This window comes from Fibrobacter sp. UWB4 (assembly GCF_002210345.1).
GTDB lineage: Bacteria > Fibrobacterota > Fibrobacteria > Fibrobacterales > Fibrobacteraceae > Fibrobacter.
Genome location: NZ_MWQI01000007.1, coordinates 57,672 through 115,342 on the forward strand (window position 1 = coordinate 57,672; position 57,671 = coordinate 115,342).

The following is a 57,671-nucleotide window of genomic DNA, read 5'->3' on the forward strand; positions in this document are numbered from 1 at the left end:
TTTCGGCGACCTGTCCATTGAGGGAATCAATGATGCCGTTCTTTTCGGCAACTTGGCCGTTAAGGGCGTCAATGATACCGTTCTTCTCGCTGATCTGGCCGTTCAGGGAATCAATGATGCTGTTCTTTTCGTTGATCTGACCGTTGAGGGAATCGATGATGCCGTTCTTTTCGGCGACCTGTCCATTGAGGGAATCAATGATGCCGTTCTTTTCGGCGACTTGGCCGTTAAGGGCGTCAATGATACCGTTCTTCTCGTTGACTTGGGCGTTCAGGTTGTCGATAATGCCGTTCTTCTCGTTGATAGCTTCGTCCTGGGCGGCGGCCTGGTTGGCTCTTGCATTGAGGGCGGCTTCGTAGTCGGCGATCTTTGCGTTGGCGGAGTCCAGCAGGTTTTTCTGGTCTTCTGCCTGAGCGTTTTTGCTTTCGAGAAGCTGCTTGAGTTTGGCGTTTTCTTCACGCAGGGCGCGTACTGTTCCGAGGACGCTTTCAACCTTCTGCGACAACAAGTTCATGTTTTCGAAATTCATTATTTCTCCATATTTGGCGGGGTGCGAAATTTACTATGTAAGATATATAAAATTTTCTTGTAACTAGAGTGTGATGAAATGTAAAATGACCTTTGTATTATAGATTTTTTGGATCCTAATTGAGAAAAGGGAATTGCCTGATTTTAATGGGGCGCGACAATATAAAAAATTAAATAGATTTGAAATTACATGATTCCAGTAAGTGAACACATTGAGCGGCGACTGGCGGAACTCCCTCTGCTGCCTGGGGTGTACATCATGAAGAACGCCCAGGGGAAGATTATATATATAGGGAAGGCGAAGGTCCTGAAAAATCGCGTGTCGAGCTATTTCGACGGCAGTGACCATGCCGGCCACCGTGCGGCGACGCTCATGCTCCCGTATATTCGCGATATTGAGTGGATTATCACGGAGAGCGAAACCGAAGCGCTCATCCTGGAAGCAAACCTCATTCGAAAGCATACGCCTAAGTACAACGTATTGCTCAAGGACGACAAGCATTTTCCGTATCTGGCGTTCTCCGTGAACGAGCCGTTCCCGAGACTGTTTCTGAGCCGCTCCGTGAAGAAGGACGGCTGCCTGTATTACGGGCCTTATATGAGTTCGCGCATGATTCGCCAACTGCAAGACATTGCGGCGAGGCTGTTCCAGATTCGCGAATGCAAACTGAAGTTGCCACTCAATCGGCCGGTGCGCCCTTGCCTCAATTACCACATTGGGCGTTGTGGCGCTCCGTGTGCAGGTCTTGTGACACGTGAAGAATACCAGAAAAAAGTGGCGCAGACGCAGATGCTTTTGGGCGGCAAGCGAGATGACCTGATTCAACTTTGGGAACGCGAAATGCTTGAGGCGAGCGAACGCATGGATTTTGAGACGGCGGCGAAAAAACGCGATGCGATTCAGGCGCTCAAGGCGACGAGTGCGCACCAGAAAACGGACGTGTCCGATGCTAGCCTCTGCGTGGATGTGCTCTCGCTCAAGCGTAACGGCACGATGGCTGCTGCTGTGATTTTCGAGTACCGTAATGGAGTGCTTTGTGGGCGCCGCCACTACCGCCTGGAATGCAAGCTCGAAGACGACGAGACGGAAATTTTCCGCCAGATGGTGGTGCAATGGTACATGGATGTGGAATTTATTCCGGGCGAAATTGCGACGGATGTGCCGCTCCCGACGGACATGGCGGAGCGTGAGTCCATTGAACAGGCGCTTGCATCCAAGACGACGCATAAGGTCGTGCTCACGAATCCGCAGCGCGGCGAAAAGCTTGGATTCTTGAAACTTGCCTCCGCGAATGCCGACATGATTCTCGTGGAAATGCGCGCCGAAGTGCAGAAGTATAGCGAAATCGACAGCAGCGTTTTCGAACTGCAAAAAGTTCTCGGTTTAAAGAAGACTCCTTTCCGCATCGAATGTGTGGATATTTCGCATTTGTCCGGTACGAACACGGTTGCAAGCCTTGTGGCGTTCAAGAACGGGCGCCCCGACAAGAGCAATTACCGAAAGTTTATTATCAAGACTGTAACAGGTGTTGATGACTTTGCGAGCATGCGCGAAGTGATGACCCGTCGCATCCGCCGTCTGGAAGAAGAAGGAATTCCAATGCCTGACTTGTGGGTGTGCGATGGCGGTAAAGGTCAAGTCGATGCCACGATGCAAATTTTAAAGGAACTCGGTCATGATAAGGACTTGCCGCTGATCGGGCTTGCGAAGCGCCTCGAAGAAATCGTGTTCCCCGATGACCGCAAAAGCATCGTGCTGCACCGTACAAGCCCCGCGCTAAAGCTTTTGCAGAATGCCCGCGACGAGGCGCACCGATTCGCCATCACGTACCAGCGCAGCAAACGCAAAAAAGATCTCGAAGTCGAATGGCTCAAGATGCCGGGCGTCGGTCACGAAACACGCGTCAAGATTCTGAGCAAGTACAAGAGCGCCGAAGCATTCATGGACGCCCCGCTTGAAGACATCATTGATTTGCTCGGCAAAGTCCGCGGCACAAAGCTCCGTGAACAAGTCGCTGAATACTGCGCCGGCGGCGATTCTGTCGAGGACTCTGTCCCCGTTGAAATTTCTGACGAACAAGATAACGATTGATTTGTCATGCTCGCCACCTTTGTCATCCCGGACTCTGTTCTGGGAGGGCATCTCCCTTTCATGACGAGATGGAGAATCCCGATTAAATCGGGATTGACAAAAATGCGGCAACAAAGCTGTGAAGGTAAACTTTTGTAAATGTAAAATTTGTTAAACGCGGTTTGAAATCATCAAGACTTTTTTACTAAGTCGCAAAATTATTTTTTAAAGGAATAATCTATATTAGGTTTTGAATTTTCAATTAAAGGGGGCCCCGCGAAGGCCCTATTCTAAGAGGACTCAAATGATTGGATTGAAATCGATTGCTAGAACGGCCTTGGTGCTTTCGGCAACTGGCGCACTTTTTGGGTGCGGTAGCTCATCGCAAGACGAGCTTGCCAGCGGTTCCTTGCCGCGTCAGGAAACGCTCTATTTGTCTGGGCAGCAGAATGATGCTCCTGGTACGTTCAACCCCCTTGCAGAAAGCTGGATGACTACCTGGCCTGTGAGTGGTCGTTTCAACTTGATGTACGAACCGCTTCTCACCTACAACTCCTTGACGGGTGAAATCGAATCCCTCCTCGGTACGCTTGTGAACAAGAACAACGATAGCATCGTTGTTGACTTGAACCCGGCTGCAAAGTGGAGCGATGGTGAAAAGGTCACATCCCGTGACGTGAAGTTCATCTACACGATGGGCTCCATCAACACTAGCGAACAGATTTCCGCAATCCATGTCGATACTGTTAAATCCGAACCGGCAGGTGCAGTGGAACGCATTGCTTTCCTTATCAACAAGAAACAGCGCAACAACCCGCTTTCCGTTCTTGACTTGTTGCAGGCCATCCGTATTGTCCCTGCTCACGTGTTCGAACCGCTTATCGAAAAGCTCGGTTCCAAGGACGAAGTGAAGAAACTCCCGATGGACCAGAATCCGGTTGTTTCCGGCCCGTACGCTCTCCGCAGTGCCGACCCGAACAAGATTATTCTTGAACGCCGTGATGACTACTGGGGCAACGCCGCTCTCCACAATGGTCAGCTCCCTGCTCCGAAGTACATCGTTCATCCGATTTACAAGAACAACGAACATAACACCATCGCTATGCGTAGCGGCAACCTCGACGCTTCCCAGAGCTACATCCCGCGTATCAACCGCAAGGCTGGCGCTGGCGTACACACATGGCTCAATGAACCGCCTTACTTCTTGCCGGGTGCAATGCCGATGCTCATCATCAACACGATGAAGGAACCGCTTAACGACAAGCGCTTCCGCCGTGCTCTTGCAACCGCTATTGACTACATGGCTCTCCGCAAGTTCGCTGTGTCCGACTACACGGACCAGATCAAGCCGGGCCTCATCATGCCGACTAACCTCGAAGGCAAGTACATCAGCGACGAAGACCTCGCTAAGTATGGTGTCAAGCTCACCATCACGGACGAAAAGGAACGCGTCGAAACTGTGAAGCAGATGCTTTCTGAAGCTGGCTACAAGTCTGTCTGGAATAGCGACGGTACGCTCGACCACATGGAAAATGCCAAGGGCGAAAAGATCCCGACGATGTACATCACGAGCCCAAACGGCTGGACCGACTGGGAAGCTATGGTGACCATCGCTGTCGAAGGTATGCGCAAGGCTGGTATCGATATTCGTGAAGGCTTCGTGGATGGCGGTTCTTACTGGCCGGCCATGGGTCTCGGTAACTTCGACCTCATCATGCACAAGCCTGTCGCTGACGTGACTCCGTCTCTTCCGTGGAGCCGCTTCAACGAAATCATGGCAAGCCGCGACTGGCAGCCGCTTGGCGCCTGGGCTGGCGTGAACATTGGCCGTTACAACCAGCCGGGTACCGAAGGTTTCCGTCCGGAAGTCGACAAGCTCCTCAATGCTATCCCGCTCATGAAGAATGCTGATTCTATCGCAACTGCTTATCGCGAACTCAACAAGATCTTCATGGAAGATCAGCCGTCCATTCCGCTGGTCTACTTGCCGGAACAGTTCTATGAATTCAGCGACCGCGTCTGGACGAACTGGCCGACTGCTGAAAACCCGTATGCTCCTGCTCAGCTTCCGTGGGTGGCCTCGGGTACCAAGACCCTTTGGAATTTGAAGCTTGCTAAATAAAGGATAAAGGACTACCAATGCTTAAACAATATCCTATGCTACGTTATGTCCTGCAGAAGGCGTTCTGGTACTTGCTGACCTTCGTCTGCGCAGTGGCACTCAACTTTGCGTTGCCGCGTCTCGGCGACAACAACCCGGTTGACATCATCATGGGTCAAGCCGGTAAGGGCCTTTCTCCGACTGAAGCTCAGAAGAAGAAGGCTGAACTCCTCGTCTCCTTCGGTATGGCCGAAGTTGATGAAAATGGTAATGTTATCTATGAACCTGAAACTGATGAAAACGGCAACGTTGTCATGCAGAAGGTTCCCAAGCTCGACGAAAACGGCCAGCCGGTCGTGAACGTCGTCAAGGTCGTTGACGAAGCCGGCAATCCGGTGATGGTCGAACGCCAGAAGCTCGATGAAGCTGGCAATCCGGTCTTTGTTGAAAAGTCCCCAGTCGCTCAGAAGGGCAAGAAGGCTAAAAAGGCAAAGAAAGTCAAGAAGGCCAAGAAGGGTGCAAAGGTCGCTAAGGCAGCTGCAGATAAAGTCCCTGTCATGGAAAAGGTTCAGGCCGAACGTATCGATACAGTCATGGTCGATCAGCCGGTCATGAAGACCGATCCGAAGCTCGCTTCCGCTGTTTCCCAGTTCTTCCGCTATGTGGGCAACGTGTTCCACGGCGATCTCGGTCTCTCTTACCAGAACAACGAACCGGTGACGAATGTTATCAAGAAGTCCCTTCCGTGGACGCTTGCAATCCAGGCTCCGACGATTCTTCTCGGCTGGATCGTGGGTAACCTTCTCGGTGCCTTCGCTGCATACAAGCGCGGCATTTTCGACAAGGTATTCTTCCCGTGCGCCATGTTCTTAAACGGTGTGCCGTTCTTCGTGTTCGGTATGCTCTTGGTGGCTCTCTTCTCCATCACGCTCGGCTGGTTCCCGGCTATGGGCGCTTACAGCCCGGACATTCCGGAACTCACGTTCAGCTGGACTTGCTTCAAGAGCGTCAGCTGGTACTACGTGCTCCCGTTCTTCTCTGTGTTCCCGATTCTTCTTTCTGGTCAGGCAACGGGTATGCGTTCCATGTCCATTTACGAACTCGGTACTGATTACATGAAGTATGCAAAGTGGCTCGGTCTTCGCGAAGGCAAGATCATCAGCTACGTGTTCCGCAACGCTATGCTCCCGCAGCTCACTGGTCTTGCCCAGAGCCTTGGTGCCATGGTGGGTGGCGCTCTCATTACCGAAATGATCTTCTCTTATCCGGGTCTCGGTATGGCAATGCTCAATGCCATTCAGAAGAACGACTACGCAACGATTCAGGGCTGCACCTTGATGATCTCTACTTGCGTTCTCGTTGCAAACTTTGCAGTTGACGTTTTGATCGCTGTCTTTGACCCGCGTGTCAAGGCCGGTCTCCAGATGGGAGGTAAGTAATCATGGGTAAGCTTTTAAGAAACCTTCTCAAGTCCCCGATGTTCGTGATAGGCGTGTCCATCTTTGTGCTCACGCTCCTCATCGCCATCTTTGGACCTCTTTTCTACAACGTAGACACTCACGCTCGTGATATCGTCGCTGGCCCGTATGCAGGCTCTAGCTCTGCTCACTGGCTCGGCACCGACCACCTTGGCCGTGACTACGTGTCCCTCTTGATTGCCGGTCTCCGCAGCTCCCTCTACGTGGGCTTTGTTGCTGGTATCATTGCTACGACGATTGGTGTGCTTATCGGTTTGTTCGGCGGTTTCCGCGGTGGCTGGGTTGATGAAGTGCTCAACATGCTCACCAACATCTTCATCGTGATTCCGCAGTTCGTGATTCTCGTTCTTATCAGCTCCGCTGTTAAGGATGGCCGTTCCCTCACTTTGATTGGTCTCATCATCGGTCTTACCGCTTGGAGCTGGTCTGCCCGTGCCGTTCGCGCTCAGGCATCTTCTCTCCGTAGCCGCGACCACATTGCCCTTGCTCGCATCAACGGTGCATCGACTCTCACGATTGTGATCAAGCATGTGCTTCCGTACTTGCTCTCGTACGTGTTCATGGTGTTCATCATGCAGGTGTCTTCCGGTATCCTTTCCGAAGCCTCCATCTCCATGATCGGTCTTGGCCCTGTCGATTCCACCAGCCTCGGCATCATCTTGAACCAGGCTAAGGACAACGGTGCTCTCTCCGACTCCATCTGGATTGCATTCATCCCGGCAACGATCGTCGTTACCCTCACGGTGTTTGCTCTGTACTTGATTAACACTTCTATGGAAGGCGTCTTCAACCCGCGTCTGCGCAAGTAAGAGGTAAAAAATGTCTGATAATGTTTTTGAAGTTGACCACTTGGGTCTTTATTACCTCGGCCGTTTTGGAGACAAGACTCACGCTGTTACAGACGTGTCCTTCTCCATGAAGCAGGGGGAAATTCTCGGTATCGCCGGTGAATCGGGTTGCGGTAAGTCCACGCTCGTCTCTGGCCTTATGGGTATGTGCATTCCGCCGCTTTATCCGGAAACGGGTGACGTTCGCGTCAAGAGCGGTGACCACATGGAATCTCTCATGAACCGCAGCATCGAAGACGTCCGTGCAAACGTCCTCGCTCAGAAGGTCTCCATGATTCCGCAGGGCGCATTCAACGCTCTGAACCCGGTCCGCAAGATCAAGGATATCGCAGCCGACGTGATCGCTGCCCACCAGCAGCCCGGCAAGGCCATCGACATGAAGGAAGTCTACGACCGCCTTTGTGAACGTTTTGACTTGTTCGGTATGGACACGAAGCGCGTGTTGAACTCCTATCCGATCCAGCTTACTGCAGGTGAACGCCAGCGTTCCGTGATCGGTATCTCCACGCTTTTGAACCCGCAGATGGTGATTGCTGACGAACCGACTTCTGCTTTGGACGTTTCCACGCAGAAGGAAGTGATCAAGATGATTTTCGATCTCTTGGACAAGGGCATCTTCTCCACGATGATCTTTATTACCCACGAACTTCCGCTCCTCTACCACGTGGCAGACAACATCGCCATTATGTACGCAGGCGAAATCGTGGAAAAGGGTACTGCAGAACAGGTCGTCAAGGATCCGCGTCATCCGTATACGCAGGCCTTGATGGGCGCTATGCTCAGTACCGAGGCAAGCCAGCGTGGCCGCCATCCGGTGGCTATCGAAGGTGCTCCTCCTAGCCTCAAGAACAAGATTGTGGGCTGCCGCTTCGCTCCGCGTTGCAGCAAGGCATGCCCGGACTGCAAGAAGAATACCCAGAATCTCCGCATTGTCGGCGATCGTGACGTGAGGTGCGATTATGCAAAGTGATAAGCCCATTGTTTTTTCTGCCAAGCGCATCAGCAAGGACTTTGGTGCCGGCAAGAACTTGAAGACTGCCGTTAAGGACGTTTCTTTCGACATCTATGACGAAGAATTCATCTCCATCGTGGGTGGCTCTGGCTGCGGCAAGTCCGTGCTTGCCAAGATCATGCTCGGCCTTTACCAGCCGACTCGCGGTCAGTTCCTCTATCGCGACAAGCCGATCAAGAACCTGAAGGACCACTGGAACGAAGTCCAGTCCGTTTTCCAGGACCCGTTCGGCTGCTTCAACCAGTTCTTCACCATCAGAAGCCAGCTCGAAGACGCTCTCAACATCTTGAAGGACAAGCCCTCCAAGGAAGAAGTCCGTCGCCGCGTTGACGAAGGCCTCATGGCTGTGAACGTTACCCCGGCTGATATCGAAGGCAAGTATCCGTTCGAACTCTCCGGTGGTCAGATGCAGCGTATGCTTCTCGCCCGTATCTTCGCACTCCGTCCGAAGGTCCTTATCGCTGACGAAGCTACCTCCATGGTGGACGCCTGCGTTCGTGCAAACATCCTCGATTACCTCCGCAAGTTGAAAGACGAGCTGAAGATGACCGTGGTGTTCGTGACCCACGATATCGGTCTTGCAAACTACGTTTCTGACCGTATCTTCATCATGCACGACGGTAAGATCGTGAACCAGGGTACTCCTGCTGAAGTGCTCGACAACACGAACGAACCGCACACGCTCCGCTTGCTCGATGACATTCCGGAAGTCCACAAGACTGAATGGATCAAGAACAGCCATCGTTCTAAGAAATAAGCATCAGTTGGGGCTTGCCCCATCCAGTGCTATTCGAAAAGCCGCAGCTTAAAAGCTGCGGCTTTTCTGTATTGAGAAAAACTGGAGATAAAACTTGATTTTATGTTGTTTTAGCTGTGTTGAAATGTTGTTTGTTTCTTATGAAGTAAACTAATTCTTCTTTATTAGTATTAATTTGAACTGCAATAATAATATTGTAATAATAAAATAAGTAAAAATAGCTAGAAATCATAGCAAAGTATCATGTTATTTTATTAACATTTATTTTGTGATACGTTTGTATCATAAAATAGGAGTAAAACATGAATAAAAAAATGCTGACAATAACAGCAGTGGCGGCTCTTGTAGGAGGAACCGCTTCTTATGCAGCAACTTCTGATGACGTTAAGTCTACAGATAAAGAATGGGCCGATGAATCCGCACCGGCTACTTCTCGAATGAGCAATAGCGTTAAGAAGTTTGTTGAAGCCCAGAAGAGCAATGCTCAGAAGCGTAAGGTTTCTCTGAAGTCTGACGTTTTGGGTCGCCGTGGCGGTGCTCAGAAGGGCGCTCTGGACTACGCAATCAAGGATTCTGACGTTCAGAAGATGAAGGTTGTCATTAACGATGTCAAGACGAATGATATTCCGTTGCCGACTGTTAGTGGACGTTATGAATTCAACCCGAATACGAATCAGAAGGCTTACTGGCTGAATGGTACCAAGGTTAGCGAATCAGAGTATCTTTCGAAGGCTGAAAAGCGCGAGAAGAAGTACAATGATTCCAAGAAGACTTTTGTCTCGCCGCGTACGGCATACTTGACGGCTAGCGAAATTGAAAAGGAACTTGCAAGCAGCGAAACCAAGTACATCACTGAATATAAGGAAGTTGAACCAAACCTTTCTTATGGTTCTCAGGATTACAGAGATTATTCGTATATCCTTCAGAAGTCTGGTGTCACCAGTTATGCACATAACAATGGCGTTAAGGGCCAGGGCGTCGGCGTCTATTATAACGAAGGTGGCTGCCCTCCGCTTAGCTACGTGAATACAAGCTATTATACACGCTTGGGAACTTGCCCGGGTTATGCTACGCATGTTATTGGCGTTACGAGGGTCTTGCAGACTACCGCTCCTGAAGCTATGATTTATGGTATCGATGGCGTGAATTATCCGACGAACGTGAGCAACTACGCCCAGCCGATCATGATTGGCTCTCAGTCCTGGAGCTTTGTCCTGGATGATAATGGCTATACTTCTTATGATGCTGTTATGGACAACTACATCTATACGAACCGAGTTGTAGAATTTGTCGCTGCTGGCAATGGCGGCAGACAAAGCTATATCGGTTCTCCGAGTAGAGCATTGAATGCCATTTCTGTTGGCGCTGTCTCTCCGGTTGACAATATGTATGTTTCGTATTCGTCTTCCAAGAACTCGATTGCTCTGAATGACAAGCCTGAAGTGGCCAACTATACGAGCTTCCGCTTCCCGGGCGATGCTTCTTATACCGTTTCTGGTAAGACGTATAACGGCACCTTCAATGGTACAAGTGCTGCAACGCCGTTTATGGCAGGCATGACTGCTAACATGCTTTCTCAGCACCACTTCCTGTGGTGGCATCCGGAAGTTGTCAAGGCTCTCTTGATCGCTGGCAGCAAGTCCGTTGAAAATTCGGATTATGATGTTGACGGTTCAAGCCGCTTCTTGGCCGGCATTCCGCATTATTCCAGCTTCACCTGGTCTGATGCATATCGCTGGCGTTTCTGGCAGGGCGAAAACAACAGCAATTTCGATTCGAATAAAGAAATTGTCTTCACGGAATACAGCATCCAGAAGGGCAAGCATTACCGCCTTGCTATTTCCTGGTTGACTTCTGGTGAATATGCCTTGGCAAACAAGAATGTGGCTCAGGATATCGACTTGAGCGTCTGGCAGAATGGTACCCGTATCAAGAATTCTGCATCGGCCAAGAACCCGTACGAACTTGTTGACTTCGTGGCTCCGGAAGCAGGATCTATTGAAGTCCGCATCAAGCGTTTTGCTAACCGTTCTACAAGCGAAAAGGTCATTCTCGGCTACGCTTTCGTGAAGGTTGACTAAGCTTGTTCTCTTTTCGTTTTGAACAGCGATAAAACCCAAAAGGCCCGGCGATTTTTTCGTCGGGTTTTTTGTATAAATGAAAACCACCAGCTAGGCTGGTGGTTCAAAAGAGCCTTCTGGCGTTGCGTCCTCGGATAAAAAGAAATCCCTTGATTACTGTTGATATGCGGTCTGCCAACTGCATAACAATAAAATCAAAGGATTTCAAATGAATTATAGAAATAATAACACATTAGCTCATACATCGTGGAACTGCAAATACCATATTGTGTTTGCTCCTAAATTTAGAAGGAAAGTTTTTTACGGGGAGAAAAAGGTTGAAATCGGGGCAATCCTGAGAAAGCTTTGCGAATGGAAACAGGTCAATATTTTGGAGGCTGAGGTTTGCCCGGATCACGTTCACATGTTGGTCGAGATTCCACCCAAAGTGAGCGTTTCGGGTTTTGTCGGGTACTTGAAAGGGAAAAGTAGCCTGATGATCTACGAAAAGTACAAATCACTCCAGTTCAAATACCGTAACAGGGAATTTTGGTGTCGCGGCTACTATGTTGACACGACTGGTAAAAATACGGCAAGGATTGCAACGTATATTCAAAATCAGCTGAAGGAAGACCAGTACGGAGAACAGTTGACAATGCTGGGAAAACTATAGCCCGTTTACGGGCCGCCGGTAAGGAAAACTCGCAAGTGGCAGATCGTGTTACGCGACGTGACGCGTGGCTAGTATCCTAGGGCAGGGCCCGCATATGAAGAACCACCGGCTACGCCGGTGGGTTCCTTTTTGTGCTTAATTATATATATTCATTCTATGATATTTCATTTTTCTCGTTTAGGCTTTTGGGGGTGTGCTTCGCAGGCTGTTCTTTTGCTTGCGCTGTTCCAGTCGTCGGTTTTTGCAGCGGAACTTGTAAAGCAAAGTATAGACACGACCGATGCCATGCAGACGCTGTCAAATTTCGATCGCGGATTCTACACGCCGCAGGTGTTGCATATAAAGCCCTCGGGCGGTAAGCCGATTGAAAAACCTTATGGCAAATTGTTGCATTTGAGAGCCGAGATTTCGGAATTCAGCAGCCGCGCGTGGTTCGGGATTGATACGACGGGTGGCAAGAAGGATACGACTTGGGGCAAGAGCCAGGATCTCACGGAAGATGCCTTGAATGTGTTGCAACAGACGTTTGACAACATCCGCAAGGATGGTGGGCACGTGATTGTGCGAATTTGTTATGACCCGTGGTATAATGGCCGGAGCAATGTTACGCCGGAGAACAAGTGGGTGTTGCGTCATGTAGAGCAGCTTGCGCCAGTGCTCTCGAAGAATACGGACGTGATTGTGGCGCTCGAAATGGGCATGCACGGCGCCTATGGCGAAATGCATTCCGACACAAGCATTACCTACGACCGCGTTGCCGAAGCGACGAACTTGATGCTCCGCAGCACACCTCCCGAACTCAAGATCCTTACGCGAACGGGAAACTATTCGGCGAAGGTGCTTGGCTTTGATAACTGGGGCGTGGACTTCCATATTGATGGCGAAAAGTTTGCAGAGGTTGCGAAAGCCAAGGGCGACACGATGTACCGTGTTGGAATGTTCAATGACGGCTACTTGGGAACGCAATACGATTACGGCACCTGGGGCGCGGACTGTAAGACGTCCATCTGCCGTGAAGAGGGTGTTGCCTGGCTTGAAAAGTACGGCATCAACACGCCATACGGTGGCGAAGCGCTTACTACGCCCAATGGCTACGAAGTCATCAATACGCCGGAGTTCCTTGCGTATGAAGGCTTCCGTACGCATACGAGCTATCTGAATATACAGTGGAACAACAACCTGATTGACAGCTGGAAGAAGTCGCATTTTAAAGGGAAAGATTTTGAATATGACGGCACAAAAATTGACTCGCTTACAGGTTTCAAGTACATCAACGACCATCTGGGTTATCGTTTTGTGCTGCGCGAATCCTGGATTACGGATAAGGTCGGTGCCGATGGCGTTTTCAAGGCTAAGCTGCGCATCCAGAATGTGGGCTTCGGCAACCTGACGCGCAAGATGAAGGCTTCGCTATATGTTAACGGCTATCGTCAAGAGGGTATGCTGGATACTTTGGCCGTTATTACTTATGATGTTCCGCTTTCTGATTCTGTTGATTTTATGAAAGTGTATAGCCGCAAAATCGAAATAAAGGGGGCCGATACAGTGATGACTTTTGATGGGAATAATGAAATTGAATTTGAAGCGAACGTGCCAATTTTTAAGGAATGGAGAGGATGGCCCTTAGATATTTTCTTGCGTGTTTGTAGTGAAACTAATTCTAGCGATTGTATCCATTTTGCAAATGATTCGCTACGTGCAGGAGCTATATATGGAGGAATACGAATCGGAAGTTTTGTTGTAGATGATAGGGAACAGTCTATTGACCCGCGCTTTTCGCGAACAGGTGATGCTGAAAAACAAAATACGCCCTTTGTGCAACGTATCCGCAATAACATCGTTATTCACAATGGTGACAAACGATACCGCTTGAACGGTGCGGGAATCCAGTAATGTAGACCGTAACTTTCCGGACTTGTTTCTTGCGTCGTTCTGGGTATGCGGAGCGTACGAAGAATCCGAAGCATTGTAAAAAGAAAGACCGCAGCGGATTGCTGCGGTCTTTTAAACTTTCAAGAATCTAAGCGATTACTTGTTGGTCCAGCGGATGGAGGCCTTCTGGCTGCCCTGGCGGACGATCAGCGTGTAGGAACCGTTCGGGAGACCCTTGAGGTCGATGGCGTGGTTGCCCTTGCCATAGACATCGGACATCTGCTTTACGCTTGCGCCGAGAGCATCATAGATATCCACCTTCACGAGACCTGTGTTCTTGGTCGTAAAGTGGAGCATCGAGCCGTTCATGCTGGCCTGGAGGCTGTTTGCAACCTTGCGGACAGGCTTGATTGCAATCGAGGGGTTGATGAACTCTTGGTATTCCTGCATGTTGACTGCCGAAGCGCTATCGCCGATGATGATGGTGATTTTTCTGTTGAGCTCTGCGTAAGTGTCGGTTTCCGGAGCCTTGGCGGTGACAACGATGATTGCGTTAGATGCGCCGGCGACGAATCCTGTGCCCTGCTTGGTGATGTATTCCGAAGTCGGCTTGCCATTGTAAGTGTAGGTAATCGGAGCCTTGCCGGTGAGGGTTGCATCTGGGAGGCCTTCGGTGGCGACAGCGCCGATTGCGACTTTCTGGTTCTTGAACGAATTCGAGATGCGGGCATCACCCTTCTTGTATTCGATTTCGAAGGTGTCCTGCATTGCGCGGAAGCCAGGAATTGCGGCTGCTGTAGCGACGACTTTTGCCTTTCCGAAATTCTTGAAGTGGAGCATCCAGACCTTCTCGTTCTTCTGGGTGTTGGAGCAGTTCTTGTTGGAGCATGTGGTCTTGCTTACATCAACAATTGTCGGATCGAGAGATGTGATCGTGAACTTGGAACCTTCGCTTGTCTTGTCATCCATTGTGAGGATATAGTCGTTGGTTCCGTCGCCGTCGAAATCGAGTGTTCTGCCGGTCGTTGTTCCAGACTTGCAGGTGCCCGAGAATGAACAGGTGACGTTTTCGAGGTTCGGAATTGTTTGACCTGCAACCTGGGTGATCGTTACGACGGACTGGGAGCCGTCGTTGCCAGTCAAGATGGAAAAACCGTAATCGTTGATGACGAGGTCGCTTCCAGAAATGGATACGACTTTTTCGTTACTGGATGTATATGTGCAGCCAGATTTGAGGACGCCAGAAATCTTGCCTTCGGTCTGTTTGGCTGTCGTTGCCTTGAAGGAGCAGCTGCCGCTCTTGCCCTTGACGAGAGAGTCGGCCCAAGCGCGGGCGTTCTTGGTGAGGTAGCTCTTGACAATGTTTCCAGAAGTGGTGAGTGTTGCTGCGTCAAGATCTGCGGCTGTCACGAGTGCCTTGTTGCCTGCGAAGATTGCTGACTTTTCGCTCTTTTCGTCAACGTGGCTGGTCTGCTGGCGAAGGCTCCAGTTGCAGTTCGGAATGTTGTTCTGGTCCATGAAGCTTGTCCAGGCGCTTGTTGCGCTGGAGTTCGGATCGCCATTACCGTCGGCGTTGGTCGTACCCCATTCGCTAATGAATACTGGATAGCCGGCGCTGAGAGCGCTAGTCACGTTTCCGCCGTAGCTGCCTTGAGAGTGGGTTGCCGCGTAGAAGTGCAAAACGTATGCGATATTTGTAGAAGATATCGGATCTCTTGCACCCTGTTCCGGATGCTGAGACCAGTTCGGTGTACCGACAATGATCAGGTTCTGCGTATTGGCACGGATTGCGGGGCAGATTGTGCTTGCATAGCTCTTGACTGCGCCCCAGTCACCACCACTGCCATTGACCGGTTCGTTGTAGATTTCGTAAATGACGTTCGGAACGTCTTTATACTTTTCAGAGACCGTCTTGAAGAACTCTTTGGCTAAGGACGTTTCCTGGTGGGCTCTGTGGCTGTGCCAGTCGATGATGATGTAGACGTCGTTTTCGATAGCGGCCTGAACCATGCGGTCGATCATAGACAACTGTCCAGAAGGGTTTTCCTTGTAGGATGATCCTGCATCGACCTTGTTCTTTGTGCCGCCATCGCTATCGTAGTATTCGATACCCATGGCATAACGGAACACGTCAATCTTAAAATTGTCAACGACCCACGAAATGACTGTAGGGTTATAATAGGAGTCGCCAGTTGCATCGGACCAGAAAAGGCTAACGCCGCGGAGCATCGCCTGTTGGTTGTTCTTTGCGCCGACGATCTTGTTTCCGCTTGTGTGGAGGGCGCCATAATAAGAAACTGGGCCGACTTTCTTTGGTGTTGCTGTTGCGGCTCCGGCAGCGAATGCAGATACTGCTGCGCATGCCAAGAAGCCTGTCAGGAGCTTTGTCAATTTCATGAGTGTTTTCCTTTTGTTTTGACAAAAATTATCTAATTAAACTGAAGATAGTAAACATTTTAGCCTAATTTTTTTTTTACCATTGTAACACAAGGCTTTTTACGTCCTCTTCAGTTTTTACACCGTCACCCTGTTTATTCTGCCATTCCCGCTTGTGAGATGGAACGACAACTTATTAAATGTAATGTAGCTTTCTGCGCGCCAGAATGAAATAGCTGAATCGTAATAAAAAAGTTGCGTTTGTTTTTATGTGATAAAATATACAGAAGTTTTTTGTAATAAAAGTTGTATGTACTTTGGCAGCGTCCAATGTATTATATTAGGTATTATATTAGGAAAGAAATGGTGGTTTGTTGACGACTATGTAAATTTTTTTTTCAAGGGGCTGTAGGTATGGCATTTTGAAAAAAAATAAAATATATTGTTGTCCAAATCACCCATTTTGGGTAAAACAGTTAAAAAAAGAGAGAGAATTATGAATAAGAAACTCACAATTGCATCGGCTCTTGTTGTTGCATCTGCTTCTTTTGCAGCACTTGATGACGGTATTTTCCAGCTTTGGGTTGGTGCAGAAGGCTCTGCCCAGGTTCACACGGGTCTTGACAATGGTTCCGAAACTTCCGGTTACTGGTGGGCCTATAACGATAAGCTTGACGGTGGTGGATCTGAAGTTCAGTGGCCGGTAACCCCGGGTAACGATTACGATGATACCGCTCTTGACCCGATTATCGATCACTGCAAGGGCGTTTGCGGTACTGCTGTCCTCGACAAGGGTACTTTGAGCTATCAGCCGTTCGTCGGTATCGGCTTCAACATTGCTGGCCAGGCTGTCGGTGGTGGTGACCCGACAGCGGCTGACGCTTCCTCTTGGGGTGGTCTCTGCATTTCTTATACTGCTGAAACTGGTCCGTCTCTCGAACTCGGTCTCGGTGACTTCGATTCTGAAATCGGTTACGCAAACCCGGCCGCAGGTCTCGCCAAGGCTTCTTCTATTCAGGTGAAGTCTCTCGCTTGGTCTGACTTTAAGATGCCGTCCTGGTACAAGGAAGCTACAAAGATTACTGGTCCGGAAGCTGCAAAGCGTCTCGTCGCAGTGAAGTTCAAGCTCCAGACCTCTGATGGTAGCTACAAGTTCAACATCGCTGCAATTGGCCCGTACACTGAAACTTGCCCGAACGGCACCAGCATCAAGGCTGTTCGTAGCGCATCCTCTGCAAAGGCTATCCTTTCTGGCCGTTCTCTCTCCATCGCTGGCATCAAGTCTGCTGCCACTGCTGAAGTCTTGAACCTCCAGGGTCAGGTTGTTGCTAAGGGTTCTGTCGACGCTTCCTCCACTCTCAACCTCGCTTCTCTCGATGCAGGTGTCTACATGGTTCGCGTTGCTGGCAAGTCCGTCAACTTCACCAACAAGATCGTGTTGAAGTAATTCAGGATTCGCAAGAATTTCAGAAGAGGGTCGCGCAAGCGGCCCTTTTCGTTTGTTGCGTAAAATTGTTTTTGCTCACAGGTAAAATTCATTTTTACTTTCATTTTTTCGCTAATAGCTATATTTATATATATTACATTCGCATTTACCAATCCTGCTTTAAGAGGCTTTTATGATTTGCAAGAAATTCCTGTTGTCCGCCTTGGTCGGCTCGGCTTTTTTACTGGGCGCCTGTGGCGACGATAATCCGAATTCACCTGACAATCCGACGCCAAGCTCCGCGTTGACTCCGCTTCCAACAAGTTCTTCTGCTATTGATCCGGGGCCGACATCTTCGCCCACTCCGACTAGCTCGACTCCTGCTCCTGCTAGCTCCGCTATTGCACCGGTCGTGTATCCGCAGCTTGCTCCTGTAGCAAACATGGATGTTGCTATGAACCATTATCTGAATTGGAGAAGCTTTCATTACACGACTGAAGAACAGGAAATGGCTGTCTATCCGTCTCTGGCTGTAGACTTCAGTTATGTGTTCCCTGCGGCTTTTACTTATGATCCGGTCAATAACCCGCTGGGCGGTGTCGGCCGTGTTATCTGGCAAAATCAGGCTAGTGGTTATTATAGGGATTATTGCTACGTAGAGGATGCGACTGCAGTCAATTGGAGAGCCCGAGCCTGTACGGTGTCTGAAGGCATTGGTTACGGTATGCTCCTTGCTTACTTCAATCTGGATGATGAAACCTTCCGCCGTTTGTGGAACTATACGAAGGGCTTTAGAGCATATGCCAACAGAAGGCTTATGCCGTGGATTACAGAGTCCTTCTACTGGAGGAAAGTTGATGAATCCAGCGCCACGGACGCCGATGAAGATATTGCGACGGCCTTGATCCTTATGTATTACAGGACTGGCCAGGAGATGTACTTGCAGGATGCTTTGACTTTTGTGAGCGCTATTTGGGATCTGGAAGTCAATCCGACGACCTTGCTCCTTTATTCTGGGGATGAAGGCATATGGAAGAAAGCAAATCCGACTTACAACCTGAGTTACTTCTCTCCTGTAGCCCTTAGACTCTTTGCGATGGTGGACCCGTCTCATGATTGGATGGGCGTTTTGAATGCGATGTATACGTACATGCAAAATGTTCAGGCTATGGGTACAGGCGTGTTTCCGGACTGGAGTGATGCTACGGGCAATGCTGTGAATCCGCCCAATGAATCAGCCGGCAAAAACGAAAAAACTTACACCTGGTATACGTTCAATAAGGAATCTGTGCGTATCCCGTGGAGAATTGCCTGGGATTACTATTGGTTCCAGGATCCGCGTGCGGCGACAATCCTGACTCAGCTGAACCAGTTTATCTCGACCAGGGCGAAAAACAATCCGGATGACGCTGCCCTTTCTGTCTATTACTCATGGAATCTGGCGATTGGTCCTGACAACACTAAAGGTACTACAGTGCCGAGCCATTGGTATGGTGCGTGGTGCGTTACTGGTATTGTTGACAACCCGACTTGGCTTAGCCTTTGCACGAATGGTGTGAATGCAAAGACGCTTTCGAACACCGGTAGCAGCTATTTCCCGGATATCTTGCTCTCGATGTATTCTGCCTTGCTGAACGGTTTGTTCATTCGTCCGTTCTAATGAGTGGAAGTTTCGAATTGCTTTAAGTTATCATGCCCGCACGTTGTGCGGGCTTTTCCTTTTTATAGGTGTCTTTTTTTGTATATTCTTTGCGTATGAAAGAAAAGAATGCGAAATCCAAGACTGCAAAGGTTAAGTCTAAGTCAAAGAATGCGGCGAGTGCTGAAAATGCCGCTTTGGTGAAAGAAAATGCGCCGGATACGGCGCTTGTGGTGCCTGCAAATGACTTGGGGGATTCTCCAGGTGTTTTGGATGTCGCAGACAGTTCGAACGCAGTCGGTGATGCAGGTCCTGTTGACGGAGATTCCGCGGGAATGCCTGTGCTCCCGACGGCGGAACAGCTCGGGATTACAATTACTGCGGGGAATGCGGCAAGTGCCGGGAATGCTGCTGGAAATGCGCCGCTCTCGGCGACAGTGGGCGATACGATCAATTTCCCGGTGACGGTTTCGTGGAGCGTGAATGGGAGCGCGATTCTCGTGGTGCCGACGAGTTCTGCTAATGCGAAGGGCATTTTGCAGCTGGGCGTGTCACAGGAATCTAGCCGCTCGGTAAAGGACGGCAAGGAAATGGCACAGATCACGTTCAACTACAAGCTCGTTATGCAAGATACGGGTAATCTGAACATCCCCGCAATGCGTTTTGAAATCCCGACGCCGATGGGCCAGTCGCTTGATTTGCGTAGCGAGAGTGTGCCTATACGTGTCGATGCGCCGTTCAATGCGATGCCGTTTATTGCAGGCGCTGTAGTTGGTGCTTGTGTACTGCTTGCGGCGTTGTGGCGCATGCGCAAGCGAGCTAATGCACGGGCTACGGCTGCAGCGAAGAGTGCGTTTGAAAATGCACTGCGCGAAAAGATGGTGGTCTTGAAGCAGCGCGTGATGGTTGCCGACAGCCGCGAATGGCTCTTGGAGCTTGAAGGAATCTGCAAGGAATATGCCTTTGAAAAGTTCGGAGCTGCCGAAGGAACTGCTGCGGGAATGTCTGCCGATAAAATGCCCGCCGCCTCCGCTGTGAACTTGGATGCTCTCGTGGCTGATGGTAAACTTGACGGCTGGAAGCCCTTGCTTGAGGAATTTGCTCACGCCCGCTACGGCGGCGGCAAGCGCGACAGCTTCGAGAATAAGGAAACCTGGAAACTTGCTATGACGCTCATGGGCGTGAAAGAAGACGAGTAAGGGTTTGACGAAAGAACGGCTCTCCGAGCCTACAGATTAGAGACGAGAGAGGCGGCTTTGCCGCAGTGTTTAGTGGTTGGTGGTTAGGGGAGTGTTACCCTGAGTGGAGAGGCGAAAGCCTCGAAGTCGAATGGGTCCGGTGATTTTATTATGCGTTTATTCTGGAAATTCTGATACGCGGATGAAATCAGCAGATAAAATGCTCTTGCATTTATCGGAAATATTTTAACTTTATAAAATGATTCGAAAGTTTTGTTCGCTTGTTTTTTGCGTTATCGCCTTGCTTCTACTTTTAGCGGGGTGTTCAAACCATCCGCCTTCCGCCGCGCAATTTATGAATGTGAAAAAGGATAGAATGAGTTTTGTTGTAGGTGGGACTGTTAGAACAGGAAATGTTGACAATCGCGAAGTCTCTTACGGCCCTAAAAATAATACGGCCCATGATCAATATTATTCGTATGAAGAAGGATATTGGAATTTAGACCTAGTTTGGTTTGCTGCTACATCTCATGTTGTATTGGGGCTTGCTCTTGAAGACTATACGTATAGAATGTTTTTAGGTCCTCGCTTTCAATATTTTGGTGTACAGGGCTGGGCTGGACTTTCTCCGAGTGATCGTAGAAAAGAAAAGGATAATCCCAAAGTAGTGGGTGGGGTTATGTTGATAGAGCAATTCCCTATATCGGAAAAAATCAAGGTAGGGCTTAGTGAACATATTTCGCGGAATTCATATAAGGTTATCAATCACACGGAATGCTGTTCTATGAATGAAATTTATGCTGAACAGTATGCTGAATTTGGTTTTGGAACATACTTGACATACAAAAACTTCTCTATTGAATTCCGTTATGGGCGAGAAATTGGTGAACCGAGAAATCGCTTTTATTTTATGACGAATTACGCATTCTTTAATTGATTTGAACTATAATTTAGACGTATGATTATTGATAAGGAAAAAGCCACACATCGTGCGGCGGGATTGGATCTCTTTCGCGTTGTGGCGGCTGTAATGGTGCTGTTGTTCCATTGCAATATCCATCATGATAGCAGTTTCGGACCGTTGACGGGATTTATCTCGATGGGTGCCGTGTTCATGACGGCGTTCTTTATGCTTTCGGGCTATGTGCTGTTTTTGACGTACAAGGACAAGTCGCTTGTGCAGGCTCCCGCACTCAAGAAATTTTACCTGAAACGCATTTTCGGAATTTTTCCTTTGTATTTGGTCGTGGCGGTATTGTATGTTGTAACCTTGGGACAGGAATCGGTGTCTCAGAATCTGGTGTTGTTGCCGGTTGAACTGCTTGGGTTGCAAAGCGTATTTTCGACGCTGTTCCCGGTGAGCCATAATGACGGGACCTGGTTTATTTCCTGTTTGCTACTTGCGTATTTGGCGTTCCCGCTGATGCAGGAAGCTGTAAAGCAGATGACGACACGCACGAAGTGGATTGCGCTTGCAATTTGCGCTGCTGTTCTGCTTTGGTCGCCGCTTGTGGTGCATACGTTCAAGACGGATTCGATTTATGCAAACCCGTTTTTCCGCGGACTGGAATTTTTCATTGGCGTTCTGTTGTGCTCGTTGCCGATCCGCGCGGGAATTGCGAAAATTCTTGCGACGTGGAAAGTCTTTGTCGCTGAGGCGGTGCTTTTGATTGCCGGAATTTCGATTGCGGTTCGGCTGAATATTTTCGTAGGCAATTACATGCTTTACGACTGGATTGTGCTGCCGCTGTTTGCCTGCATGATTTTAACGCTGGCGGGATTGAAATCGCCACGGCTGCAGGGGGCTGCGATTTTGCGTTATGCGAGTGCGGCGAGCTATGCGTTTTTCTTGGCTCAAGTGTTCAATACACAAATTGAAAATTGGCTATTCCCGTTATGCGGGATTCAAAATAATGCGTTGCAAATTGCAGTATCGGTTGCTCTGTGTGCTGTCATTGCTATTGCGTTGCACGAACTTATCGAAAAGCCGTGCGCAAAAATGTTGAAAAAGAAATTGTAAAAACTATCGGAGAGCTGTTTCAAGGATTAGGGCGAGTGCAATTAGCGTAAGTCCGTTTTTGGGACGAATTTTTTTGCTGATGGGATAAAATGCGTTTGCAATAAATAATATCGAGAAAAGGAGAATCCCTGCAGCGAGCATGTAGGCGGGAGTTCCTGAGCAACAGCGGTATATGCCGCTGTATGTCCCTGATATGAATGTAGTGATTGCGTTTACGGCGAGAACTGACGCAATACCAAGCGCAAATTTAAGATGGTTTAGCCAATAGTCTCGGACTATGTTGTTTTTTGTAAAGAAACAAAAAAGCAGGATGGCGCCTATAGGGATATATTTGATATATGGCAGAATGGTTATTAATTTTAAATCGTGAAAGCCTGCAGATCGGTTTGCGCCCATTGAAAATCCAACTAGAGTAAAAAGGACAATACCAAACCCGGTTGCCATACATAAAATGAATGAAACACATCCGTCAGAGTCGGGCATGGATTGTGTATTGTTGTAGCTGTCTATTTCTTCTTGTGTAATTTCGTGATTTGATGGGTCTTCGTTTTCGGTGGGAGCCTGTTCAGAACTTGGAACTGAAATTTGAATATCGTTTAAGTCTGGATTTGATTCAATAGGTTGCTTTGGAATTGTCTCGAACTGCACGAAATTATGTTCGGCGTCTGTTTCGTTTTCTTCGTCTTCGATTTCTGCGATACGCGCTTTGACAATGTTCTGGCGTTCTGGGGAATCGTCTTTTCTGATGATATCTAAAACTTCATAGAGTTCGTCAAGCGGCAGCTTGCAAATTTGTTCTTTGTAGCCTTTGAGATATTCTTCAGTGAATTTTGTTGTCATGCGGCATATAATATACAACAAATTATGCAATTGGGTGTTTTTTAAGGGGCGAAAATAATGTATTATTAGCAGTAAACGATTTGGAAGGAGATCCTATGAAATTACTGAATCTTGGTAGTCTGCTTTGCTGTTCTTTGATGCTTGCCTGTAGTGAAGGTGGCGAGTCTAATCCGGTGGCAGATAATTCAAGGGAAAATTTTGTGGGGATTAAGTACCCGTTGGTTTTGGATGAGGTAAATCGGAAGTTTTCGACTTATGAAGTACACAGTTATGATGTTTGCAAAGTTGATGATGACAAATACGAATTCGTGACGATGGTGGATACACAACATATTGATAGGGTGTATGATTTCAGAGGCGATACGCTTGTTATTTTCTATAGCGATGAAGATGTTAGAACGTATGGTCAAATATTTGTTGGTGGTAAAAATGGACAGATTAAGAATAAGTGGAAAATGATAAACTGCGAGTATGTTCAAGAAAGCAATTCGCTTGATTGCAGTGATACAAAAAAATTAAGCAGCAGACAAAAAAATACAATTACATATTTTGAATTTACGCAGGATACTGTTTTTGCGTCAGTGACTGATCTGAACGGAAATGCGATTGATATATATGCCCCGACAGAAGATGAATATGATGATTATACGGGGTCTTCTTTTATGGAAGATATCTTTGATGTGATTATTACATCGCAATATGAAGTTTTCCCGTGGACGGCATTCTGGAAAAGTGAAAATTTTGAAGCCCATGCGCAAAAAAGGAATGTTGTTATTAACAGTAAAGATAAAACGCATATTTCTTTTGTGATTCGTGGGCAAAATTTTGAAGTCGAGTTTACCAAGGCGAAGCGTTTGCAGTATAACCGTGGTAGTTATGTAGAAGTCGGTGCAACTTTGAAATCTGACAATGGAGTTTGCATTTTGGATTATATGTCCGATCCCCAAATGACTCAAGAAATTTGTAAGGCAGAAAACGCGGGGCTGATGGATCTTGTTTCCACCTACAATAGCAAAGACTCGCTTTTGTATTATGGTGCGGATAGCTACTATATTGGTAATGCTGGTGAATTTAGGGACTGTATCGTTAATTTGGTGAAGAATAAAAATGCCGAGCACTGAAAAGTTCCGTGATTACGTCTTGGCGCAGTTCAAGGGTGAACTGCGTGTGACGACCCGCAAGATGATGGGCGAGTACATCCTTTATGCTGATGGAAAAATCTTTGGCGGGATTTACGATGACCGTTTGCTTGTGAAGCCTGTGGCCGCTGCAAAGGCGATGCTTCCGGATGCAAAATTGCAGTTGCCCTACGATGGCGCAAAGCCGATGTTACGTGTCTGTGCCGAACAAATTGCAGACAACAGCTTGCTCGCGCGTTTGCTCGACGCCATGATTCCAGAACTGCCCGCTGTGAAAAAGAAATAGTGGAGATAAAATATGAATCCAGTGAGAACTTGGACTCGATGCGTACTTCTATTCGTCCTGTCGATGTTGTTACAATGCTGTGCGAATAACGAGTCTCAAACAAAACGGAATTCATCGACTTCTACCAAAAGAACTTGGTGGCCGGAGTCTACTCAGGTTATTGCGGAATTTGTGGAGTTAAAGCTGGATAAGCTTGAATCCTTGCAGGATAGCGTAATCAAGTCCATGATTGATTCGATTTGTGCGGGTAATGATTTTATTCGTTTCTATGCGGAAGGTAGCGGATTTTCAAAAACGGAATTTTCTGTAAGGCTAGAAAAAGTGGTACGGGATTCTTCATGGTTTGTCCTGCGAAGGATTTACTATGAACGGGACTATTCCCATTGGACGGGAAATATGAGCGATTACTCGAAAATGTCCTGGAAAAAAATGTCGGTGGATTCTATTGCCGATACGACGATGTACTTGAAAATGGAATCGGCTTTGGAAAGTTTTGTACCGGAAACAACGAAAGTGGAAAATTACATTGTCGTTGATTCGAATTTTGAGGGAATTGGTTATAAAAAAGATGGACGATGCATGGAAGCTTCTGTTTCCGGGGGCTATTTTTGGGATTCTCCGGGATTGAGCGCTTTGTATGCGGAATTGGAAAAATGGAATCGTCCTTATAAAGAATAAGCTATTTTATAATTTATGAAATGGATATTATGCTCCCTGGTCTGGGTGATGGCCTTGATTTTGGCTGGATGCTCTAATCATCCGCCTTCTGCTGCGCAGTTCATGAATGTGAATAAAAATGGTGGAAGTCTTGTTTTGGGTGGAGTTGCCTTTGTTGGTGATGTTCATAGAGGAACTTATCGGTTTGAAAGTGATTATTTCGATGCGGAAGATTATGGGGCTCTTGATATATCATTTTTAATGCGGTTTGATCACTTTATATTTGGCGCGTCTCTCGAAAATATTTCAATTAGTGGTATTGCGGGTTTTCGAAGTCAATATGTAGGTTTGCAGGGATGGGGTTTGTTTGCAATAAATACTGTTGATAGAGACGCTGTTCCTTTTTTTGGAGGTCTGATGTTGATAGAAGAATATCCTGTAAATGAAAATTTTAAACTAGGATTTAGTGAGCATATTTCTCGTAATGCATATAATGTTGATGAAAATCTTGGTGGTATAGGTTTTTATTCTACTGGTTTTTATGATGAATTTGGTGTAGGGACTTATTTGACTTATAAAGGCTTTTCCCTTGAATTTCGCTACGGTCGAGAGATTGACGAACCGAGAAATCGATTTTATTTTATGATAAATTATGCGTTTATGAATGGAGAGTCGTCAAAATAAACATTTTTTGCATTTGGGGGTGTTAGGGGGCACAGCCCCTTAGGCGAAGGGGTGATGGAAGACTTGCTCTAGAAGGAGGTGCCCGCTCGGTGGCGGGCATGACAATAGGGCAAGGCTGCAATCAGGGGGAGGCTTCCCCTCCTCCCTAACCACCAACCACTAACCACTAATCACTTTGTCACGTCATTTGTTTTTTCCCGCAGATTTTAGTATCTTAAAGCATGAAAAACTTAGAGGTAAAATAAATGGATATTCAGGAACTTTCGGAAAAGGTGAAGCAGCAGAGTTCTTTTTGCATGAACTTGCTGCGTGAAGTTGAAGATACGGTGATTGGTCAGAAGGCAATGGTTGAAAGCATTCTGACGGGTATTTTGGCAGATGGCCACGTGCTTTTGGAAGGTCTTCCGGGCTTGGCCAAGACGACTGCGGTGAAGGCTTTTGCCGATGCTGTTTCGCTCGACTTCAAGCGCATCCAGTTTACTCCTGATTTGCTGCCGGCAGACTTGCTCGGTACGACGATTTATAACGCTCGCGAAGCAAAGTTCGAAACGCGCAAGGGCCCGCTCTTTACGAACCTCGTGCTTGCTGATGAAATTAACCGTGCTCCGTCGAAGGTGCAGAGTGCCTTGCTCGAAGCCATGCAGGAACGCCACATCACAATTGGCGATGAAACGTTCAAGCTCGACGAACCGTTCCTGGTGCTTGCCACGCAGAACCCGATTGAACAGGAAGGTACGTATCCGCTGCCGGAAGCTCAGGTGGACCGTTTCCTCTTGAAGGTGAAGGTGAGCTACCCGAACAAGGCTGACGAAATGAAAATTCTCGATGCTGTCTCGGGTGCAGGGCTGCGCCAGCCGAAGGCTGTTGCAACGAAGGAAGATATCTTGAAGGCTCGCGAGCTCGTGAAGCAGGTCTATGTGGACGAACGTGTGCGCGAATACATTGTGAACTTGGTCTTGGCTACGCGCGATCCGGGTAGCATCAAGCGTAGCGACTTGGTGGGCTTTGTGGAAGTGGGCGCCTCGCCGCGTGCTTCTATCGGCCTTGCCCAGGCTTCGAAGGCTCATGCGTTTATCCAGGGCCGCGCTTACGTGACGCCGGAAGACGTGAAGGCTGTTGCAATGGAAGTGCTCCGCCACCGCGTGATTTTGAGCTACGAAGCTGAAGCGGAAGAAGTCACTGCCGAAACCGTCGTGCAGAAGATTTTGGACAGCGTTGAGGTGCCGTAATCTTAAGCGCTCGCGAACGAGATGCCGCGAGAGTCGCAGACCTTGTTAAAATGCACCCCGATGGGGGTGCTTTTTTATTTGGCATGAAATGCAATAATGATGGCGCCGACGAATATTATCAAGAAGAACAGAAAGAGAATAATTGTTTTGCGTTTCTCTGATTTCCAGTGTTGTTGTAGGTACTTAATAGCGATGTAGAGAATATAGAGAATGTCGATTCTAGGAATGTGTTTGAGTTTTGAGGCGTCTACTTTGTCGTACATATATCCCCAAAGGCCGAGTAGGACAATTCCCAATAGAAATAAGATTGCTATGCAAATGGCTGATTGAAGATCTGCTATGTTCTCGTTTGGCATGGAACTTAATATACGAAAAAGCCCCCGGGCGGGGGCTTGAAAGTACCTGTAAATTACTAGTAGGAACGCAGGAATCCGTCGTCCAGAGCTGTGACGGGGATGACTGTAGTGTTGTTGTCGGGGTCTACGATGATGGCGACGCCGGTCAGGTAATTAATCCAGTAGTTGAAATTATTTTCGTGCTTGTGGAACTGCAATGTGTAGTTGCTGTCGTCATGGATTTTTTTGTGGCTGATGGCGATGACAAATGGCACGAGGAATTGGTCATGCGAGATGGCGAGGGTCATCTTGTGCATGTTGTCGTATGTGAAGTATGTGCTGATAAACTCTTGAGTTCTTTCTTCGATGTTGTATAATGCGTCTTCGCATGCGGCTTTGTTTTCGCTATCGCTATTATTTTTCTTGTCATATTCTTCGTAGGCGACTTTGGAATAAATGCTCCAGCCCCAGCTGTTTTGACCTTGGCAATCTTTTTTTCTGTTATCGTTTCGGATGTACCAGGATTCAAGAAGGTCCATGTTCTGTGCATGGTATTCGTTGGAAGTTGTGTTTTTCCATTCGTCTTCGCTTCCGGTTGTTTGACCTTTATTTTCGGAAATGATCCGTGCGGTCTGCTGGGTGCGGTAGACGTTTGTGTGCATGTAGAAAAAGTCGTCGATGTTGAGCTTTTTGAGTTTTTGGCCGACTTGCGTGGATTGATCTATTCCGGTTTGGTTGAGGCTGCCGTTTGTGCCTGTATTGTTTCTGTCGCGGGCGGCATGGCGGAGGATGAATGCGACTTTTTCGTTGGGGCGGAGGCAGTAGAATACGTCGTACATGGATGAGAACATGTCTGTTGTGGAGCGCAAGACGTTACAAGCGTTGCTCAAAATTTCGACGGGCTTTGTGTCTTTTCCGTCCTTACCGTCTGCGCCGTCCTTTCCGTTTTTCAGTTCACCGACTTTCTTGTCGCCGCAGAAGATATCGTAACCGTCGCCTTCAGAGTTCTCTTCAACGCGGCATGATGTTCCGTCGCTTCCGTTCTTACCGTCGGCACCGTCTTTGCCGTTTTTCAGTTCGCCGACTTTCTTGTCGCCGCAGTAGACATCGTAACCGTCGCCTTCAGAGTTCTCTTCAACGCGGCAAGAAGATCCGTCGCTTCCGTTCTTGCCGTCGGCACCGTCTTTGCCGTTTTTCAGCTCACCGACTTTTTTGTCACCACAGAAGACTTCGAACCCGTCGATGTCCTTGTTCTCTTCGATGCGGCACGACGTCCCGTCTTTTCCGTTCTTGCCGTCTGCACCGTCCTTGCCGTTTTTCAGTTCACCGACTTTTTCGTTGCCGCAGAAGATGTCGAACCCGTCGATGTCCTTGTTTTCTTCTACTCTGCACGACGTCCCGTCTTTTCCGTCCTTTCCGTCAGCGCCGTCTTTGCCGTTTTTCAGTTCGCCGACTTTTTCGTTGCCGCAGAAGATGTCGAACCCGTCGATGTCTTTGTTCTCTACAACGCGGCATGATGTTCCGTCGCTTCCGTTCTTGCCGTCTGCACCGTCCTTGCCGTTTTTCAGTTCACCGACTTTTTCGTTGCCGCAGAAGATATCGAATCCGTCGATGTCCTTGTTTTCTACAACGCGGCAAGAAGATCCGTCGCTTCCGTTCTTGCCGTCAGTGCCGTCCTTGCCGTTGCGCAATTCACCGACCTTTTCGTTCCCGCAGAAGATGTCATATCCGTCGATGTCCTTGTTCTCTTCGATGCGGCACGACGTCCCGTCTTTTCCGTTCTTGCCGTCGGCACCGTCTTTGCCGTTTTTCAGCTCACCGACTTTTTTGTCACCACAGAAGACTTCGAACCCGTCGATGTCCTTGTTTTCTACAACGCGGCATGATGTTCCGTCGCTTCCGTCCTTACCGTCTGCGCCTGATTTGCCGTCCTTGCCGTTTTTACCATCTTTACCGTCCTTTCCGTCTTTGCCATTCAGGACGATACCTACGGAATCGCCACCACAAATAATCTTGAGACCGCTATCGTCGTCTAGCGGTTCCGTTGTGCAGGCCAGTGCCGACATGTCCGGTGCCTCTGTGACTTGGTCGAGGCAGCCGTTAAGTGCGAAGATTGCGAAAATTGACGTTGCTAAGAGTAATTTGGATTTCATGCATTGCTCCCAAATAAATTTTTCGCGACAAATTTAAAAATTTTTGATTTTGTTACTGGACGCATATAGGATGTTTTTTTGTTGACTAATTGTCCATTTTGTGGATTCTTTTGTATATTAGAGCGTATGAAACTTGTTTTGATTGCTTTCTCTTTGTTTGTTTTAGGTTGTGCGTGTGATAATCCGAGGGGTTGTCCTGCTGTAATCGGTGTTGGAAACAATCCGAGTGAAGTGCAGTTGAAAAAGGATGGTCGCGATGATCAGACTGTCCAAGTGACAAAAATGCCTGCTCCGCCAACGGATCTTGGAACTCCCGATCCGGTAGACGTCAATGTCCAGAATTTGAATGAACCGATTCCGGTCGATGACGGGCTTGATTTTGATAAAGTGAAGTAAATCCCTAGCGTTTATTCCAATGTATAGCGCCTAAAATGCGCGTTTTTTTTCCATTCGTGTGCACGGGATGGGGTTATACATTATATTTATAATACTAGGGTATTAGCAATGATAAATTTTTGGGATTATGCAAATCATGTGTTCTTTTTCCCGTCGCTCTTGGCGAGCGGCTTTTTGCTTGTTACGCTGGCGACGCTTGGTGAAAAACAGAACCTGAAGAAAATACTTTTTTGGGGTGCCGTTTTTTCGCTGACCCCGTTCATGATCTATGCGGACTTGATTTATCATGGGCTTTTGTACCTGCTTTCGTGTGTAATGGACAAAGTTCCCTTGATGTTTGATGTGGTCGTGGATTATTTGAGCCGCATTTTGCTGATTCCGCTTGCGATTTTCGTTTTCAGTAAAAGATTGTCCATTCACTGGTCGCAATCGCTGTTTTTGCTTTCGGCTTCTGTCGGTGTAGGGTATCTCGGCATGGTGGTGGGCAAGACGCAGATCGGCGCTGCTTTGGTGAATCTGGTTGCGATTTTCTTCTGGTGGCGGCTTCTCTGGAATGAACTTTTGTTTGTCCGCAATACGCAGATTTTTACGCGTTTTGGATTCCTGGGTTTTGTCACGCTGTTTAGCCTGCTTGTGAACCTCGCCATGTACGTGTGTGTGCGCATGATCGAGGTGACGCCTGTGTTTTTGGATTACCTGGTGTTCGTGGCTTGGCTTTTCTGGCTTACGCTTACGATTGCGGTAAAGCTTATTTTTAGGACGGTTCGCTTGACTCAGCAGGCGGAAATTGCTCGTAACCATGACAAACTTACGGGGCTTCCGAATATCCTTCTGTTCACGAACTATGTGCAGGATTTGCTTTTTAGAAATCCTAAAAAGCGTTATGCCTTTTTCGTTTTCGACCTGGATAATTTTAAGGCGTTTAACGAAAGGTTTGGCTTTGAAGAGGGCGATAAGGCTTTGTGCTTTATGGCGGATACGCTTAAGTCGTTGTTTGGAGAACGCTATGTGACTCACGTGTCATGCGATACTTTCCGTGCGGTGGGCGATGTCGTCGGGGTAGATTCCAAGATAAAAGAAGCCCATGATAAAATCCGTGGCTTCTCAACTCAAGGCGTACTTGAAATCAAGGCAGGCGTGTATGTGCAGCGCGTAGAAAACGAAAATGTTGAGCGTTGCTTTATGCGTGCGCGCCTTGCAGAGGCGACGACCAAGGGCGTCTATGATGAATATGTTGCTTTTTATGCCGACGAGATGGGCGCTCGCGAGCGCTTGAAAATGTACTTGATTGCGCACATTGACGAGGCTGTGAAAAATGAATACATCAAGGTGTATTACCAGCCTGTTGTGGATATCAATACGAATAAGCTTTGTGGCTTTGAGGCGCTTGCCCGTTGGGATGATCCGGAACATGGCTTTTTGCCGCCGGTAGAATTTATCGGCATCCTTGAGGATGCGCACTTGATCCAGAAACTCGACTTGTTCATGCTCAAGAAGGTTTGCGAAAAGTATCGCAAGGAGACGAATTTGGGGCATAAGTGCGTTCCAATTTCGTTCAACCTCTCGCGTCTGGATTTTAAGCTGAGTGACATTTATAAGGAACTTACGCGGTTGACCAGGGAATACAACGTGCCGCATGAGATGATCCATATCGAGATTACGGAATCGGTGCTGGATGGCGACGAGGATGGCTTTATTCGTGAACAAGTGACGCGTTTCCAGAATGACGGTTTTGAAGTCTGGATGGATGACTTTGGCGCGGGATTCTCGTCATTGAATGTTCTGAAAGATTACGATTTTGACTTTTTGAAAATCGACATGATGTTCTTGCGGAACTTTACGGAAAAGTCCAAGGTGATTATCCGCGCCATTGTGGACATGGCAAAACAGTTGCATGTCGGTACGCTTTCGGAAGGGGTGGAGACAAAGGAACATCTGGATTTCCTGAAGGATATTGGATGTGACCGAGTGCAGGGCTATTATTACTCAAAGCCGCTTCCGTATGACGAGGTGATGGCGGTACTCAAGGAAAAGGGCGTGGAAGTGTAAGCTTCGCCGCGTTGTTGGGCGAATTGCTTGGAAATGCCCGAAAGTTTGGATGCAAAAAAGCCGCAGCTTGAGTGCTGCGACTTTTTTCTCGTCTCTCGTCTGTAGCGAGCTTGCGAGTGTCCTTTCGTCTAATTAGGCCTGGTGAGCTTTGAACCACTTGATCAGTCCGTTGGTGGAACTGTCGTGGTGGAGTTCGGCGTCAGCCTTTGCAAGTTCCGGGAGGATCTTCTTGGCGAGCTGCTTACCGAGTTCAACACCCCACTGGTCGTAGCTGTTGATGTTCCAGATAACGCCCTGCGTGAAGATCTTGTGTTCGTACATGGCGATGAGAGCGCCAAGGCGTTCCGGGCTCACGTAGTCCATCATGATGGAGTTCGTCGGCTTGTTGCCTTCGAATACCTTGTGCGGAGCGAGGAATGCGATTTCTTCTTCGGACTTGCCGGCGGCGCGGAGTTCTTCCTGAGCCTGGGCGAGAGTCTTGCCGTTCATCAAAGCTTCTGGCTGAGCGAAGAAGTTGGAGAGCAACTTCTGGTGGTGATCGCCAATCTTGTTGTGGCTGTTGGCCGGGGCGATGAAGTCGCACGGAATCATCTTGGTACCCTGGTGGATGAGCTGGTAGAAGGCGTGCTGGCCGTTCGTACCCGGTTCGCCCCAGAGGATCGGACCCGTCTGGTAGTTCACGCGCTTGGAATCGCGGTCAACGGTCTTGCCGTTGGATTCCATGTCGGCCTGCTGGAAGTAGGCGGCGAGGCGGTGGAGGTACTGGTCGTACGGGAGCATGGCGTAGCTCGAGGCGCCAAAGAAGTTGTTGTACCAAACGCCGATGAGGGCGAGGATGACCGGGAGGTTTTTGTCAGCCGGAGCGGTCTTGAAATGCTGATCCATTTCGTAAGCGCCCTGGTGGAGCTTCATGTAGTTTTCGAAGCCGATGCGGAGGCTGATGGAAAGACCGATTGCAGACCACAGAGAATAGCGGCCGCCAACCCAGTTCCAGAATTCGAACATGTTAGCCGGGTCGATACCGAATTCGGTAACGGCTTCGGTGTTGGTGGAGAGAGCGACGAAGTGCTTTGCGATAGCGGACTTGTCGCCATTGAATGCCTTGAGGACGGCTGCCTTTGCGGTTTCGGCGTTCGTCATGGTTTCAAGAGTCGTGAACGTCTTGGAAGCAACGATGAAGAGAGTTTCTTCGATATTCACCTTCTTGAGGGTTTCGGCTATGTGGGTGCCGTCGATGTTAGAAACGAAGTAGACTTCCGGAGAGTATTCGCCAGCAGCCGGCTTTTCAGCGTAGGGCTTCAAAGCTTCGGTCACCATCACCGGACCGAGGTCGGAACCGCCGATACCGATGTTCACCACGTACTTGATGGACTTGCCGGTGTGGCCCTTCCACTTGCCCGTGCGGACGAGCTTGGTGAATTCTTCCATGTGCTTGAGCACGGCGCGAACTTCAGGCATGACATCCTTGCCATCGACGCAAATCGGATCGTTGCCCTTGTAGCGGAGTGCGGTGTGGAGCACGGCGCGCTTTTCGGTGGTGTTAATCTTTTCGCCTGCAAAGTACTTGGCGCGCATGTCTTCGAAATTGGCGGACTTCAGGAGGTCCTGGAGTTTGGCCATGGTTTCGTCGGTGATGATGTTCTTGGAGTAGTCGAGGAAAAGTCCGCAAGCTTCAGCGCTGAACTTGTCGGCGCGAGTCGGGTCCTTCGCGAAGAGTTCCTTCATCTGCCAAGTCTTGGCGACTTCGGCATGGGCCTCGAGGGCCTTCCATTCCTTAGAATCAGTCAGTTTAGACATAGATTATCCTTTCCGCACACGCGGGTTTTTGTTACGAGGAAAAATTTAGAAATTAGACGAGAGACGAGAGACTAGAGACGAGAGAAAATAGGGGATGTTTGCGACTAATGACCATTGACCAATAACTAGTAACTACTCAAGATTGTATATTAAACTTATAGCCGTGGGTGTTTCGCGGCAAAGGAGAAAAATATGTCTAGAGTTAAAGAATCGTTGGTGTTGGCTATTGCAATTCTCGGGCTTGGTGCATTTCTTTATTGCGCCATGATGCACACGAAAGATCGTGAACGAATCGTATCAGTTAAGGGACTCTCGGAACGGGTGGTTAAAGCCGATTTCGTGATATGGCCGATTGTGTACAAGGAGCTGGGCAATGATCTTTCGGCAATCTACGAGACTGTACAAACTAAAAATGCGACGCTTGAAAAGTTTCTGCGGGACAATGGCATTGACGAATCTGAAATTAGCCGTTCATCAACGGATATTGTAGATGCCCAGAGTGAACTTTACAACAATGATAGACGTGCTTTCCGTTACGTGGCGACAGTTGTGTTGACCGTTGCTTCTAAGGATGTCGATAAAGTTCGTAAGCTGATGGGTAGGCAAGGTGAACTTTTAAAGCAGGGAATTGCTTTTAGCGAAGGCGATTACCGCTATCGTAAAGTTTATAGTTTTAACGGTCTGAATGAAATCAAGCCTGAAATGATTGATGAAGCGAATAAGAATGCTCGCGTTACGGCCGAGAAATTCGCTTTGGATTCCGATAGCAAACTTGGAAAAATCAAGACGGCAACGCAAGGGCAGTTCTCTATTGAGGACCGCGATGAAAATACGCCGTATATCAAAAAAGTCCGCGTAGTGACTAGTGTTCAATATTTCCTGGAAGACTAATATGGATACATCAGTTCTTGACAAGGCAATTGTTTTTGCAGTCAGGGCTCACGCCGGTACGGGTCGCCGAGGGAAGGGCTTCCCGTACATTGTCCATCCGATGGAGGCTGTGGAAATTGTTGCGACCATGACGGACGATCAGGAATTGATGGCGGCCGCGGCTTTGCACGATACCGTTGAAGATACGTCTGTTACGTTGGATGATATCCGTCGAGAGTTTGGCGATCGCGTGGCAAAACTTGTGGAAGAAGAATCGGACGTGTTCATGGAAGGCGTGAGCGAATCGGATTCCTGGCATGCCCGCAAGCAGGCGGCGATTGAGCGCTTGGCACATGCCAGCCGCGATGCAAAGATTGTAGCGATGGGCGATAAGCTAAGCAATGCTAGAATCATCTATCGTGATTTTGTCCAAAAAGGCGATGAACTTTGGAAAATTTTCCACGTGAGCGATATTAAAGAGCATGAATGGCATTATCGCGGTTTGGCATCGTCGCTGAAAGAACTCGAAGGAACTTTCGCGTATGCGGAATTTACAGACCTGATTGAAAAAATCTTTGGCGGGAGACGATAATGGGCGAAGACTCTGTTGAAAAATATGGGTTGAATCCTGCTGAAACGATGATCCTTGAGGATTATCGCGAAAAGATGCCGATCTATGAACGGTTGAGAGATTACGTTTGCGATTTGCTCAAGAAAAAAGTGGCAGAGAATAACATTTATGTGACTGCCGTTGAAGCGCGAATCAAGGCCGAAGCGAGCCTTGCCGAAAAGCTTGAACGTAAAAATGGCAAGTACAAGTCTCTGACGGATTTGACCGATATTTTGGGTGCCCGCGTAATTGCGTTCTATAATGACGATGTTGATAAAATTGCGGCACTTGTCGAGAGCTTGTTTAAAATTGATTGGAAAAATAGCGTTGACAAGCGTAAAATGCACGAACTTGATAGCTTTGGTTATAATTCGTTACATTTTATATGTACCATTCCGAAAGCATTGTTCGAAGATCCAGAGTGCCCTGAACTCAATGAGATTAAGTTTGAAATTCAGATGCGCACGGCTTTGCAACATGTGTGGGCTACGCTGGATCACGATACGGGTTACAAGTCGGGTTTTGAAATTCCACGTGAATATTTGCGCAACTTGAATCGCCTAGCAGGCATGCTGGAACTTGTCGATGAACAGTTCTGCAAAATCCGAACGGATATCAATAATTACAGGTATCATGTGCAGTCGCTTGTGCATTCAGGGCGCTTTGATGAAGTGGCGCTGAATGGCGACTCGTTTACGAATTACCTGAAGTTGCGACCGTTCGATAAGCTGAATCAGCGTATTGCGGCGATCAACCAGGCTGAAATTCACGAGTCTTCGCTGATGCCGTTTTTGAAGGCTCTGAAGTTCTTACGCTTTGAAACGCTTGCAGATGTGGATCGGCTTGTCAAGGAAAATTCCGAGGATGCGTATCATCTGGCGGCGTTTCAGCTTGCGAATACGGACTTGGATATCATCAACTCGTCGCTTGGTGTGATTAGCCTGCTTGTGGTGTACATCTTGAAAAAAGGTGGTGGCGTGGCAGGAATCCGTACGATTCTGGATGACCTTTATGGCGAATCTGCAAGTCACGAATCCTGGGCGAAACGACTCTATGACAGTGCCTTGAAGCTCTCGTTCATGAACCAGTAAAAATGTATCTTTGGGCTTATGAAACAGCCGATTCGAAATATTGCCATTCTGGCCCACGTTGATGCGGGCAAGACGACTCTTTCTGAGAGAATCCTTTTTGCAGCGGGTGAAATTCACCGCCCGGGGCGCGTAGAAGATGGCTTAGCCACGATGGACTACATGCCCGAGGAAAAGGAACGCGGCATCACGATTGAAAGTGGCGTGGCGCATTTCGAATGGAAAAATACATGGTTCAATTTTATTGATACGCCGGGGCATGTCGACTTTGGTGCCGAAGTTGATATGGCGCTTACGGCTGTGGAAGGCGCAGTGCTTGTGGTGAGTGCCGCAAGTGGCGTCGAGACGCAGACGCTTGCGTCGTTTCGCAAGTTGCGCGAATCCCGTGTGCGTACGATTTTGTTCGTAAATAAGCTCGATAATCCCGATTATTCGCTGGACGAGACGCTCATCAACATTGAAGAAGCGCTTGGAGTGCGCCCGGTGCTCATGTCTGTGCCGCAGTTTAAAAACGGCAAGATGTGTGCGATGCTTGATGTGCTGAGCCAGAGTCGTTTGGTGCATTCGGAGTCGGGAGCGGAAGTTATCGATGATGGCTGGGAATCGGATGCGGGGGCTGCGGAAGAACGTGCACTTTTGAAAAAGTATTACGATGAGGCGGTGGAATTTGCAAGCAACTTTGACGATGAAATTTTGTCGCTTGCGCTTGAAAATAAGCCGGTGCCGCCGAAGATGCTTTTGCGCGGACTCAAAGCTCTTGCGGCTAGCGATGAGTACGTGATTTGTTATGCGGGTTCTGCGCTAGAAGGCTTTGGCATTCGCAGCCTCGTGACGGCGCTTTCGTTCTTTTTGCCGGAAGTCCCGACGTTTGATGAAAATGAGTTGGGGCAAGTTGTGCGTTTGAGGCATTTCCGTGGCGTGGGCGAGATTTCGCTGTTCCGCAGCCATGTGGATCTGTTGCGTCGTGATTGGCCGGCGGGCTTTGAATTTTCTAGGCTCAAGGCGAATATGCTTTTGCCTGTGGATGAAATCCGTGCGGGCGATATTTATGCGATGGTCTCGCCGTTTGAAACGGAACTCGGACAGGTGATTTATTTAGACGACAACTGTGCAAGACGAATGTCGCGGCAAACGAAGTTTGACATGACTGAGTCGAACAGTTGGTACTTGTGCGAAGCGAAAGTACAAAGACGAGAGGCGAGAGACGAGAGTGGCGAGCGCGCGGCGGGAACGTCATTGCGAGCTGAAGGCGAAGCAATCTCTAATGCTAGCGGGAATGCCGCACTGAATGGGAATGCCGCGCCATCGATCAGCGAAAATTATTTGCCGCTGTTGCAGACGCGTGTGGAATGCGTACGCACGGAAGATTACGCTCACGTGGAACGCAGCCTCTCGGTGCTTGCGCGAATGGATCCGAGTTTCCGAGTGCAAAAGGATGATGGCGGATTCTGGTATCTGCATACCGTGGGCGAGGTGCAGCTCGATGTTTTGCTTGCTCGCCTCAAGCGTGAATTTGGTTGCGAAGTGCGTGCCGGCAGCCCTGAGGTGCGCTGGCAAGAACGTTTGTGCCGCGAAGTAGGGCCTGCCGAAAATACGTTCCAGATTGGGCCGCATAAGATGTCTATCAGTATCTCGGCTTCTCCGCTAGAGGGCGACGCACACGACATTCGCCTGTCTGCGGAATTTATGGAAAAGGCTCCGCTTGAAATTTTGGCTGGCGTGCGCTCGGCGCTTTTGGAATCGACTGAAGTTGGCGTGCTCGGCAAGGGTCCGCTTGTCGGTGTGCGTTTTGAAGTCCATCGCTTTGAATGGACAGAAGGGGCGCTCCCGCCGATGATCAAGAAATGCTGTGCCGATGCGGTGGCGAAACTTGTGAAGCCTGCGGATGTGCAATTGTATGAACCTGTGATGGAACTTTCGCTTGAATGCCCGGTGAATTTCGCAGGGCTTGTGACGGGCGATATCCAGGCGCGTGACGGTAGGGTGAAAGAAATCGAAGGCGATGGCAAAACGCACTTTTTAAAAGCCGATGTGCCACTGCGAAAAATTTTCGGATACGCTACAGGTGTTCGTAGCATTAGCAAGGGCACTGCGCTTTATAGCATGAAATTGCTCGGGTATAGACCGGCGACAGTTTGATACGACAAAGGAAAAAATGTTGATTGAAAAAATGAGAGTGCTGGCGCTTGTCTTTATTCTGGCGTGCTCCATGGTGTTTGCAGGAAATTCCAAGAACGGCCAAGACGTCAAGAATGATATCAAGAAGTTTTTTGGTGTGCGTGAATACGCCGAGTTGGTGGACGAAGAAAATGACGATGTGTATTTTCTTGGCAGAACCGATCTTTTTGTCTATCCCACATTAAGTTCCGGCCGGAGTTACGGGCATTACGTATTTGAAAAGGAGTATTCGTCGCTAGACGATATCCGCTTGGATGGCGAAATGGATTACCGTTCCTTTGTCGGTTCGCCGTACACGATTCTTAAAGCGGGAAAATCCTTGGTGCTGAGAAAAGCCGAAGGAAATTATTTCTTGTACAACTTCAAAGAGAACTTGTCTGCTAAATAATGTAAAAACGCCCTCGAATGAAGGGCGCTTTGCATGGTTATAAACCGACAAATGTTTAGAACTGGATTTAGAGTCGTGCAGCTTTCGCGCGGCGGCGGAAGTGCTCAATAAGCGGGGCAACGGTTTCCTTGAAGTCGTCGTGAGTCTCGATGCGGACAAAGTCAATGGACATGCGCTGGAAGAGTTCCTTGGTGGCTTTGCCTTGGCGCTTTGCCTCACGGGCGAATGCTTCACGGAAGGCGGCATCGCCAGTGTCGATTAAAAGCGTTTCACCGGTTTCGGGGTCTTCGAGTTCTACAAGGCCTGCGGGCGGGAGTTCCATTTCACGCGGATCCACGACGGACACGGCGAGAACGTCATGTCGCTTGCGCAAAATCTTGAATGCGTTTTCGAAACCTTCATCCAAGAAGTCGCTCATCACAACGACGACAGCCTTGCGGTTCAAAATCTTGCCGGCGTATTCCAAGGCGACTTGCGTGTTGGTACCATGATGTTGCGGCTTGAAGTAGAGAATTTCGCGGATGAGGCGCAGTACATGCTTGCGGCCTTTTTCGGGCGGAATAAAAAGTTCGACTTGGTCGGTGTAAATGAGGAGACCGACTTTGTCGTTGTTCTTGATGGCGGCGAATGCGAGGAGAGCCGTGAGCGTTGCCATGACTTCGCCCTTCATTTGCTTGCCAGAACCAAATTCGGAGCTGCTGGATGCATCGACCATGAGGAGCATGGTCATTTCGCGTTCTTCGATGAACTTCTTGACGTAAGGTGTACCGGTTCGGGCGGTCACGTTCCAGTCAATTGTGCGCACGTCATCACCGGGCATGTATTCGCGGACTTCGCTGAATTCCATACCGTTCCCTTTGAAGGAACTGTGGTAAGCTCCGGTCATCACGGTGTCGAGTGTGCCGCGCACAGAAAGTTCAATGCGGCTAACGGTCTTTAAAACTTCTTTATCAAGCAATTCTTTATCGGCCATCGTAAATCTTCTTTTTTACGCTAAAGAATATACAAATATCGCGCGGGAGAGACCATATGGGGGCGCTTTTATACGGTTAAGAAAGGGGATGCCCGCACACTGGCGGGCATGACAATTAGGCCGAGACTTGTTTAGAACTCGACTTTGGCGAGGATGCTTATATTGCGTCCTTTCTCGGGCATGACGGATTTGAGGCGCGAAAGATGGTTGCGTACATCGGCATTGAACAAGTTATCGCCACGGAGGATGATGCTGTAGTTGGTATGTGTAAGCGCCCAATGGAATTCTAGGAGTGCACCGAACGTGATGTAGCCGGGGGTGCGTTGTTCGTAGCGGTCTAGGCGGTTTTGCGCGAGTGCGAATTCTGTGTTGATGCCTACGCGAACATGCTGCCAAATGTATGCAACTTCACCGTGGAATTTGAATGGCGGGATTTGTGGCATGTCGCTCCAGTTTTCGTTCTGGTAAAAACCGCAAACGTAGCTTGCTCCTGCTTGGGCGTAGAATCCCTGCTCTGCGGAAGTCTCGATGGATGCGTTTGCGCCCATGAGTAGTGCATCATCGCCGCTGACTTGGTAGATCGGCAAAAGCTGGGACCAGTTGGTGTCACCGGTGGCGCGTGGTGCAAGGTGATTTAGGAACCACGTGATGTGCGTAGAGGCTCGCCAGTTGAAATGTTCGCCGTAATCGCGAAATTCAAGTTCTGCTCCATAACCACTTTCGGCATCGAGCTTGTGGTAGCCTCGTTCGTATGTGTAGGCGGCGAGATGCGGACCCTGGTTGTAAAGTTCTTCGATGGTCGGGGAGCGCGTGGTGCGGAATACGTCAAGAGTCAGGAATTTCCCGGGGGCTACGATTTGCGAAAATTCGGCTGCGAATGCCCATAGTGCAAAGTTGCGGTCTTCGATGGCGTCTTTGTCTGCAACGACGCTTTCACGTGGCCTGAAGAATGTTCCGCCAAGTCGTGCGGACAAGGTAATTTCTAGGCCGTTCCAGCCATTTAAACTTGCAATGGAAAATAGCGATGCGGCGTAAGAATTTGTTGGAGGCGTAAAGACGTAACCGCCCATTTCGACAGAGCGGTTGTCGAGTTCACCGCCGAGGCGAATGCCGAAAAATGGACCACTATTGGCGATGAATTTTTCAATGCGCAAATTGGCTTGGTTGACCGCAAATTCTGCACCGACGTATTTCTTTGTCTCAAATTCCTTGTGGTGGTATTGATTGTAGCGGAAGATGACGTTGAGCGTGTCAGGGCTTGTTGCTGGAATGTACATTCCTTGCAAGGTGAGGTCGCGCTTGAAAAGCTCAATGTCTACGCCGTTGGGGTGGCCACCGATGAATCCGCCAGGAATGCCGTAATCGGAATTGAACGAGCGGAACGATGCTCCGAATTTGAAACGGTCGAGACTGTAGGCGGCGCCGACGGCGAAACTTCGATTTTCGATTTCGGTATTTTTAAGTGTGCCCTTGGCGGTTTCCATGTCGCCCATGTTGCGCGCGGAAACTTCACCTTTGAGCGAAACTCCGAGAACGTTAGCGTTTGCGTTTATGACAGTTGCAAATCCGGGTTGCCCTGTTTCGGCGTAGTTCGCGATGTAGCCGTGAAAAAGTGAATCGTCAAACGGAATGTCTTGATGCTTGACGTGTATAACGCCACCGGCGGCGGCGAAAGATTGTGCGAGAATTTGTGGGCCGCGTGTGATACGTAATTTGTGGGCGGTTAAAACTTCGGATGCGACCGCATGATCGGGCGAGGTGGCACTCATGTCTCCACAAAACGAACCATCTTCGGTAAGCGTGACGTGACTGCCGGAAAGTCCTTTGATGACGGGACGTGCTGCGGCAGGACCCATGGAGCGGATGGCGATGTCGGGTGCGTTTTTTATAGTCTCTGCAATGGTTGTGGAAACTTTGCGGTCGAGCTTTTCGTCTTTTAAAATTTCATCTTCGCGAAGTCCGTTTAAGATTGTTTCGCTAGATTGTTCGGCAATAACTGTTGAATTGCCTAAATCTTGGACAAATTCTTGGGCGTATGCAAAAGAAAGGAAGCCTCCGCAAAGGAGGCTCCCCATGGCAGCCCTAATAAGGCTTTTATTCATGATCATGCTCGTGTTCGTGATCGTGGTGATGTTCGTGTTCATCATCGTCGTCGTCATCGTCCTGGAACGGGCAATCTTCTACCTTCAAGGCTTTGTCAACAATGATGCGGATTTCCGGTGTACGTGCGTCGGCGTGATCGTGATGCTTGACCTTGAGCGTCAACGTTGTTTCGCCTTCCTTGACGCCTTTCAGGTGGAAGCCCCAGCTGCCACATGCTTCGATGTCGAGGATGGATTCGTCGCCAATGCTCCAGCCGAGTGTGTGTTCGTCGTCCTTGGGGGCGGAAACTTCTTTCTTTTCGTCGTCGAGGAACTTGACTGTAATGTGTTCGCTGAGGCAGTTTGCATTGACGCGGAGCGCTTCGAGGCTCTTGTCTTCTTTGCCTTGATAAACGCTGTAGGCGAGTTTCCAGTCGGGCCAATAGAGGTTCCAGCCTTCTGCTTCGAAATGTTCGTGTTGGTCGGTGGAGGTGGAGTTGCTGTCGCTGCAAGCGGCGAAGAACGCGCAGAGCGCGGCAAGAGAGAGGTGTTTGATTTTCATTTTTATCCTTTGTATGGGTGAAATTCTATCTGTACATTTTGGCGTCTTTGATTATTGGAAAGCCAATGCCGTCTTCTATCTTTTCAAATTCAAATGTGCCAATGATGGTGATGGGTGTGCCTTGGGATGGAAATTCGCTTGGGTATTTGCGGGGCTTGGCAAGTTCAAAAGCGAGTCCTTGTGAACAACAGGCGAGAGCGTCCTTGATGATGCAGCCGAAAAAGCGTTGCTCCGTCTCTTCGTCGAAATAGGTCGAAAATGCGCCCTTCATTTTGATACGCTTGCCGACATACTTTTGAGGATCGGTGACCATTTGGTAAACCATCGAGTAAACCATGGTGCTGCTCATCCGCGTGAGGTCAATGTCGGCGTAGTTAGAATTTTCTTTGGCGAATGCGGCTGTTGTGAAAATGCAAAAAAATAGAATTGTAAATACTTTATGCAAAATATGTTCTCCATTGAAAAATTATGAATCCTTCTCCTATCGCTATGCTTCGGGGCAGGATGACATTGTACTTTACGTTCTTCTGTTGCGGATGAAACTTGCTATATAAAAGATGAAGAATGCGACGATATCGGCTGCGACAATCGTTGAACCGACGGGAGTCCCGGCGAGAATGGCGATGATAATCCCGGTGAGGGAACAGATAACGGAAATCACAGCTGCGGCTACGGTCACGGAGAAAAAGCTTTTGAAAACCCGCATGGCGGAAAGCGATGGAAATACGACGAGCGCAGAAACGAGTAACGCTCCAACGAGATTCATGGCAAGGACTATGATCGCTGCGATGATGATTGCAATAAGGAGATTGAATGCATTGACGTTAACGCCTGTGGCTTGTGCAAAATTCTCGTCAAACGTGATGGCAAAAATCTTGTGGTAAAAGAGGACGAATGTTACGAGGACAATTGCGGAAAGCCCGACGCAAAGGTAAACATCTGTCGGCTTGAGCGTAAGAATGGACATTGAGCCGAATAGCGTTGTGCAGACATCGCCCGCGACGTTTGCCGATGACGAGAAAATGTTCATCAGCAAATAGCCGATAGCGAGTGCCCCCGCCGAGACCATGGCGATGGCGGCATCGCCTTTAATTTGTATGCCCGAACGCGAGTCTTTGCTGCCACAAAGGAGTAAAATTGCAACGATTACGGTTACGGGCAAAATGATGAGCATGTTGTTCGTAACTTTAAGAACTGCCGCGATTGCGAGCGCTCCGAATGCGACATGCGAAAGTCCGTCGCCAATGTAGGAATACCGCTTGAGAACGAGCGTCACGCCCAGAAGCGAGGAACATAGCGAAATGAGTGTTCCGACAATAATCGCGTAACGAACAAAAGGGAAGTCTAGGTAGAAAAATAGTTTGTCAAGCATGGGATAAATTGTCATGCCCGCCGGAGCCTGTGCTGAGCGCAGTCGAAGTAAGCGGGCATCTCCGTTAATGCACTAATTCGTTAAAGTTCAAAATACGGGTGGCGTTGCTGTGGGCGGCTTCAATGTCGTGCGTGACCATCACGATCGTCATGTTCTTATTTTCGTGAAGGTCCTTGATAATGCTGTACATGTTCTGCGATGATTCGGGATCAAGTCCTGTAACGGGTTCGTCCAAAAGCAACAGGCGCTCGGCCGCGCACAAAGCCCTGGCCAGAAGCACACGCTGCTTTTGACCGCCAGAAAGCTCGCGGAAACTTTCTTTCCGCAGGTTCTCTGTCCGCGTGAGTTCTAAGCACTCGCTTGCGCGCTTGCGGAGGGCTTTCCCGTAAAATGGCAACAGCAGGCTTTTCCCTTGAAATGCCGATAGAACGATCTCTTCGACAGATGCCGGGAAATCTTTTTGCGCTATCGTGATTTGCGGCAAGTAGCCGATTTGGTTTCGCCTGAGATTGTCGCAAAGCTCAATCTTCCCGGATTTCGGGCGCAAAACACCGGCGAGGCCGCGCAAGAACGTCGTCTTTCCGCAGCCGTTTCTGCCTATGATGCAGAGGTATTCGCCGGAATGAATCCCGTAATCAAAACTGTGAAGAATGTCTTTGTTGTTGTATCCCAGTGTTAATTTGTTGCACTTGAGCAGAAACATGTCAGTTCAAAGCCTTTTTCAAGTTTTCTAAGTTAGCTCTCATAAGCGATATGTAATTGATACCGTCGTTTATTTGCTTTTCTGTGATAGACTGCATTGAATTGATGGTGAGAATTTGTGCGTCCTGGGATTTTTTACTTGCGGCGAGAACGGCCTTTGCGATTTTACCGTTGCTGTTTTCAATCGTGAAAATTACCGGAAGCGATTCTGCGTCCATTTTTCCTGCGAGGAATGCGATTGTTTCAAAGCTAGCCTCGCTTTCGGCGGAACAGCCAACAAACGCGGCATAATACTTAATGCCATAATCGTCCACCAGATAGCGAAAAGGAAATCGATCGCCGAAAAGAACGGTCTTGCGGGCGGCGCTTTCTACTGCGGTGCGGTATTCTGCGTCAAGCGACTGGATTTGAGCGATGTAGGCTTCGGCGTTTTGCTTGTAGGCGGATGCGTGAACGGCGTCAATTTTGGAAAGTTCTTCGGCGATTTTCTTCACGAGAATTTCGGCATTCTTCAGCGAGAGCCAGACATGTTCATCGTTTTCAACTTCTTCATCGTGATGGTGGTGCTCGTGAGCTTCGGCATGTTCGTCATGATGTTCATGCTCGTGTTCTTCAGCGTGTTCGTGGTGGTGTTCTTCTTCGGCTTGCATGCCTTCGACGATTTCCTCCGCTTTTACGCGGTCACCAAGAGCTTCCATCAAATTGATTTCGACGCGGCCCTTTTTGGGAGATGCGATGAGAGCGTCTTTGATCCATTCGTCAGATTCGCCGCCTACGTAAATGACCATGTCGGCACTTGCAATCTTTGCGACATCGTGAGCCGTGGGCTTGTAACTGTGCAAATCGATACCATTCTTGATGAGCAAGGTGAGGTTGACGGAATCAGTGCGCGTTCCGAGAATTTCTTTTGTCCACGCATATTCAGGATAAATGGTAGTGATGATGGAAATTTTGTGATCTTTGGCGATCTTGCTTTTTGGATTGTCGTTGCAGGCGACGAGAGAAAACAGTGCTGCGACAAAAATGGCGCACACCAAAGAATAAAATGAAATCTTTTTCATTTTTTACCCTTGTATGGATGTTGAAATTTTATTTGGAAAATTTTTTCAATAGAAAGGGAGGTGCCCGATTAAATCGGGCATGACAAGCCTCTACGAAAAATGCAGTTTTTTTATGTTGCTATATGTTTGAAATTAATTTAGCAGTAAAATTTTTTGCGAGACTAGTGTTATCGGGCGCAGAATGATGACTGCGAAACGAACCAGTCTAAAAAGAAAACAGCGGCAAATGATTTCAATCGGCGCTTCAACGAGTTCAAAGCAAAATTCCGAAATCAAGTCCAGACAGTGGTGGAGGTGATGGCAGACGTGGCAATGCTCGCCGTGGCAGTGATGCTCAACGTGACGCTCCGTGTAAAAGAGCGCTAAGGCGACCATCAGCCTGTCAAGTACGTGTAAATTCAATTTGAGAATCATTCGCAAATTCAAATATAGTACAAAAAGTAAATTTTGGCAATAAAAAATTCCCGACATCGCTGCCGGGAATTTTTTGTTCTAAGGAGGAGTTGTATGAAAAATTGCTTGGTTGATGTGCTTTTCAGCACGAGGCGCTAGCCCGATTGCCGTTAGGCAATGGCAATTTTGCGGGCTGCAGCCTGAGCTTTCTTGGTAAGGTCGAATTTCAGGATACCGTTTTCCAAGGAGACTTTAATGTTTTCGGTATCGATATCGTCTGCCAAGCGGAAGCTACGTTCGTAAGTGAACTTTTCGTCCTTGCGTGCGCGGGTAGCCTTGACCGTCAAGATATTCTTTTCGACCTGGATGTCCATGTCTTCTTTCTTGACACCCGGAAGCTCGACTTCGAGAGCAAAGCCGCCTTCGGTTTCGTAGTAGTCAGCCTTCGGCGTGTAAGTGCATCCGCCCTGTGCGTTTGCGGCGTTCAAGCTGTCAATGAAGTTCTGGATACCATAGAAAGCGTTCGGAAGGATCTGTGTGTTCATCATAATTTTAACCTCTTTTTGTTGCGGGCTCGGCGTTTACCGTTGGCCCTTTTGTTTTACACCCTACCTTAAGCTAAAGCCGTGCCAACTTTTTCATTTTTGAGGATTGCGCAGAAAAATTTTTTTTGTGGGAGGTCGGGAAATTCTGTGAAAATCGCGAAAAATGGCGAAATTTGATTAAAAATCGCGATTTTTGAGGGAATGCGCGGCGAAAAGTGTGCAGAAATGTGTGCTTGGATGGCTAAAAAATGCGATTGGAAGGTCGCAGGAGTGATTGGTATTTCAGAAAGCGACGGTCGGTGTTTCGCTAGTGAAACAATCGGTGCGTCAAAATGAAATGGGAATTATTTCATCGGCATCAAGACAAAGTCGTTGAGTTCCTTGCGGACGTCTTGCCAGAAGGGCATGTACTTGTCGAGCAAGGCGATGTAGTCTTTGTTGTGATGGCGGACTTTCAGGTGCAGGAGTTCGTGCAGTATCACGTAATCTAGGCAGCGGATGGGCGTATGTGCCAAATGCAGGTTGAACCAGAGTTTGCCTGCGGGGTTGCAACTGCCCCACTTGTTCTGCATGATTTTTGTTTGCCAGCCGTTGCACTTTAGGTGCGTTTTCTTTTCCCATGCGGGCAAGCGTTTTTCAATTTCGGCGATAAGCATTTCGCGGAGTTTTTCGTTCACGTAGTTTTCGCGCTGTTGTGCGGTACTTGCTTCGCGAACAGTCAGAATCACATTTTGTCCGTCGATTACAAATCCATTTGCACGGTCATGTTCTACACGCAAATAATACTGACGTCCGAAAATAAAAATGGATTCGCCGGAAACATATTCACGTTCGCTCAAGCGAGCCTGATTTGCAAATTTCTCTTGTTGGCGTTTAATCCATGCGACTTTGGTGCGCACGAAAATCTTGATGGATTCGTCAGAAAGGTTCAGCGGTGCAGAAATTCGCACAGCGCCATCGGGCGGCATCACCGAGAGGTGAATGTTCTTGATATCCTTTTTTGTAACGGCAACTGTAATGCCCGACACTTGCATCCGCATTAGAACTCACTCTGCTTGCTGATGAGTTCATAAACGCGGTCAACTTCGGCATCATCTTGCAGAACATCGAATAAGGCTCGCTTAATCTTGTTGATTTTCACCGGGCTGTTGCGGAAATCAGCCTGCATGCTACTCATAACGGCATCGTAAATTCTATTCGTCATGTCCTCATCATTTCCGCAGTTGTCGTAAATCGCGCGCTTTGCGGCACTTCCCTTGACAGAGGCCGGATAATCTTCGCTTGCCGCCGAAGAATTCACCTTCTTGGCAAGTTCAATATAGCGTTCCAGCAACTTCTTGTATTCAATCAGGCCGTTTTTGCGTTCTTCAATTAACTGGTCAAGAATTTCTGACATTTTGTTGTAGTACGCAGGGTTGACATTTATCTGGTCAACGATTTTGCGGCGGATGTTGTTTTCGATTTTTTCGGCAGCGCTTTCGCGAACCTTCTTCTTGCCAGCAGTCAAATCAAACTTGCAAAGTTCAATGATATCCAGCAAGGTCGTGTCGTCAAATTCAATAATCTTTGTCGAATCGCCAGCGGCAATGTAATTGTCAATAAGGTGGCGCATGTCGGGTTCGCAAGCCTTTAAATCAACAAAGTCGCCACTTGCCTGCATAATCACCTGACGCAAATTCACGTAATCATTGGTGCGCTTTTCTTTTTCGTTCCATTCGGTATCGGTATAGGGCAACGACAAAATCTGTGATTTCAACTCGGCAAACGCGCGCGCCAAGCTGCTCGCCAACGAGTAGAAACGTTCACGCAGGCGGGCAAGTGCCTCAAATTCTTCCGGATTGTTCAACCAACTGATATTTTCGCCACAGAAAAAGTGAATGTAGTCCGACTGTTCCTTAGGCGGTTTCACATCTTCACAAAGCGTCTCGATTTCTTCAAGAGTCTTATTGAAATATTTCTCGGCTTCAGTCGCACGGTCCTTAATCAAACCATCGACATCGCTGTCGTCGTAACCTTCGAATGCACCCGATGTGTATTTGTTCATACTGTCGGCCACATCGTCGAAAAGTTCCTTATAGTCGATAATGATACCGAAAGGCTTCGTCTCGTCATCCAAACGGTTCACGCGGCAAATCGCCTGGAATAAGCCGTGGTCCTGCATCTTTTTGTCGATATACAGATATGTGCAATGAGGAGCATCAAAACCAGTCAACAGCTTATCGACTACAATGAGCAACTTCATGTTAGCCGGTTCTTCAACGAATTTGCGTTTGGCTTCCTTCTCAAAAGCTTCCACCTTCTTGTCGATGCGGGAAGTATCGTCGCCTTCTTCGACTCCGACCATCTTCAGGTAAATCTGGTATTTCCTGAAAGTTTCCGTATCCTCATCGAGGCTCACCGTATCGGTACGCAGGTCGCCCGGATTCGGCGTATAAGAAGAAATGATAGCGCATTTCTTAAAACCCAATGCCTGAAAAATTTCGTAGAAGCGGCAAGCTGTAAAAATGGAATCCGCGACAAGAATGGCATTCCCGCGACCTTCCGCCAAACGGGCATCCTTCGCAAAATCAAGGATGATGTCGTTTGCTATCGCTTTCAGGCGGTCGTAAGACGAATAAACCGTGCGCATATTCGCCCAGCGGGCTTTCAATTTCGCTTTAGCGACAGGCGTCATGCCACGCGTTTTCAAATCGAACCATTCATCAATCCTTTCGCGAGAGCGGAGATCTTGCGGGACATCGCGGCCCTCGTAACGCAAGTCAAGAATCACGTGGTCGCGCACACCTTCGTCGAATTTATACGTGTGGATGTAACTTCCGAAAACTTCCAGACTCGTCTTCTTGTCTTTCTTCAAAAGCGGAGTGCCGGTAAAGCCCACAAAAATCGCCTTAGGCATCAAAGCCGTCATCGCCTTGTGCAACTTGCCCGATTGTGTGCGGTGGCACTCATCCACGAATACAACGAAATCGCCTTTCACGCTAAAGTTAGGCGGGAGCGAATCTTTGATTTCTTTCAAGAACTTCTCGTAATCGCCGTCAGTAACTTCACCGCCACGGCGTCCGAACTTGTGGACCAGCGAACAAATGATAGAACCTTCGGTAGAATTCAAGCGGTTCAGCAAATCACGACCGCTCTTGGTGCGAATAATCTTTTCTTCTACACCCTTGAACAACTGCTCTATTTGGTCGTCAAGTTCATCGCGGTCAGTGACAATCAAAATTCTGCGACTCGGATTGTTCAGCAACAGGCGCTTGGCAAGCCAGACCATCGTGAGCGATTTGCCCGAACCCTGCGTGTGCCATACAATACCGCCCTTCTTTTGCGTGGTAATCCTGTTGTACGTGCGGTGAATTGCGTAATACTGATTGTAGCGGCAGACCTTCTTTACACCATTATCAAAAATGATAAAGTTATGAATCAGGTCAAGGAAACGGACCTTGTTGAACAGCGAATAAAGACTCTCGAAGAGAACGCCGTCAAACGACGAACTCTTATCATCGATAATCAAATCGTTGTCGTCAAGTTCTTGCAAGCGTTCGCGGAACGCCTCTTGCTTCCAGGTCAAATACTTCTTCTCTGGCGTGGCGATTGTCCCGTAGCGGACACCTTCGCTTTCGTTTGCCGCCAGGCAATACTGAATCGTAGTAAAGAACGACTCGATGAATTCCTGCTTCTGGTTCGTCAGGTTCTGGCGAATACCATCGGCAACAGAAACGGAACTCTTCTTGAGTTCAATCACCGCGACCGCAATGCCGTTTATATAAACGACAAGGTCCGGGCGCTTGGAACCGAAAGAACTGCTAACGGTCACCTCTTCAGCAATGGCAAAATGGTTGTTGGCCGGATTTTTAAAATCAATGTAATAGACGCTGATATTTTCGCCATCCGCATCAGAAACAGGGTGCGAATACTTCAGCAAACTGTAAACCGTCTTGTTCGCAGAATATAAACCTTGCTGTAAGTCGCCCGCCGCATGTTGCAAATCGGCAATGGCCTTGCGTGCGACCGTTTCCGAATAATGCTGCTTGCGCACCAAGAATGCAAGCAGATCGTCATAGCGAATGTTCTTGTTCGCCACTTCGCACAAATTGCCTAGGTAATCGTAATGCAATTCGTCCTTGAAGAACTTGATTACCTTCGCCTGCGTCTTGCGTTCGGGAATGTTGATATTCGGTTCGGCCATGTTTAAAAATTCCATTTTTACCAAAATATAAACCAAATTTCACTAAAAACGAATGTTATGGTCGAGAATCATCTATGAATGTTAAAATTCTACGGCATATTTGTAAAATTGCCGTAATTTTATTATATTAAGAACATGCCCAAATACGACGGAAAAGAAATTGGCAATACCGAAGGCTTCATGGTTCGCGAGAACATGAGCGCCTATCAGTATCACCAGACCTTGCAAAAAGTCCAATCCGGCGAATTGCTTCGCTTGCGCCCCGGAGTGTTTGCAGAACCCGCCACTCTGGCAGATACGATGCTTGACATAGATGTTCTTGTGCCCGGCGGCGTGCTGTGCATGTATTCTGCGTGGGAGCATTACGAACTCACTACGCAGATTCCCTCCGCATTTTGTATCGCTATTCCGCGCAAGCGCAAACTCGTATTGCCCGAATTCCCGCCGGTAACGCTTTATTACTGGTCAGATCATCTGCTAGAGTTCGGAACCACAGCGGCGGAAGTCCATGGCCACAAGGTACGCGTCACCGACTTGGAGCGCTCTGTCTGCGACGCCATCAAATACCGTAATAAAATCGGATTGGATGTATGCGCCGAAATCCTGAAAGCATACCTGCATCGCACCGACAGGAACATCGCGAAACTCATAGAATATGCAAAAAAACTTAGAGTCGCCGCAACCCTGAAAACATATTTGGAAATTGGGATTTAAACACTTTCACCTTATTTATTGTATATTAAAAATATGGATTTGAACTTTCGAAAACTCAAGGTGTACCTAGATACTTCTGTTATCAGCTATCTTGAACAGGACGATGCTCCTGAAAAAATGGCTGATACACGAGCTGTATGGGAAACCCTCAAAAGAGGGGATTACGATATTTTCGTGTCCCAGGTCGTTTTGAAAGAACTTAACGATTGCAAGGATCCTTGCAAGAGGGATTTATTCTTCAAGCATCTTCGCGAAATTAATTTTAATGTTGTCGAAATAACGGAAGATACAATCGCTCTTGCCGAAAAATTCATCGATTTCGGAATTCTCAAGCAAAAAAGTTTAGACGATTGCCAGCACATCGCGGCAGCAATCCTTAACGACTGTGACATCATTATTTCGTGGAATTTCAAGCATATTGTCAATGTCAAGACCATTCGCGGAATTAAAGTCATCACCACAATGCAGGGCCGAAAGGACCTGCTGATTTATCCACCCACTGCATTATTGGAGGATGCGTAATATGGATACTCCCGAAATGAGCAACCGCTTTGATGCAGAAGACATCCGCAAACTGCGCGAATACAATTCCTTGAAACATTCCAAGATGTCGCACAAGGAAATTTTGGAAGATATTCGGAAGGGTGCTGAATCCTTTATGTCGGAATTCACCAGCTGTGTTGCCGAGAAACAAGCTGTTTATGACGCTAGTAAAAAGAAGTAGCGCGTTTTTACCTACATAACCATTTTGCCGGCGTTGGCAAAATGGCCTCCTTTGTTTGTTATTTCTCAGCAATGGCTTTCTTGCGCTCCTGTTTCAACTTTTTGGCACTGATTTTGGGCGTGGGGGGGGGGGCAGGCTTTGTTCCGCCAAGTTCGGCAATCGTCTGGCGAACCTTCTTGCCTACGGCAAAATGCGCTTCGTTCGCCTTTTCCTTGCCCTTGATGTTTTCACGACGGAGTTTGTCGTCTGTTTGCGTGATACGGAACAGATTCGCCGCAAGTTCGGTGGCACCCATATGGTCCAAGATCTGTTCGTTTTTCTTGAGTCCCTTGCGTTTGTGAATATCCTTCATTCCCAACCCGTTGTAAAGTCCCTGGTAACCGCGATTCTGGAACACGGCGTAATCCACGGGCGTTTCAACACCGGCTGCCTTTGCAGAACTGGCAAGGAATTTGTTGCGAATAGTCACTTCGTCGCGAATGGCCAGACGCTTTTCGTCTTCCGAAAGCTGAGTCGCCGCATCCGAGATTTCTTTCTGCTCCGCTTCCGATTCTGACCATCTCGCTCACGTGGGCGAAATGGTTTCCCTCATCAAAGCCTGTTTTCCGACATGCTTCGATAGCCTTTTCTATCACAGGCAGAAACTTGCCATATTCGGTATATTCTAAGGCTTTTTGCAATTCCCTTGCATACCAGAATTCGGCACCATTTTCATCGATGTGTTTGATGTTCTCAAACGTCTTTTGAGAGTAAGTGGTTACTTCTTTTTTAGCCATAGGGCCTCCTGTGTTTATTGTTTCAACTAGGAACGCCCTCGCATTACGGCAAAGCCAAATAAAGCAAAAGCGCATCATTCCTTTCTACGGAATGACGCGCATGAGTGTAATGTATCTAATATCGCAAAAGTTGGCAAGAGGGGTAAGAAAATTTTACATCAGCCTTATTTTCCCCAAAGGATTTTCGCCTTTTCAAAAAGAATCTTTCCGCGTTTCAAAATTTGCTCGTCATCCCATTCAATATCAGCAAAGTCCTGAAAGTAAGTATTCAATTTTAAGTAACTTTGCTTGCAAATGGCTTGGCGCTTCCCTTCAATCCGCTTTCCTTTTTCATTTGTATAAGAATGGAATGGTCCGTTACTTACACTAGAATTTAATGCCTGCGTCAACAGAGTTAAGTTTCCAAAACTATTTAGCCTATTCCAGCGATCAGCTTTTTTCTTTTCAATATCGTCATCAGCAACAAGCAAAGGATAATCTGATTCTTTGTATGATTGCGGTAAAACATGCTCAATAGTGAGGTTTTCGTTTATGACTATCTTTTCCGCCTTTGATGTCGAATAAATTTTCTCTATCCTCAGCAAAATCGGAAGAACCTTCTTATTCTGCATATAGTTATAAGCGTCTTTATAAAGCCATGCTGTTTCAAAAGACGTATCATCAGGCCAAATGGTTGAATCACCATCCAATGATTCCAAGAACGATTTGACAATTGGCGCCAATTCCGTTTTTTCACCCAAAAGCATTTCATACGATACTTTTACCTTTTTTGCAATACCATCAATTAAAGGCTGCTTATCCTGTATGCTCTTTTCTATTTCCGATTTAATAGTTGACAAAAATCTAAGAGCCAGTTTGTTGTAGTTCTTTGTAGTCAGATTGCAAACAGCTCTTCTTACCAAAAATGATTCAATATAGTCAAGACACCTTTTTAAATCATCCGTTTCTTTGCCATCATTATATTCCATAAGGAATAAGTATATAGGCACAAACGTGCTGACATCCAACGCTTTCAGCATCTTAACAAAATTTGCAGTTCTAGAATCATCATCTTTTGGCGGAGCTACGTAAAAACGGTAATATTTACTAACCTTGACGAGGCGACCTAATTCATTTTCCACATCTCGGTGTTCCGATAACCACCAATCTTTAAAGACACTAAATACATTACCGACTTTAATTTCTTCAGTTTTAGAGGTAATGAGATAGTTGTAAATGAAAATATCGATTCGAGGGTGGTTTATACGACCTTGTCGTTCTTGCTCTCGCCAATACTTTGACGGAATAATGCCGTCTTTAATTTCATTTGAATCAAAAGTATTCCAATACTTACTATAGAGCTGATTTTGTTTCAAACCTTTCTTAGCGGCATATAAGAAAACAAAATTTCTAATCAAATCAGAAGCAAGCAGCGGTTCACCTCTGGCGTTCAGCGTTTCAAATATCACCTGAGGGTCATCGGTTTTTCCGAGCGTGAGTAACATAACTGTCACATAACTTTGAACCGTCGCAAATAGCGCCTCTAAACGATTTTCGGAATATTTATTTTCCGTATTTTCCAAAATTTGGATAGGAATCTCAGATCTTCTAATCTTACGAATCAACGCATCAGATTCTTTTTCTTCATCAAATTCTGATTCATTTTGAACAAAAGCCAATATTGAACCATAAAAATATAAATACGCTTCAATCATCAAAGGACGTACAAAAGACTTTTGTCGTGGTTTTCTTGGAGCAAGCATTTTCTTGGCCATTTCTTCAACCGAGAAAGAGCCATCTATTAATTTTATTTCATCAATGCCAGCCTGAGTCGGCCACACCTTGTAAATATCGTCATCAGATTCATTTTTATTCGTTAATAAATCAGATAATTTCTTTTGAATCTTTTCATTTTTGAACACTACAGCAATGTCATACATTGCCTTTAAAAAAATGTGCAAGGTGGTCATTCTTTGTTGGCCATCAATCACCTCAAAAGATTCCACCTTTAATGCAGATGTTCGAGGAATTGAAGAAATAACCACTGACCCCAAGAAATGTTGTGGCAAGGGCTTTAATTCGCTTTCTTCTGCTCCTTCAGCAATGAACGTCATTCTATTTTGGTAAGCAAGCGCCCTATCCAAAATATCAAACCAAAGGGGAGCCACCTGCTTTTCAAGTGTCCAAACATATCCTCGCTGAAAAATGGGAATTGCATATTGGCGAGGCATATTGAAAAGAGTTGTAATTGTTGCTAAATCTGGGTGCATAATAATTGCCTCTCTTTTTAGAATTTCATCCTTAAAAACTAAATGGCATCATTGTCTGATGCTTGACGAATCAGACCATCAAGAATTGCAAAGTTCTCTACATTTAATAATCGTAGCAATTCTTTTCCAAACTCGCAATATTCAACATATTTTTTCCCACTGGAGAGTTCATTTAAACATAGATAGTCTTTTGAGCAACCATTAAAGAGGATGTATTTTTCAGGATATAAGGTTGTCAAGATTTTGGTTATCACACCCCGTCCAATACCGCTTAATTCCTTTAAAGCTCTAGAAACTCTCTTCTCTATAGGCTGATTTTCATCTGTAAGCGCCATACAGAATGTCTGTAGCTTACCTTTACGACTTGCAGCATGCAAGGCTTCGCGAACACCATGTTGATCCAAATCGCCTAACGATCCATCTTGGCAAAAGAGGTCAATATTTTTCCCTTTAAACCCTTCAAAGTTATGCACAGCATCTAAATTTTGCTGTAAATTTTCAATGGCTTCTATCCTTTGGTCACGAATTTTTTCGTAAATGGTTTTGTTCCGCCGCAATACTCTTAGTTTTTCAATAATGTCTTCCTGATTAAAATTTTCAATATGTTTGCACACTTTCTTGATTTTACTCATGTCTGGAAGCGGAGTATGATGTTTTTGGGCTAGCTCATTCGTTCTACAAGCAATCATTTCTGCCGTTATTGGCGAACAGGAATTTTTCCATAGATCATTAAACCAATTGTTTATTTTTTTGCATTCAGCAATGTTTTTTGTTTGTAAAGTTAGTTCAGCATTGGAAGAAAAACCTCGTTCAGTATAATTTGCGGAACCAACATAGGCACTAGATTTTTTATCTTTCTTAAAAAGATAAACTTTGGGATGAAAGAAGCTTTCTTCGTGATAATAGCGGACTCTAAGATTCTCGTTATTGGCTTCTGCGTTCATTAAAAAACTTAAAGCTGCGTTTGGTGTTGGCATATCAATGCCTACAATCAAACGAACATAGACATCATGTTTTTTAGAAAGTTTGTCTATTTCTCTTGCTTTTCCTTCACTAATCAGGGCTACGGCAATGCACGCCCTATCAGAAGACGAAAATTCATCTTTGAAAACGTCTTCTAAACTTTCAAAAAACATATTATACTCCAACTTTTCCGATATGAGGATTTATTTAAAGAGAAGTGTTACTTTAAAATATCCATACTGAATGCCATCAATAGAACTGGGACTGACCGATTCTATTTTCATCTCTATGCCATATCGTTCACACAATAATTGAACAAGATACAAGCCTATTCCAGAGCCTTCTGCGATGCATGATGCATTTTTCCCTCTATACCCTTTTTTTGTAATTTCAGAAATCTCCTTACAATCACAAAAAGGACTGAAAGATTCGATTTCAACTTTTAGTGTTGAACCAAATTCATTAAATGTTATATTAACATCTCGATGACGATAAGAATACTTTACAGCATTATCTATCAGTAATAAAGGTATGTTCTCAAAATAGGTGTCTGTATAAATTTCTTTCAGTGAATTTCCATTTATAAAAACATGTTGCTTTGAAGACGAATAAATTTTCGCCATTTTATCAAATTTTTTATATACAACAATACTTGTCGCTTTCTTTCTATCAAAGTAACTTTCTTCAATATGTTTTAATGATAATTTTTGAGAAATAATAAAACTTGAAAAAAAGACTGTTTTTAATTTTTCTTTAATTTCTTTATACTGATCATCAGATATTTCGCCAGCTTCTTCTCGAAAGTTTTCTTGCAAAAGTAAGTCTATTAGTGATTTATTTGTTCCGTTCAAGCTTCTTATTTCATGTACAAATGTTTTGTAGTAATCTGTTAATTCTTTTTCTTTTTTTTCTATGGACAAAGCCTTTCTAGCGTTATCAACAAAAGCCAAACATTCGTCATTAGAAAGGACCGGATTACAAGAGGGAATGAGACTACTTAAAAGACTTCTTTCTCTCTTTTTATCATAATATTTTTCATTTCGAAGGCAAGTAAAAAAAGCGATAGATCCATTTTCTTGATGAAATAAAAACGCAGTCATTCCGCAAGGACATTTAAAAAAACCTTCAGTTCCTTCATTTCTTTTTGAATCGTAAAATGATTTACATTTTCCCTCTCTAAAACGATTTATGCAGCCCATATGAGCCTTGACAAAAGATCCATCCGTCAATTGATCATTTTCGTCAATCATTGGCACTAAAATCATGCTGCACCACCATTAAATTTAAGGATTAGTGCAAGAACATTGTTCGTTAATTTCAGTAGTTCAATCATTACAGCGGATCCATTTGATTGATTGTCTGTAAACCTCTGAATCATCTTGTTTATTGACCCTTTCGATATGGCGTTCACATATTCAGATTCATATTCTGCAACAAGTCTTATTGGAATATTTTCTTTTATCAGAGCATCTCTTGTCATAAGCCATTGTTTTTTCAAGTCATACTTATCCTTAATTGAATCATCTAACAAAGATGTCCAATCATCTACAGATGTTCCTTTTTCAACTTTTTTATCAGCAAAATCAATGAGGTTTGAATAAGACGGACTAAAATCTTCTGCAGTATACGCTATAA

Annotated in this window: 48 protein-coding genes and 1 pseudogene (2 of these 49 cut by a window edge); 29 read left to right on the top strand and 20 right to left on the bottom strand. The window is 47.2% G+C overall.

Annotation, left to right across the window (positions count from 1 at the left end; translation table 11 throughout):
* A protein-coding gene (locus B7990_RS10930) for a glycosyl transferase family 2 (protein WP_088640983.1) crosses the window boundary here: on the bottom strand, nt 1-529 show its 5' portion. Its footprint begins 374 nt before the window's first position; only the first 529 of its 903 coding nucleotides appear in the window; its start codon is at nt 527-529; its stop codon lies beyond the left edge, outside the window.
* A gap of 189 nt (nt 530-718) precedes the next feature.
* Here B7990_RS10930 and uvrC point away from each other — a divergent pair, with 189 nt between their 5' ends.
* The 9 genes from uvrC to B7990_RS10975 all read left to right on the top strand — a co-directional run bounded on the left by uvrC (nt 719) and on the right by B7990_RS10975 (nt 13,421).
* Nucleotides 719-2,620, top strand: coding sequence for an excinuclease ABC subunit UvrC (gene uvrC, locus B7990_RS10935; RefSeq protein ID WP_088640984.1), 1,902 nt, complete (start codon nt 719-721; stop codon nt 2,618-2,620).
* A 283-nt stretch (nt 2,621-2,903) separates the two neighbouring features.
* The gene (locus tag B7990_RS10940; protein ID WP_088640985.1) at nt 2,904-4,721 is read left to right on the top strand and encodes an ABC transporter substrate-binding protein; all 1,818 of its coding nucleotides are present in this window, start codon (nt 2,904-2,906) and stop codon (nt 4,719-4,721) included.
* A 17-nt stretch (nt 4,722-4,738) separates the two neighbouring features.
* On the top strand, nt 4,739-6,139 hold the full coding sequence (locus B7990_RS10945) for an ABC transporter permease (protein ID WP_088640986.1): 1,401 nt from the start codon (nt 4,739-4,741) through the stop codon (nt 6,137-6,139).
* Nucleotides 6,140-6,141: 2 nt separating this feature from the next.
* Nucleotides 6,142-6,987, top strand: coding sequence for an ABC transporter permease (locus B7990_RS10950; protein ID WP_072829891.1), 846 nt, complete (start codon nt 6,142-6,144; stop codon nt 6,985-6,987).
* A 10-nt stretch (nt 6,988-6,997) separates the two neighbouring features.
* Entirely contained in the window at nt 6,998-7,996 is a 999-nt protein-coding gene (locus B7990_RS10955; protein ID WP_088640987.1) for an ABC transporter ATP-binding protein, read from the top strand.
* Nucleotides 7,986-8,795, top strand: coding sequence for an ABC transporter ATP-binding protein (locus B7990_RS10960; RefSeq protein ID WP_072829887.1), 810 nt, complete (start codon nt 7,986-7,988; stop codon nt 8,793-8,795). The genes B7990_RS10955 and B7990_RS10960 overlap by 11 nt, the downstream gene beginning before the upstream one ends.
* Before the next feature lie 302 nt (nt 8,796-9,097).
* The gene (locus B7990_RS10965) at nt 9,098-10,876 is read left to right on the top strand and encodes a S8 family serine peptidase (protein ID WP_088640988.1); all 1,779 of its coding nucleotides are present in this window, start codon (nt 9,098-9,100) and stop codon (nt 10,874-10,876) included.
* Between the two features lie 208 nt (nt 10,877-11,084).
* Nucleotides 11,085-11,528: an IS200/IS605 family transposase gene (tnpA, locus tag B7990_RS10970; protein ID WP_088639245.1), complete on the top strand. Its 444-nt coding sequence runs from the start codon at nt 11,085-11,087 to the stop codon at nt 11,526-11,528.
* A gap of 156 nt (nt 11,529-11,684) precedes the next feature.
* Nucleotides 11,685-13,421, top strand: coding sequence for a DUF4832 domain-containing protein (locus B7990_RS10975; protein WP_088640989.1), 1,737 nt, complete (start codon nt 11,685-11,687; stop codon nt 13,419-13,421).
* 135 nt (nt 13,422-13,556) lie between these two features.
* Here B7990_RS10975 and B7990_RS10980 read toward each other — a convergent pair whose 3' ends face one another.
* The gene (locus B7990_RS10980; protein WP_088640990.1) at nt 13,557-15,797 is read right to left on the bottom strand and encodes a cellulase family glycosylhydrolase; all 2,241 of its coding nucleotides are present in this window, start codon (nt 15,795-15,797) and stop codon (nt 13,557-13,559) included.
* Nucleotides 15,798-16,272: 475 nt separating this feature from the next.
* Between B7990_RS10980 and B7990_RS10985 the strand changes: the two genes are divergently transcribed.
* The 5 genes from B7990_RS10985 to B7990_RS11005 all read left to right on the top strand — a co-directional run bounded on the left by B7990_RS10985 (nt 16,273) and on the right by B7990_RS11005 (nt 22,039).
* Nucleotides 16,273-17,223 (top strand): T9SS type A sorting domain-containing protein, encoded by a 951-nt coding sequence (locus B7990_RS10985; RefSeq protein WP_088640991.1) that lies wholly within the window; start codon nt 16,273-16,275, stop codon nt 17,221-17,223.
* 172 nt (nt 17,224-17,395) lie between these two features.
* Nucleotides 17,396-18,862: a glycosyl hydrolase family 8 gene (locus tag B7990_RS10990; RefSeq protein ID WP_088640992.1), complete on the top strand. Its 1,467-nt coding sequence runs from the start codon at nt 17,396-17,398 to the stop codon at nt 18,860-18,862.
* A 95-nt stretch (nt 18,863-18,957) separates the two neighbouring features.
* On the top strand, nt 18,958-20,040 hold the full coding sequence (locus B7990_RS10995; protein ID WP_088640993.1) for a BatD family protein: 1,083 nt from the start codon (nt 18,958-18,960) through the stop codon (nt 20,038-20,040).
* 355 nt (nt 20,041-20,395) lie between these two features.
* Entirely contained in the window at nt 20,396-20,956 is a 561-nt protein-coding gene (locus B7990_RS11000) for a hypothetical protein (RefSeq protein WP_176407295.1), read from the top strand.
* A 21-nt stretch (nt 20,957-20,977) separates the two neighbouring features.
* Nucleotides 20,978-22,039 (top strand): acyltransferase, encoded by a 1,062-nt coding sequence (locus tag B7990_RS11005; RefSeq protein WP_088640995.1) that lies wholly within the window; start codon nt 20,978-20,980, stop codon nt 22,037-22,039.
* 3 nt (nt 22,040-22,042) lie between these two features.
* Here the strand turns inward: B7990_RS11005 and B7990_RS11010 are convergent, their stop codons facing one another.
* Nucleotides 22,043-22,879, bottom strand: a complete 837-nt coding sequence (locus B7990_RS11010) for a hypothetical protein (RefSeq protein WP_088640996.1) — start codon at nt 22,877-22,879, stop codon at nt 22,043-22,045.
* 95 nt (nt 22,880-22,974) lie between these two features.
* Here B7990_RS11010 and B7990_RS11015 point away from each other — a divergent pair, with 95 nt between their 5' ends.
* The 5 genes from B7990_RS11015 to B7990_RS11035 all read left to right on the top strand — a co-directional run bounded on the left by B7990_RS11015 (nt 22,975) and on the right by B7990_RS11035 (nt 26,874).
* Nucleotides 22,975-24,000 (top strand): hypothetical protein, encoded by a 1,026-nt coding sequence (locus B7990_RS11015; protein WP_088640997.1) that lies wholly within the window; start codon nt 22,975-22,977, stop codon nt 23,998-24,000.
* Nucleotides 23,987-24,304 carry a TfoX/Sxy family protein gene (locus tag B7990_RS11020; RefSeq protein WP_088640998.1) on the top strand — a complete coding sequence of 106 codons (318 nt, stop codon included), beginning with the start codon at nt 23,987-23,989 and terminating at the stop codon, nt 24,302-24,304. Before B7990_RS11015 ends, B7990_RS11020 begins: the two co-directional genes overlap by 14 nt.
* 12 nt (nt 24,305-24,316) lie before the next feature.
* Nucleotides 24,317-24,982 carry a hypothetical protein gene (locus tag B7990_RS11025; RefSeq protein WP_176407297.1) on the top strand — a complete coding sequence of 222 codons (666 nt, stop codon included), beginning with the start codon at nt 24,317-24,319 and terminating at the stop codon, nt 24,980-24,982.
* A gap of 48 nt (nt 24,983-25,030) precedes the next feature.
* A complete protein-coding gene (locus B7990_RS11030; RefSeq protein WP_176407299.1) occupies nt 25,031-25,645 on the top strand; it encodes a hypothetical protein in 615 nt (204 codons plus the stop codon).
* 245 nt (nt 25,646-25,890) lie between these two features.
* A complete protein-coding gene (locus B7990_RS11035) occupies nt 25,891-26,874 on the top strand; it encodes a MoxR family ATPase (protein WP_014545931.1) in 984 nt (327 codons plus the stop codon).
* Nucleotides 26,875-27,286: 412 nt separating this feature from the next.
* Here the strand turns inward: B7990_RS11035 and B7990_RS11045 are convergent, their stop codons facing one another.
* Nucleotides 27,287-29,362 carry a histidine phosphatase family protein gene (locus tag B7990_RS11045; RefSeq protein ID WP_088641002.1) on the bottom strand — a complete coding sequence of 692 codons (2,076 nt, stop codon included), beginning with the start codon at nt 29,360-29,362 and terminating at the stop codon, nt 27,287-27,289.
* Nucleotides 29,363-29,488: 126 nt separating this feature from the next.
* On the opposite strand from B7990_RS11045, the gene B7990_RS11050 reads away from it, so the two are divergent.
* Nucleotides 29,489-29,758: a hypothetical protein gene (locus B7990_RS11050; RefSeq protein ID WP_088641003.1), complete on the top strand. Its 270-nt coding sequence runs from the start codon at nt 29,489-29,491 to the stop codon at nt 29,756-29,758.
* Nucleotides 29,759-29,866: 108 nt separating this feature from the next.
* Entirely contained in the window at nt 29,867-31,807 is a 1,941-nt protein-coding gene (locus tag B7990_RS11055) for a bifunctional diguanylate cyclase/phosphodiesterase (protein ID WP_088641004.1), read from the top strand.
* A gap of 132 nt (nt 31,808-31,939) precedes the next feature.
* On the opposite strand, the gene pgi is transcribed toward B7990_RS11055, so the two are convergent.
* The gene (gene pgi, locus B7990_RS11060) at nt 31,940-33,604 is read right to left on the bottom strand and encodes a glucose-6-phosphate isomerase (protein ID WP_088641005.1); all 1,665 of its coding nucleotides are present in this window, start codon (nt 33,602-33,604) and stop codon (nt 31,940-31,942) included.
* A gap of 192 nt (nt 33,605-33,796) precedes the next feature.
* Between pgi and B7990_RS11065 the strand changes: the two genes are divergently transcribed.
* Genes B7990_RS11065 through B7990_RS11090 form a run of 5 tightly spaced genes read left to right on the top strand, consistent with a single transcriptional unit; the run spans nt 33,797 to nt 38,738 of the window.
* Nucleotides 33,797-34,495, top strand: a complete 699-nt coding sequence (locus B7990_RS11065; protein ID WP_088641006.1) for an SIMPL domain-containing protein — start codon at nt 33,797-33,799, stop codon at nt 34,493-34,495.
* A 1-nt stretch (nt 34,496) separates the two neighbouring features.
* Nucleotides 34,497-35,066: an HD domain-containing protein gene (locus B7990_RS11070; RefSeq protein WP_088641007.1), complete on the top strand. Its 570-nt coding sequence runs from the start codon at nt 34,497-34,499 to the stop codon at nt 35,064-35,066.
* A complete protein-coding gene (locus B7990_RS11075; protein WP_088641008.1) occupies nt 35,066-36,175 on the top strand; it encodes a GTP pyrophosphokinase family protein in 1,110 nt (369 codons plus the stop codon). Before B7990_RS11070 ends, B7990_RS11075 begins: the two co-directional genes overlap by 1 nt.
* 18 nt (nt 36,176-36,193) lie before the next feature.
* Nucleotides 36,194-38,311, top strand: coding sequence for a GTP-binding protein (locus tag B7990_RS15125; protein ID WP_254917498.1), 2,118 nt, complete (start codon nt 36,194-36,196; stop codon nt 38,309-38,311).
* 16 nt (nt 38,312-38,327) lie between these two features.
* Nucleotides 38,328-38,738, top strand: coding sequence for a hypothetical protein (locus tag B7990_RS11090; RefSeq protein WP_088641009.1), 411 nt, complete (start codon nt 38,328-38,330; stop codon nt 38,736-38,738).
* 67 nt (nt 38,739-38,805) lie between these two features.
* Here the strand turns inward: B7990_RS11090 and B7990_RS11095 are convergent, their stop codons facing one another.
* The 10 genes from B7990_RS11095 to B7990_RS11140 form a co-directional block, all read right to left on the bottom strand.
* Nucleotides 38,806-39,711 carry a DUF58 domain-containing protein gene (locus B7990_RS11095; RefSeq protein WP_088641010.1) on the bottom strand — a complete coding sequence of 302 codons (906 nt, stop codon included), beginning with the start codon at nt 39,709-39,711 and terminating at the stop codon, nt 38,806-38,808.
* Between the two features lie 131 nt (nt 39,712-39,842).
* On the bottom strand, nt 39,843-41,870 hold the full coding sequence (locus B7990_RS11100; protein WP_254917499.1) for a TonB-dependent receptor: 2,028 nt from the start codon (nt 41,868-41,870) through the stop codon (nt 39,843-39,845).
* Entirely contained in the window at nt 41,806-42,354 is a 549-nt protein-coding gene (locus B7990_RS11105; protein ID WP_088641011.1) for a hypothetical protein, read from the bottom strand. Before B7990_RS11105 ends, B7990_RS11100 begins: the two co-directional genes overlap by 65 nt.
* A 25-nt stretch (nt 42,355-42,379) precedes the next feature.
* Nucleotides 42,380-42,799, bottom strand: coding sequence for a hypothetical protein (locus tag B7990_RS11110; protein WP_088641012.1), 420 nt, complete (start codon nt 42,797-42,799; stop codon nt 42,380-42,382).
* A 72-nt stretch (nt 42,800-42,871) separates the two neighbouring features.
* Entirely contained in the window at nt 42,872-43,726 is an 855-nt protein-coding gene (locus B7990_RS11115; RefSeq protein ID WP_088641013.1) for a metal ABC transporter permease, read from the bottom strand.
* 64 nt (nt 43,727-43,790) lie between these two features.
* Complete coding sequence (locus B7990_RS11120; RefSeq protein WP_088641014.1) at nt 43,791-44,429, bottom strand: metal ABC transporter ATP-binding protein; 639 nt, start codon at nt 44,427-44,429, stop codon at nt 43,791-43,793.
* Between the two features lies 1 nt (nt 44,430).
* On the bottom strand, nt 44,431-45,489 hold the full coding sequence (locus tag B7990_RS11125) for a metal ABC transporter substrate-binding protein (protein WP_088641015.1): 1,059 nt from the start codon (nt 45,487-45,489) through the stop codon (nt 44,431-44,433).
* A 563-nt stretch (nt 45,490-46,052) separates the two neighbouring features.
* The gene (locus tag B7990_RS11130) at nt 46,053-46,430 is read right to left on the bottom strand and encodes an Hsp20/alpha crystallin family protein (protein WP_088641016.1); all 378 of its coding nucleotides are present in this window, start codon (nt 46,428-46,430) and stop codon (nt 46,053-46,055) included.
* 341 nt (nt 46,431-46,771) lie between these two features.
* Nucleotides 46,772-47,467, bottom strand: coding sequence for a M48 family metallopeptidase (locus tag B7990_RS11135; protein WP_088641017.1), 696 nt, complete (start codon nt 47,465-47,467; stop codon nt 46,772-46,774).
* On the bottom strand, nt 47,467-50,625 hold the full coding sequence (locus B7990_RS11140; RefSeq protein WP_217897546.1) for a type I restriction endonuclease subunit R: 3,159 nt from the start codon (nt 50,623-50,625) through the stop codon (nt 47,467-47,469). The genes B7990_RS11135 and B7990_RS11140 overlap by 1 nt, the downstream gene beginning before the upstream one ends.
* A gap of 120 nt (nt 50,626-50,745) precedes the next feature.
* Here B7990_RS11140 and B7990_RS11145 point away from each other — a divergent pair, with 120 nt between their 5' ends.
* Genes B7990_RS11145 through B7990_RS11155 form a run of 3 tightly spaced genes read left to right on the top strand, consistent with a single transcriptional unit; the run spans nt 50,746 to nt 52,048 of the window.
* Nucleotides 50,746-51,324 carry a hypothetical protein gene (locus tag B7990_RS11145; protein WP_088641019.1) on the top strand — a complete coding sequence of 193 codons (579 nt, stop codon included), beginning with the start codon at nt 50,746-50,748 and terminating at the stop codon, nt 51,322-51,324.
* 33 nt (nt 51,325-51,357) lie between these two features.
* A complete protein-coding gene (locus tag B7990_RS11150; protein WP_088641020.1) occupies nt 51,358-51,846 on the top strand; it encodes a PIN domain-containing protein in 489 nt (162 codons plus the stop codon).
* A gap of 1 nt (nt 51,847) precedes the next feature.
* Nucleotides 51,848-52,048, top strand: a complete 201-nt coding sequence (locus B7990_RS11155) for a hypothetical protein (protein ID WP_088641021.1) — start codon at nt 51,848-51,850, stop codon at nt 52,046-52,048.
* A 58-nt stretch (nt 52,049-52,106) separates the two neighbouring features.
* Here the strand turns inward: B7990_RS11155 and dinD are convergent.
* The 5 genes and pseudogenes from dinD to B7990_RS11180 form a co-directional block, all read right to left on the bottom strand.
* A pseudogene (dinD, locus tag B7990_RS15250) lies at nt 52,107-52,824 on the bottom strand (DNA damage-inducible protein D).
* A 164-nt stretch (nt 52,825-52,988) separates the two neighbouring features.
* On the bottom strand, nt 52,989-55,073 hold the full coding sequence (locus B7990_RS11165) for a DUF262 domain-containing protein (RefSeq protein ID WP_088641022.1): 2,085 nt from the start codon (nt 55,071-55,073) through the stop codon (nt 52,989-52,991).
* 38 nt (nt 55,074-55,111) lie between these two features.
* Nucleotides 55,112-56,209 (bottom strand): phospholipase D family protein, encoded by a 1,098-nt coding sequence (locus tag B7990_RS11170; protein ID WP_088641023.1) that lies wholly within the window; start codon nt 56,207-56,209, stop codon nt 55,112-55,114.
* Nucleotides 56,210-56,239: 30 nt separating this feature from the next.
* Nucleotides 56,240-57,286 carry a sensor histidine kinase gene (locus B7990_RS11175; RefSeq protein WP_141099269.1) on the bottom strand — a complete coding sequence of 349 codons (1,047 nt, stop codon included), beginning with the start codon at nt 57,284-57,286 and terminating at the stop codon, nt 56,240-56,242.
* Between the two features lie 11 nt (nt 57,287-57,297).
* On the bottom strand, nt 57,298-57,671 hold the 3' portion of the coding sequence (locus B7990_RS11180) for a hypothetical protein (RefSeq protein ID WP_088641025.1). It continues 334 nt past the right edge of the window; only the last 374 of its 708 coding nucleotides appear in the window; its start codon lies off the right edge, out of view — the gene reads right to left on this strand; it ends in the stop codon at nt 57,298-57,300.

Coding starts and splice junctions, on each gene's coding strand:
- uvrC (WP_088640984.1), top strand. CDS start 719: ATGATTCCAGTAAGTGAACACATTGAGCGGCGACTGGCGGAACTCCCT.
- B7990_RS10940 (WP_088640985.1), top strand. CDS start 2,904: ATGATTGGATTGAAATCGATTGCTAGAACGGCCTTGGTGCTTTCGGCA.
- B7990_RS10945 (WP_088640986.1), top strand. CDS start 4,739: ATGCTTAAACAATATCCTATGCTACGTTATGTCCTGCAGAAGGCGTTC.
- B7990_RS10950 (WP_072829891.1), top strand. CDS start 6,142: ATGGGTAAGCTTTTAAGAAACCTTCTCAAGTCCCCGATGTTCGTGATA.
- B7990_RS10955 (WP_088640987.1), top strand. CDS start 6,998: ATGTCTGATAATGTTTTTGAAGTTGACCACTTGGGTCTTTATTACCTC.
- B7990_RS10960 (WP_072829887.1), top strand. CDS start 7,986: ATGCAAAGTGATAAGCCCATTGTTTTTTCTGCCAAGCGCATCAGCAAG.
- B7990_RS10965 (WP_088640988.1), top strand. CDS start 9,098: ATGAATAAAAAAATGCTGACAATAACAGCAGTGGCGGCTCTTGTAGGA.
- tnpA (WP_088639245.1), top strand. CDS start 11,085: ATGAATTATAGAAATAATAACACATTAGCTCATACATCGTGGAACTGC.
- B7990_RS10975 (WP_088640989.1), top strand. CDS start 11,685: ATGATATTTCATTTTTCTCGTTTAGGCTTTTGGGGGTGTGCTTCGCAG.
- B7990_RS10980 (WP_088640990.1), bottom strand. CDS start 15,797: ATGAAATTGACAAAGCTCCTGACAGGCTTCTTGGCATGCGCAGCAGTA.
- B7990_RS10985 (WP_088640991.1), top strand. CDS start 16,273: ATGAATAAGAAACTCACAATTGCATCGGCTCTTGTTGTTGCATCTGCT.
- B7990_RS10990 (WP_088640992.1), top strand. CDS start 17,396: ATGATTTGCAAGAAATTCCTGTTGTCCGCCTTGGTCGGCTCGGCTTTT.
- B7990_RS10995 (WP_088640993.1), top strand. CDS start 18,958: ATGAAAGAAAAGAATGCGAAATCCAAGACTGCAAAGGTTAAGTCTAAG.
- B7990_RS11000 (WP_176407295.1), top strand. CDS start 20,396: ATGAGTTTTGTTGTAGGTGGGACTGTTAGAACAGGAAATGTTGACAAT.
- B7990_RS11005 (WP_088640995.1), top strand. CDS start 20,978: ATGATTATTGATAAGGAAAAAGCCACACATCGTGCGGCGGGATTGGAT.
- B7990_RS11010 (WP_088640996.1), bottom strand. CDS start 22,879: ATGACAACAAAATTCACTGAAGAATATCTCAAAGGCTACAAAGAACAA.
- B7990_RS11015 (WP_088640997.1), top strand. CDS start 22,975: ATGAAATTACTGAATCTTGGTAGTCTGCTTTGCTGTTCTTTGATGCTT.
- B7990_RS11020 (WP_088640998.1), top strand. CDS start 23,987: ATGCCGAGCACTGAAAAGTTCCGTGATTACGTCTTGGCGCAGTTCAAG.
- B7990_RS11025 (WP_176407297.1), top strand. CDS start 24,317: ATGAATCCAGTGAGAACTTGGACTCGATGCGTACTTCTATTCGTCCTG.
- B7990_RS11030 (WP_176407299.1), top strand. CDS start 25,031: ATGGCCTTGATTTTGGCTGGATGCTCTAATCATCCGCCTTCTGCTGCG.
- B7990_RS11035 (WP_014545931.1), top strand. CDS start 25,891: ATGGATATTCAGGAACTTTCGGAAAAGGTGAAGCAGCAGAGTTCTTTT.
- B7990_RS11045 (WP_088641002.1), bottom strand. CDS start 29,362: ATGAAATCCAAATTACTCTTAGCAACGTCAATTTTCGCAATCTTCGCA.
- B7990_RS11050 (WP_088641003.1), top strand. CDS start 29,489: ATGAAACTTGTTTTGATTGCTTTCTCTTTGTTTGTTTTAGGTTGTGCG.
- B7990_RS11055 (WP_088641004.1), top strand. CDS start 29,867: ATGATAAATTTTTGGGATTATGCAAATCATGTGTTCTTTTTCCCGTCG.
- pgi (WP_088641005.1), bottom strand. CDS start 33,604: ATGTCTAAACTGACTGATTCTAAGGAATGGAAGGCCCTCGAGGCCCAT.
- B7990_RS11065 (WP_088641006.1), top strand. CDS start 33,797: ATGTCTAGAGTTAAAGAATCGTTGGTGTTGGCTATTGCAATTCTCGGG.
- B7990_RS11070 (WP_088641007.1), top strand. CDS start 34,497: ATGGATACATCAGTTCTTGACAAGGCAATTGTTTTTGCAGTCAGGGCT.
- B7990_RS11075 (WP_088641008.1), top strand. CDS start 35,066: ATGGGCGAAGACTCTGTTGAAAAATATGGGTTGAATCCTGCTGAAACG.
- B7990_RS15125 (WP_254917498.1), top strand. CDS start 36,194: ATGAAACAGCCGATTCGAAATATTGCCATTCTGGCCCACGTTGATGCG.
- B7990_RS11090 (WP_088641009.1), top strand. CDS start 38,328: ATGTTGATTGAAAAAATGAGAGTGCTGGCGCTTGTCTTTATTCTGGCG.
- B7990_RS11095 (WP_088641010.1), bottom strand. CDS start 39,711: ATGGCCGATAAAGAATTGCTTGATAAAGAAGTTTTAAAGACCGTTAGC.
- B7990_RS11100 (WP_254917499.1), bottom strand. CDS start 41,870: ATGACGACGACGATGATGAACACGAACATCACCACGATCACGAACACG.
- B7990_RS11105 (WP_088641011.1), bottom strand. CDS start 42,354: ATGAAAATCAAACACCTCTCTCTTGCCGCGCTCTGCGCGTTCTTCGCC.
- B7990_RS11115 (WP_088641013.1), bottom strand. CDS start 43,726: ATGCTTGACAAACTATTTTTCTACCTAGACTTCCCTTTTGTTCGTTAC.
- B7990_RS11120 (WP_088641014.1), bottom strand. CDS start 44,429: ATGTTTCTGCTCAAGTGCAACAAATTAACACTGGGATACAACAACAAA.
- B7990_RS11125 (WP_088641015.1), bottom strand. CDS start 45,489: ATGAAAAAGATTTCATTTTATTCTTTGGTGTGCGCCATTTTTGTCGCA.
- B7990_RS11130 (WP_088641016.1), bottom strand. CDS start 46,430: ATGATGAACACACAGATCCTTCCGAACGCTTTCTATGGTATCCAGAAC.
- B7990_RS11135 (WP_088641017.1), bottom strand. CDS start 47,467: ATGCGGATGCAAGTGTCGGGCATTACAGTTGCCGTTACAAAAAAGGAT.
- B7990_RS11140 (WP_217897546.1), bottom strand. CDS start 50,625: ATGGAATTTTTAAACATGGCCGAACCGAATATCAACATTCCCGAACGC.
- B7990_RS11145 (WP_088641019.1), top strand. CDS start 50,746: ATGCCCAAATACGACGGAAAAGAAATTGGCAATACCGAAGGCTTCATG.
- B7990_RS11150 (WP_088641020.1), top strand. CDS start 51,358: ATGGATTTGAACTTTCGAAAACTCAAGGTGTACCTAGATACTTCTGTT.
- B7990_RS11155 (WP_088641021.1), top strand. CDS start 51,848: ATGGATACTCCCGAAATGAGCAACCGCTTTGATGCAGAAGACATCCGC.
- B7990_RS11165 (WP_088641022.1), bottom strand. CDS start 55,073: ATGCACCCAGATTTAGCAACAATTACAACTCTTTTCAATATGCCTCGC.
- B7990_RS11170 (WP_088641023.1), bottom strand. CDS start 56,209: ATGTTTTTTGAAAGTTTAGAAGACGTTTTCAAAGATGAATTTTCGTCT.
- B7990_RS11175 (WP_141099269.1), bottom strand. CDS start 57,286: ATGATTGACGAAAATGATCAATTGACGGATGGATCTTTTGTCAAGGCT.